Annotated in this window: 46 protein-coding genes and 1 pseudogene (1 of these 47 running past the window's edge); 23 read left to right on the forward strand and 24 right to left on the reverse strand. The window is 71.2% G+C overall.

Annotated features, from left to right (window positions below; all coding sequences use genetic code 11):
• The 3 genes from ACFZDJ_RS20170 to ptsP all read left to right on the forward strand — a co-directional run.
• Positions 1-280, forward strand: a 280-nt coding sequence (locus ACFZDJ_RS20170) for a hypothetical protein (RefSeq protein ID WP_391060606.1), incomplete at its 5' end; no start/stop codon positions are given.
• A gap of 242 nt (positions 281-522) precedes the next feature.
• Positions 523-972, forward strand: a complete 450-nt coding sequence (locus ACFZDJ_RS20175; RefSeq protein WP_101406367.1) for a PTS glucose transporter subunit IIA — start codon at positions 523-525, stop codon at positions 970-972.
• A gap of 83 nt (positions 973-1,055) precedes the next feature.
• A complete protein-coding gene (gene ptsP, locus ACFZDJ_RS20180) occupies positions 1,056-2,726 on the forward strand; it encodes a phosphoenolpyruvate--protein phosphotransferase (RefSeq protein WP_384918119.1) in 1,671 nt (556 codons plus the stop codon).
• 68 nt (positions 2,727-2,794) lie between these two features.
• On the opposite strand, the gene ACFZDJ_RS20185 is transcribed toward ptsP, so the two are convergent.
• Positions 2,795-3,688, reverse strand: a complete 894-nt coding sequence (locus ACFZDJ_RS20185) for a hypothetical protein (RefSeq protein ID WP_390936519.1) — start codon at positions 3,686-3,688, stop codon at positions 2,795-2,797.
• A gap of 22 nt (positions 3,689-3,710) precedes the next feature.
• Entirely contained in the window at positions 3,711-4,919 is a 1,209-nt protein-coding gene (locus tag ACFZDJ_RS20190) for an MFS transporter (RefSeq protein WP_391060609.1), read from the reverse strand.
• 111 nt (positions 4,920-5,030) lie between these two features.
• Here ACFZDJ_RS20190 and ACFZDJ_RS20195 point away from each other — a divergent pair, with 111 nt between their 5' ends.
• Complete coding sequence (locus tag ACFZDJ_RS20195; RefSeq protein ID WP_390936521.1) at positions 5,031-6,350, forward strand: aminotransferase class I/II-fold pyridoxal phosphate-dependent enzyme; 1,320 nt, start codon at positions 5,031-5,033, stop codon at positions 6,348-6,350.
• Here the strand turns inward: ACFZDJ_RS20195 and ACFZDJ_RS20200 are convergent, their stop codons facing one another.
• The gene (locus ACFZDJ_RS20200; protein WP_391060611.1) at positions 6,351-8,318 is read right to left on the reverse strand and encodes an acetoacetate--CoA ligase; all 1,968 of its coding nucleotides are present in this window, start codon (positions 8,316-8,318) and stop codon (positions 6,351-6,353) included.
• A 204-nt stretch (positions 8,319-8,522) separates the two neighbouring features.
• Here ACFZDJ_RS20200 and ACFZDJ_RS20205 point away from each other — a divergent pair, with 204 nt between their 5' ends.
• A complete protein-coding gene (locus tag ACFZDJ_RS20205; protein ID WP_390936525.1) occupies positions 8,523-10,889 on the forward strand; it encodes a TIM-barrel domain-containing protein in 2,367 nt (788 codons plus the stop codon).
• A gap of 43 nt (positions 10,890-10,932) precedes the next feature.
• Here ACFZDJ_RS20205 and ACFZDJ_RS20210 read toward each other — a convergent pair whose 3' ends face one another.
• Together ACFZDJ_RS20210 and ACFZDJ_RS20215 are read right to left on the reverse strand one after the other, a co-directional pair.
• Positions 10,933-11,469, reverse strand: coding sequence for an NUDIX domain-containing protein (locus tag ACFZDJ_RS20210; RefSeq protein WP_390936527.1), 537 nt, complete (start codon positions 11,467-11,469; stop codon positions 10,933-10,935).
• 127 nt (positions 11,470-11,596) lie between these two features.
• On the reverse strand, positions 11,597-12,406 hold the full coding sequence (locus tag ACFZDJ_RS20215) for a M15 family metallopeptidase (protein WP_391060613.1): 810 nt from the start codon (positions 12,404-12,406) through the stop codon (positions 11,597-11,599).
• 289 nt (positions 12,407-12,695) lie between these two features.
• Between ACFZDJ_RS20215 and ACFZDJ_RS20220 the strand changes: the two genes are divergently transcribed.
• The 5 genes from ACFZDJ_RS20220 to glpK all read left to right on the forward strand — a co-directional run bounded on the left by ACFZDJ_RS20220 (position 12,696) and on the right by glpK (position 18,879).
• Positions 12,696-13,121: a zinc ribbon domain-containing protein gene (locus ACFZDJ_RS20220; RefSeq protein WP_391060967.1), complete on the forward strand. Its 426-nt coding sequence runs from the start codon at positions 12,696-12,698 to the stop codon at positions 13,119-13,121.
• Between the two features lie 28 nt (positions 13,122-13,149).
• The gene (locus ACFZDJ_RS20225) at positions 13,150-14,340 is read left to right on the forward strand and encodes a lipid-transfer protein (RefSeq protein ID WP_391060615.1); all 1,191 of its coding nucleotides are present in this window, start codon (positions 13,150-13,152) and stop codon (positions 14,338-14,340) included.
• A gap of 172 nt (positions 14,341-14,512) precedes the next feature.
• Positions 14,513-16,138, forward strand: coding sequence for an EAL domain-containing protein (locus ACFZDJ_RS20230; protein WP_390936533.1), 1,626 nt, complete (start codon positions 14,513-14,515; stop codon positions 16,136-16,138).
• A 424-nt stretch (positions 16,139-16,562) separates the two neighbouring features.
• Complete coding sequence (locus ACFZDJ_RS20235) at positions 16,563-17,303, forward strand: MIP family channel protein (protein ID WP_390936536.1); 741 nt, start codon at positions 16,563-16,565, stop codon at positions 17,301-17,303.
• Positions 17,304-17,358: 55 nt separating this feature from the next.
• Complete coding sequence (glpK, locus tag ACFZDJ_RS20240) at positions 17,359-18,879, forward strand: glycerol kinase GlpK (protein WP_391060617.1); 1,521 nt, start codon at positions 17,359-17,361, stop codon at positions 18,877-18,879.
• 118 nt (positions 18,880-18,997) lie between these two features.
• On the opposite strand, the gene ACFZDJ_RS20245 is transcribed toward glpK, so the two are convergent.
• Genes ACFZDJ_RS20245 through ACFZDJ_RS20265 form a run of 5 tightly spaced genes read right to left on the reverse strand, consistent with a single transcriptional unit; the run spans position 18,998 to position 26,965 of the window.
• A complete protein-coding gene (locus ACFZDJ_RS20245) occupies positions 18,998-19,603 on the reverse strand; it encodes an ATP/GTP-binding protein (RefSeq protein ID WP_384918085.1) in 606 nt (201 codons plus the stop codon).
• Positions 19,584-23,213, reverse strand: coding sequence for a hydantoinase B/oxoprolinase family protein (locus tag ACFZDJ_RS20250; RefSeq protein WP_391060619.1), 3,630 nt, complete (start codon positions 23,211-23,213; stop codon positions 19,584-19,586). Before ACFZDJ_RS20250 ends, ACFZDJ_RS20245 begins: the two co-directional genes overlap by 20 nt.
• Before the next feature lie 24 nt (positions 23,214-23,237).
• Complete coding sequence (locus ACFZDJ_RS20255; protein WP_054237191.1) at positions 23,238-23,633, reverse strand: DUF742 domain-containing protein; 396 nt, start codon at positions 23,631-23,633, stop codon at positions 23,238-23,240.
• A gap of 9 nt (positions 23,634-23,642) precedes the next feature.
• Positions 23,643-24,083 (reverse strand): roadblock/LC7 domain-containing protein, encoded by a 441-nt coding sequence (locus ACFZDJ_RS20260; RefSeq protein WP_391060621.1) that lies wholly within the window; start codon positions 24,081-24,083, stop codon positions 23,643-23,645.
• Positions 24,080-26,965, reverse strand: a complete 2,886-nt coding sequence (locus ACFZDJ_RS20265) for a nitrate- and nitrite sensing domain-containing protein (RefSeq protein ID WP_391060623.1) — start codon at positions 26,963-26,965, stop codon at positions 24,080-24,082. The genes ACFZDJ_RS20260 and ACFZDJ_RS20265 overlap by 4 nt, the downstream gene beginning before the upstream one ends.
• 637 nt (positions 26,966-27,602) lie before the next feature.
• Between ACFZDJ_RS20265 and ACFZDJ_RS20270 the strand changes: the two genes are divergently transcribed.
• Positions 27,603-28,166 carry a hypothetical protein gene (locus ACFZDJ_RS20270; protein ID WP_391060625.1) on the forward strand — a complete coding sequence of 188 codons (564 nt, stop codon included), beginning with the start codon at positions 27,603-27,605 and terminating at the stop codon, positions 28,164-28,166.
• Between the two features lie 172 nt (positions 28,167-28,338).
• On the opposite strand, the gene ACFZDJ_RS20275 is transcribed toward ACFZDJ_RS20270, so the two are convergent.
• Complete coding sequence (locus ACFZDJ_RS20275) at positions 28,339-28,746, reverse strand: oxidoreductase C-terminal domain-containing protein (RefSeq protein ID WP_391060627.1); 408 nt, start codon at positions 28,744-28,746, stop codon at positions 28,339-28,341.
• Between the two features lie 142 nt (positions 28,747-28,888).
• Between ACFZDJ_RS20275 and ACFZDJ_RS20280 the strand changes: the two are divergent.
• Positions 28,889-29,772 (forward strand): annotated as a pseudogene (locus ACFZDJ_RS20280) (GMC family oxidoreductase); the annotation flags it as partial.
• Here the strand turns inward: ACFZDJ_RS20280 and ACFZDJ_RS20285 are convergent.
• From ACFZDJ_RS20285 to ACFZDJ_RS20300, 4 genes are all read right to left on the reverse strand, one after another.
• Positions 29,769-34,466 carry a hypothetical protein gene (locus ACFZDJ_RS20285; protein ID WP_391060629.1) on the reverse strand — a complete coding sequence of 1,566 codons (4,698 nt, stop codon included), beginning with the start codon at positions 34,464-34,466 and terminating at the stop codon, positions 29,769-29,771. The pseudogene ACFZDJ_RS20280 and the gene ACFZDJ_RS20285 sit on opposite strands and share 4 nt — an antisense overlap.
• A 56-nt stretch (positions 34,467-34,522) precedes the next feature.
• Positions 34,523-35,404: a hypothetical protein gene (locus ACFZDJ_RS20290; RefSeq protein ID WP_391060630.1), complete on the reverse strand. Its 882-nt coding sequence runs from the start codon at positions 35,402-35,404 to the stop codon at positions 34,523-34,525.
• A gap of 37 nt (positions 35,405-35,441) precedes the next feature.
• The gene (locus ACFZDJ_RS20295) at positions 35,442-36,959 is read right to left on the reverse strand and encodes a hypothetical protein (protein ID WP_390936550.1); all 1,518 of its coding nucleotides are present in this window, start codon (positions 36,957-36,959) and stop codon (positions 35,442-35,444) included.
• A 223-nt stretch (positions 36,960-37,182) separates the two neighbouring features.
• Positions 37,183-37,887: an FCD domain-containing protein gene (locus ACFZDJ_RS20300; RefSeq protein ID WP_390936552.1), complete on the reverse strand. Its 705-nt coding sequence runs from the start codon at positions 37,885-37,887 to the stop codon at positions 37,183-37,185.
• A gap of 172 nt (positions 37,888-38,059) precedes the next feature.
• On the opposite strand from ACFZDJ_RS20300, the gene ACFZDJ_RS20305 reads away from it, so the two are divergent.
• Genes ACFZDJ_RS20305 through ACFZDJ_RS20325 form a run of 5 tightly spaced genes read left to right on the forward strand, consistent with a single transcriptional unit; the run spans position 38,060 to position 42,544 of the window.
• Positions 38,060-39,379 (forward strand): MFS transporter, encoded by a 1,320-nt coding sequence (locus ACFZDJ_RS20305; protein WP_391060632.1) that lies wholly within the window; start codon positions 38,060-38,062, stop codon positions 39,377-39,379.
• Positions 39,376-40,206, forward strand: coding sequence for a putative hydro-lyase (locus ACFZDJ_RS20310; RefSeq protein WP_390936556.1), 831 nt, complete (start codon positions 39,376-39,378; stop codon positions 40,204-40,206). The genes ACFZDJ_RS20305 and ACFZDJ_RS20310 overlap by 4 nt, the downstream gene beginning before the upstream one ends.
• A 30-nt stretch (positions 40,207-40,236) precedes the next feature.
• Positions 40,237-40,995 carry a 5-oxoprolinase subunit PxpA gene (locus ACFZDJ_RS20315; protein WP_391060634.1) on the forward strand — a complete coding sequence of 253 codons (759 nt, stop codon included), beginning with the start codon at positions 40,237-40,239 and terminating at the stop codon, positions 40,993-40,995.
• A 23-nt stretch (positions 40,996-41,018) separates the two neighbouring features.
• Positions 41,019-41,678, forward strand: coding sequence for a 5-oxoprolinase subunit PxpB (pxpB, locus tag ACFZDJ_RS20320; protein ID WP_390936752.1), 660 nt, complete (start codon positions 41,019-41,021; stop codon positions 41,676-41,678).
• Positions 41,675-42,544, forward strand: coding sequence for a 5-oxoprolinase/urea amidolyase family protein (locus ACFZDJ_RS20325; protein WP_391060636.1), 870 nt, complete (start codon positions 41,675-41,677; stop codon positions 42,542-42,544). The genes pxpB and ACFZDJ_RS20325 overlap by 4 nt, the downstream gene beginning before the upstream one ends.
• A 27-nt stretch (positions 42,545-42,571) precedes the next feature.
• Here the strand turns inward: ACFZDJ_RS20325 and ACFZDJ_RS20330 are convergent, their stop codons facing one another.
• From ACFZDJ_RS20330 to ACFZDJ_RS20350, 5 genes are all read right to left on the reverse strand, one after another.
• Positions 42,572-43,429, reverse strand: coding sequence for a GDSL-type esterase/lipase family protein (locus ACFZDJ_RS20330; RefSeq protein WP_391060638.1), 858 nt, complete (start codon positions 43,427-43,429; stop codon positions 42,572-42,574).
• Positions 43,426-44,580: a glycosyltransferase gene (locus tag ACFZDJ_RS20335; RefSeq protein WP_384918051.1), complete on the reverse strand. Its 1,155-nt coding sequence runs from the start codon at positions 44,578-44,580 to the stop codon at positions 43,426-43,428. The genes ACFZDJ_RS20330 and ACFZDJ_RS20335 overlap by 4 nt, the downstream gene beginning before the upstream one ends.
• Complete coding sequence (locus ACFZDJ_RS20340; protein ID WP_385369981.1) at positions 44,577-45,701, reverse strand: glycosyltransferase family 4 protein; 1,125 nt, start codon at positions 45,699-45,701, stop codon at positions 44,577-44,579. Before ACFZDJ_RS20340 ends, ACFZDJ_RS20335 begins: the two co-directional genes overlap by 4 nt.
• Positions 45,702-45,840: 139 nt before the next feature.
• A complete protein-coding gene (locus ACFZDJ_RS20345; RefSeq protein ID WP_391060641.1) occupies positions 45,841-47,259 on the reverse strand; it encodes a HEAT repeat domain-containing protein in 1,419 nt (472 codons plus the stop codon).
• Between the two features lie 300 nt (positions 47,260-47,559).
• On the reverse strand, positions 47,560-47,952 hold the full coding sequence (locus ACFZDJ_RS20350) for an ankyrin repeat domain-containing protein (RefSeq protein ID WP_168507170.1): 393 nt from the start codon (positions 47,950-47,952) through the stop codon (positions 47,560-47,562).
• Between the two features lie 359 nt (positions 47,953-48,311).
• On the opposite strand from ACFZDJ_RS20350, the gene ACFZDJ_RS20355 reads away from it, so the two are divergent.
• Both ACFZDJ_RS20355 and ACFZDJ_RS20360 read left to right on the forward strand, forming a co-directional pair.
• A complete protein-coding gene (locus ACFZDJ_RS20355; protein WP_054236250.1) occupies positions 48,312-48,506 on the forward strand; it encodes a hypothetical protein in 195 nt (64 codons plus the stop codon).
• A gap of 37 nt (positions 48,507-48,543) precedes the next feature.
• Positions 48,544-50,103, forward strand: a complete 1,560-nt coding sequence (locus ACFZDJ_RS20360; RefSeq protein ID WP_391060643.1) for a hypothetical protein — start codon at positions 48,544-48,546, stop codon at positions 50,101-50,103.
• An 8-nt stretch (positions 50,104-50,111) separates the two neighbouring features.
• On the opposite strand, the gene ACFZDJ_RS20365 is transcribed toward ACFZDJ_RS20360, so the two are convergent.
• Positions 50,112-51,611, reverse strand: coding sequence for an aminotransferase class I/II-fold pyridoxal phosphate-dependent enzyme (locus ACFZDJ_RS20365; protein ID WP_390936572.1), 1,500 nt, complete (start codon positions 51,609-51,611; stop codon positions 50,112-50,114).
• Between the two features lie 135 nt (positions 51,612-51,746).
• Between ACFZDJ_RS20365 and ACFZDJ_RS20370 the strand changes: the two genes are divergently transcribed.
• From ACFZDJ_RS20370 to ACFZDJ_RS20385, 4 genes are all read left to right on the forward strand, one after another.
• Positions 51,747-52,436 carry a YitT family protein gene (locus ACFZDJ_RS20370; protein WP_390936574.1) on the forward strand — a complete coding sequence of 230 codons (690 nt, stop codon included), beginning with the start codon at positions 51,747-51,749 and terminating at the stop codon, positions 52,434-52,436.
• Positions 52,433-53,200: a glycerophosphodiester phosphodiesterase family protein gene (locus tag ACFZDJ_RS20375; protein ID WP_390936576.1), complete on the forward strand. Its 768-nt coding sequence runs from the start codon at positions 52,433-52,435 to the stop codon at positions 53,198-53,200. Before ACFZDJ_RS20370 ends, ACFZDJ_RS20375 begins: the two co-directional genes overlap by 4 nt.
• A gap of 42 nt (positions 53,201-53,242) precedes the next feature.
• Positions 53,243-54,592, forward strand: a complete 1,350-nt coding sequence (locus ACFZDJ_RS20380; protein WP_390936578.1) for an MFS transporter — start codon at positions 53,243-53,245, stop codon at positions 54,590-54,592.
• Positions 54,593-54,847: 255 nt separating this feature from the next.
• The gene (locus tag ACFZDJ_RS20385) at positions 54,848-55,222 is read left to right on the forward strand and encodes an RNA polymerase-binding protein RbpA (RefSeq protein ID WP_003977404.1); all 375 of its coding nucleotides are present in this window, start codon (positions 54,848-54,850) and stop codon (positions 55,220-55,222) included.
• A 205-nt stretch (positions 55,223-55,427) separates the two neighbouring features.
• Here ACFZDJ_RS20385 and fxsA read toward each other — a convergent pair whose 3' ends face one another.
• The 3 genes from fxsA to ACFZDJ_RS20400 form a co-directional block, all read right to left on the reverse strand.
• Positions 55,428-56,003 carry an FxsA family membrane protein gene (gene fxsA, locus ACFZDJ_RS20390; RefSeq protein ID WP_384918029.1) on the reverse strand — a complete coding sequence of 192 codons (576 nt, stop codon included), beginning with the start codon at positions 56,001-56,003 and terminating at the stop codon, positions 55,428-55,430.
• 131 nt (positions 56,004-56,134) lie between these two features.
• The gene (locus ACFZDJ_RS20395) at positions 56,135-56,929 is read right to left on the reverse strand and encodes a polyprenol monophosphomannose synthase (protein ID WP_168507182.1); all 795 of its coding nucleotides are present in this window, start codon (positions 56,927-56,929) and stop codon (positions 56,135-56,137) included.
• Positions 56,930-57,468: 539 nt separating this feature from the next.
• Positions 57,469-57,671: the 3' portion of an amidohydrolase family protein gene (locus ACFZDJ_RS20400; RefSeq protein WP_391060645.1), read on the reverse strand. It continues 1,414 nt past the right edge of the window; 203 of the gene's 1,617 nt are visible here — the last part of the coding sequence; its start codon lies off the right edge, out of view; its stop codon occupies positions 57,469-57,471.

Here is a 57,671-nt window from a genome sequence, read left to right on the forward strand (position 1 = left end):
TCTGGCGTTGATTTTTGGCACGCTGTTGAGTTCTCAAGGAACGGACGCTTCCTTTGTACTCACCCTCTCGGGCTTTCCTCCGGGCGCTTCCCTTCGGTCCTGCTGTCTTGCTTTGTTCTTGCGTTTCCGACTCTATCAGACCGTTTCCCGATCCGATTTCCTCGGTGCTTTCCAGGTTCCCGCTCTCGCGTTTCCCTTTCCGGCGGTCCAAACACTATCAGCGTTTTTCCGTCTCTCTGACCACGGTTCTGCGGACATGCAGAACCAGACCCCGAGATAGGATCTGACAAGTTGGGTGCTGCCAGGCAACGTCGCTTGGTCGCGTCGCTCAGCCTCAAGCAGGAGTACGACTCTACATGGGGGTTTGGAGCGCGCGCAAATCGTTTGCGTGGTGTTCTAGGGCCGCCAACCGGGACCTCTCATGCGGAACCGGTAGTTCGTATGACATACCCTGCTCAACAGTGCGCCGTCCGGTACAGGCAGTGACGGCCCATATGAATCTCCACCCCTGGGAGGCTTCCCATGACCATCGTGACGTCCCCGCTTGCAGGACGCACCATCGGACTCGCCGCGGTACCGGATCCCGTCTTCTCCGGAGCGATGGTAGGCCCCGGCACGGCGATCGACCCCGTGCGTGAGCCCGGGGAGGCTGTCTCCCCCGTTGACGGAGTGATCGTCTCGCTTCACCCGCATGCCTTTGTCGTCGTCGACGCTGAGGGCCACGGCGTACTCACGCACCTGGGCATCGACACAGTTCAGCTCAATGGCGAGGGCTTCGAACTCCTCGTCAACAAGGGTGACACCGTGACGCGCGGTCAGGCCGTCGTGCGCTGGAACCCGGCTGCCGTCGAGGTGGCCGGCAAGTCCCCGATCTGCCCGATCGTGGCGCTCGAGGCGACGGCCGACTCCCTCTCCGATCTCCGCGAGGACGGCGATGTGAAGGCCGGCGACGCCCTTTTCAGCTGGCAGTGACATCAACAGCGCTGCTGTCACAGACGGCAGGCTCGAAAACCACCGCGGCGGCGGGACGCGCCGCACTACCGGAGACGGGTGAGATGGAGACAACGCTGCGAGGCGTCGGCGTGAGCCACGGTGTGGCGATCGGCGAGGTTCGGCACATGGGAACGGCGGTGCTTGAGCCGCCTGCCAAGCAGATCCCGGCGCAGGACGCGGAGCGCGAACAGGGGCGCGCCCGCCAGGCCGTCGAGGCTGTGGCGGCCGATCTGATGGCGCGCGGCAATCTGGCGGGGGGCGAGGCCCAGGCGGTGCTCGAGGCGCAGGCCATGATGGCCCAGGACCCCGAGCTGATGGCGGACGTGGATCGGCGTATCGCGGTCGGTAGCACGGCCGAGCGTGCCGTCTATGACGCGTTCGCCTCGTATCGCGCGCTGCTGGCGGGTGCCGGTGAGTATCTCGCCGGTCGTGTGGCCGACCTCGACGATGTGCGGAATCGTATCGTCGCCCGACTGCTCGGGGTGCCCATGCCGGGCGTCCCGGACAGCGACGAGCCGTACGTCCTTATTGCTCGTGACCTTGCGCCCGCGGACACGGCGCTGCTCGACCCCACCCTCGTCCTCGGCTTCGTCACCGAGGAGGGCGGGCCGACCAGCCACAGCGCGATCCTGGCTCGGGCGCTCGGAGTGCCCGCCGTTGTCGCGCTCCCCGGCGCCGGAGAGCTCGCCGAAGGCACGGTGATCGCCGTGGACGGCAGCACCGGCGAGATCTTCGTGGAGCCGAGCGCCGAGAAGCGGGCGCAGCTGGAGGCCGCGGCGGCCGAGCGGAAGGCGTCGCTGTCGGCCTCGACCGGACCGGGTGCCACCTCGGACGGACACAAGGTGCCGCTGCTGGCCAATGTCGGCGGTCCCGCCGATGTGCCGGCCGCCGTCGAGGCCGGGGCCGAGGGTGTCGGTCTGTTCCGTACCGAGTTCCTCTTCCTGGACGACAGCAAGCAGGCGCCGTCCGAGGAGAAGCAGGTCGAGGCGTACCGGCAGGTGCTGGAGGCGTTCCCCGAGGGGCGTGTCGTGGTGCGCGTGCTGGACGCGGGCGCGGACAAACCCCTGGAGTTCCTTACTCCGGCCGACGAGCCGAACCCAGCACTGGGTGTACGGGGTCTGCGCACCCTGCTCGACCATCCCGATGTCCTGCGTACGCAGCTGACGGCGCTCGCGAAGGCCGCGGAGGGGCTGCCGGTCTACCTCGAGGTCATGGCGCCGATGGTCGCCGACCGCATCGACGCCAAGGCGTTCGCGGACGCGTGCCGTGCCGCCGGGCTGAAGGCGAAGTTCGGCGCGATGGTGGAGATTCCGTCGGCCGCGCTGCGGGCTCGCTCGATTCTCCAGGAGGTCGAGTTCCTGTCACTGGGGACCAACGACCTCGCGCAGTACACCTTCGCCGCCGACCGGCAGGTGGGTGCGGTGTCCCGACTGCAGGACCCGTGGCAGCCCGCGCTGCTCGACCTGGTCGCCGTGTCCGCCGAGGCGGCGAAGGCCGAGGGCAAGAGCTGTGGTGTCTGCGGTGAGGCCGCGTCCGATCCGCTGCTCGCGTGTGTGCTGACCGGTCTGGGGGTCACCTCCCTGTCGATGGGTGCAGCGTCGATTCCTTATGTCCGGGCGACGCTGGCCAAGTACACGCTGGCGCAGTGCGAGCGTGCCGCCGCGGCGGCACGTGCCACGGACACGGCCGACGAGGCTCGCACGGCGGCCCAGGCGGTGCTGTCCGGCGAGTAGCCGGGACCATTCGTCGAGCGGCGGTTGCTCAGGGGCGCTCCACCTTCGGGTTGGGCGCCCCTTCGCGTTCAGTGCGTATGGCGTGTCGCCTCGTCTCCGCTTCCGAGGTCGGGTGGTACGCAGTAGTCGACGCCTGACTCCGGGGAGACCAGGTCTCCGGATACGACATCGGTGCAGTAGGCGTCGAATACCTCGCCTGCGGTGAGGGGTTCCAGGCCTTCCCCGCGCAGCCGCCATCCGTAGACGCGGTCGCTCGTGTCCGGGGCGGTGGTGCGCATGACGAGTCCTCCGGCGCTGCCGGTGGCAAGGCCCAGGGCCAGGACGGTGGTGAATTCGAGGGCTTCCGCCTCGTCGAGGCGAGTGGTGCCCTCGGCGTCGTCGTCGGCCCGCAGCACCGCGACGAGTGTTTCGGGTGCCGCGGAGACGCTGCACACGAGATGGCGCTCGCCGGGGCTCGCGGTCTCGAGGACGCGGGTGATCAGGTGGGAGGCGCGGGCGAAGGACGCCCGTCCGATGTCCTCTCCGCAGGAAGCGCAGTTGCCGATGCGGGCCAGGAGTGTGGTCGCGTACTCCCAGGTCGCTTTGCGAACGGCTTCGTCGACGAGGTCGGGGACGAGTTCGGCGAGGGGCTGTCCCTCGTACGGAACGGTGGGGCCGGTGGCGGCGAGTTCGGCGGTGAAACGTGTGCGGCTGGCGGCGGTGTCGGGTTCCAGGCCGTTGTGGGCGCAGAACTCCGCGTACTCCTCGGGGTCGAAGAGCGCGACCGTGGTGTGGCTGCCTTGGGCTGCCAGGGTCCTGAGCAGGGATTCCACCTGCTGGAGGTAGGTCGTGTGGTCGTTGAACGTGAAGGTGCGGTAGCGCCGCATCACCGTGAAGTCGTGCTCGTCGGTCAGCAGACCGATGGTGCCGGCGATTTCGCGGCGCAGGACGCGTCGCATGGTCTGGTGCTCGGTGTGCGCCATGTTTCCCCCTGTGCGCAGTCGATCAATGCTCACTCACAGTAACTGGCGGCACTGACAACGTGGTGCGGGAGAGCTGGTCGCGCACCAGTCGGTGCTGAAACACGCAGGTCACGGCGATGGTCGTGCCGAAGAACGTCCAGCCGAGGGGGCCGGTCGCAATGGCCGCGGTGACGGTGAGTGGTCCAATGCTGCGTTGGCAGGACTGCGCCAGTCCATGGACGCCGAGGTAGGCGCCCTGGGCCGTCCCGGGCGCGAGGGCGACGGAGAGTTCCCAGGAGACGGTGGCGTGCAGCATCTCCGCCACGGTGAAGGCGACGGCTGAGGTCGTGAGGAAGAGCGTGGTGGTGAAGGCTCCGCCCGTGGCCGAGAGCGCCATGGCGACGCCACCGAGAGCGAAGGCGGCGGACAGGGGGAGCAACAGGGAGCGCGCGGCAGCCGTCGTGGCGCCGAAGCGGGCCAGCGGGACCTGAAGGGCCACGACCATCAGGTTGTTGAGGACCATGAGCAACGGCGCGAGGCCGTGGGGGGCTTGGTCGGAGTGGGCGATCCAGAGCGGCAGGCCGACCTTGAACACGGCGTCGTCGAGGCAGAGGACGGTCTCGGTGGCTACGTACGCGAGATAGCCGCGGTCGCGCCAGGGGTTGGCCGGCCTGGTGGTGGGGGCCGGGTCCTTGGACGTGGCGATCGTGCGTGCGGGGGACGGCGGTTCGGCGCAGCGCACGGTGAGGAGGGCGGCGGCGACGAAGGACAGCGCGTCTCCTGTCAGGAGCCACTGGTAGGCGGTGGTGGTGCCGATGGTGAGAGCGGCCGCTGCGGTGAGGCCGCCCAGGGCCCATCCGGCATTGGCGACGGTTCTGGTGACGGCCTGGTAGCGGACGCGGTCGGGTCCGGAGACGCGGGTGGCGTACAGCTTGGTGAGGACGTTGGCGGCCCGGTCGCCGAAGCTGCCGGCGGCCGAGAAGGCCAGCAGCAGGGCGTAGTTGTCGGTGGTGAGCAGTGCGAGGGAGGCCAGGGCTCGCAGGATCTGCAGGGAGATCAGGACGCGGGTGAGGGGCAGGCGGTCGGCGATGCGGCCGCCGAGCGGTGCGCCGGCGATGCCGATCGCCCCCGAGACCGCGGCGAGGGTGCCGACCTGTGCCACGGACAGGCCGGTGACGTAGGTGAAGTACAGGACCGAGACGGCTGCCCACAGGCCGCTGCCGGTCCGGTCGACGAGGGCGATCCAGAGCATTCTTCGGCCGTCGGGGCCTCCTGGAATGCGTGTCGACCATGCGGCTGTGCGGCTGATCGGACCCACCGTTCCCCCTTGCTTCCATTTATGTATTGATACATACTTGGTAACGTGGCAACACAATATGGGATCAGTGGCGCGACGGCCAAGGGAATTGCCTCGTCCGTCGAACGCGGCGTGGCCGAAGGCGCGTTGGGGCCGGGAACGGCGCTGCCTCCGGTACGCAGGCTTGCCGACGAGCTCGGGGTGAGCCCGGGGACGGTCGCTACGGCGTACAAGGAACTGCGGCGGCGTGGGATCGTCGTGACGCACGGGCGGGGCGGGACCGTGGTCGCCCCGGCTCCCGCGGTGGCGTCACGGCGACCACCGAAGGTACCGGACGGGCTGCGGGACCTGGCGGGTGGCCATCCCGACCCTCGGCTGCTTCCGCACCTGGTGCCGCCCTCGCGGCTCTCCCCCGGCGCGCGGTCGCACCGCAGCATGCCGCGTCTGGCGCGGTTGGAGGACGCCGTGCGCGACTGGCTGCGACCGGACGGGGTGCCGACGGAACACGTGACCTTCGCGCACGGCGCGCTCGATCTGATCGGGCGGCTGCTGTCGGTGGAGTTGCGTCCCGGTGACGCCGTCGCCATGGAAGACCCCGGTTATCACCATCTGCTGGACCTGGTCACGGCTCTGGGGCTGCGTACGGTCCCGGTCGCCGTGGACGACCAGGGGATGCGACCCGAAGCCTTGCGAGAAGCGCTACGGGCCGGCGCGCGAGCGGTGGTGTGCAGTCCACGGGCGCAGAATCCGTACGGCGGTCGCTTCTCGGCGGAGCGCCGGGACGCTCTGGTCGCCGTGCTCCAGGAAGAGCCCGATGTGCTCGTGGTGGAGAACGACCATGCGTCGGCCGTCGCCGACGCGCCTCTTCATGCTCTGGCCGCGGGCGGCCTTGCGCGCTGGGTGCATGTGCGGACCGTGAGCAAGTTCCTGGGGACGGACCTGCGGTGGGCGGCTGCGGCCTGCGATCCGATCACACTGGCCCGGCACGACGGGCGGATGCTGCTCACCTCCGGCTGGGTCAGCCACCTGCTCCAGGAGACGGTGTACGGGCTGATGACGGACGATGACACGCGCGCGTTGGTCGCCCGCGCACAGGACACGTACGCGCTGCGGCGGAACGCACTCCGACACGAACTCGCGGAACGCGGGATCCCGTCCCATTCCGTGAGCGGAATGAATGTCTGGGTACCGGTCCGGGACGAGTCGGCCGTCGTCAATGGACTGCGGTCCTACGGGTGGTGGGTCGCGGCGGGTGCGCGGTTCAGGATCGCTTCCGCGCCCGGTGTACGGATCTCGGTCGCGGAACTCGAACCCTCCGACGCGATGCGCCTGGCCTCGGACTTCGCTGTCGTGCTCGGCGAGTCCGAGGCCACCTACGGAGGTTGATCAACCGCGTTCGCGGGCCAGCTCTTCGTAGAAGTGCAGCAACTCGACGTTGTCCACGGAGCCGATGTTGACCGCTTTCTCCAAAGGGGCTCCCTGGAGGAGGCGCTTGACCGGAACCTCGATGCGTTTACCCGTGAGGGTGTGCGGGACGCCGGGCACCTCGATGATCTCGTCGGGGACGTGACGCGGGGAGAGCTGTTCGCGGATGGTCTGCTTGATGCGGTTCAGGAGGGCCTCGTCGAGCGCGGCTCCGGGGGCGAGGTGGACGAAGAGGGGCATCCAGTAGCCGCCGTCGGGCTGTTCGACACCGATGACGAGCGACTCCTTGATCTCAGGGAGGCGTTCTACGGCTTCGTAGATGTCGGCCGACCCCATGCGCACGCCCTGGCGGTTGAGCGTCGAGTCCGAGCGGCCGTGGATGACGACGGAACCGCGCGAGGTGAGGGTGATCCAGTCACCGTGGCGCCACACACCGGGATACGTGTCGAAGTAGCTGTCGTGGTAGCGGCTACCGTCAGGATCGTTCCAGAAGCGGATGGGCATGGACGGCATCGGGTTGGTGACCACCAGCTCACCGACTTCGTCGGTGAGGGGCTTGCCGCCGGGGTCCCAGGACTGGAGGTCGGTGCCGAGGCCGGGGGCCTGGAGTTCCCCGATGTACACCGGCAGCGTCGGCACCGCTCCCGCGAAGCAGGAGCACACGTCCGTGCCACCGCTGACGGAGGCGATCCACAGATCGTCGCGGACCTCGTCGTGCAGCCAGCGGAAACCGTCGGGCGGCAGGGGCGAGCCGGTCGTCGCGACGCACTGCACGCGCGTGAGGTCGAAGTCCTGGGAGGGGTGGACGCCCGCCTTTCGGCACGCCATCACATACGCGGCGGACGTGCCGAAGAGGGTCGCTCCCGTGCGTTCGGCGATCCGCCACTGGGCGCCCGTGTCCGGGTATCCGGGGCTGCCGTCGTAGAGGACGATCGTGGTGCCCGTGAGGAGGCCGGAGACGAGGAAGTTCCACATCATCCAGCCGGTGGACGTGTACCAGAAGAAGCGGTCCTCGGGGCCGAGGTCGCAGTGCAGGCCCAGTTGCTTGAGGTGCTCGACGAGGATGCCGCCCTGGGACTGGACGATGGCCTTGGGGAGGCCGGTCGTGCCGGAGGAGTACAGCACCCACAAAGGGTGCTCGAAAGGGACCTGTTCGAAGACGGGCGCCACGTCCGCCGAGGTCAGCTCGGACCAGTCCAGGGCGCCTTCGGGGGCTTCGGTGCCGAGCAGCGGGATGTGGACGACGGCGCGCAGGGTCGGCAGTTCGCGGCGCAGTTCGGCGACCACGTCCCGGCGGTCGTGCTCCTTGCCGCCGTAGCGGTAGCCGTCGACCGTGAAGAGCACGACGGGTTCGACCTGCTGGAAGCGGTCGAGGACGCTGCGCGCGCCGAAATCGGGGGCACAGGACGTCCACACGGCCCCTACGGCAGCCGTCGCGAGCAGGGCGGCCACGGCCTGCGGAATGTTCGGGAGATAGCCGCTGACGCGGTCTCCCGGGCGTACCCCGAGGGCGCGCAGCTCGGCGGCCAGGGAGCCGACCTGACGGCGCAGCTCGGACCAGCTCACCGGGGTCGCCTCGTGGGTCTCGTCGACGTACAGGAGCGCTGGTTCGTCCGTGCGGGTCTCGGCCGCGCGCAGGGCATGCTCGGCGTAGTTCAGGGTCGCCCCGGGGAACCATTCGGCACCGGGCATCGAGCGGTCGCCGAGCACGCGCGCGTAGGGGGTCGAAAACCGTACGTCGAACCACTCGGTGACGGCCTTCCAGAACGTGTCCAGTTCCCGTACCGACCAGCTGTGCAGTGCCGGGTAGCCGCCCTCGGACGGGGCTCCGTGGTGCTCGGCCGCCCAGGCCTGGAACTTCGTGACCTGCGCCTGAGTGATGCGCCCTGGGTCGGGCTGCCAGAGCGCTGAGGGGTTCGCGGTGGACATGAATCGGCTCCCGGACTGTGTGCGTCGGTCGCGTACGAGCTGGGGTGTGCGCGTCACGCGGCTGACACGGACGATGCCATGTGATCGACTTCCGCACCAGGGTGTGCCACAGATGGTCGTCCACGTGAAGATGTGCCCCCACTGCGGGTGAACGGCAGTTGAACGACTCACTCATTTGGCGCAGGCAATGGCAGGGTGAGCAGCATGGACGGTCGTGACCTGGTGCGTTCGGTGAAGACGGTCGGTTCGACGGGGGCGGCCCAGGGCTTGCGTACCGTGCGGGCCGCATGGCGAAGGAGGCGTGCCGACGCCGCTGGGTTGCCGCAGCGGGGGGCCGAGCGCGCGCGGGTGCCCGGCCCGGTGGAGGGGGTGGAGCCGACGCCCGGGGGTGGGGTCGTCCGGTTCACGCGGTCCGAGCTGCGGATCATGGTCGCGGTGAGCGGGGCGGTGTTCTGGGGCTGGGACGGTGCCGGTCCGGAGCCGTCCTACGCGCTCGCGGGCCGTTGCCCGGAGCCGGACCCGCGGGCGGTCCTGGAGCCCGACAAGGACGGCGGCTGGCGGGTGGTGGCCGAACGGGTGACGGTCGTCGTCTCGCGGCACGGCGCCGTCGAGGTGCGAACCCCTGGTGGTGTGATCCTGCGCCGCGATCTGCCGCCCCGTTGGTGGGAGCCGGTCGACGGGGGCGGCGCGCGCTGGATGCAGCGCTCGGAAGTGGCCGCCGACGCTCGGTTCTTCGGCCTGGGCGGGCGCGCGGCCGGTCCCAGGCTGCGCGACGGGACGTACCGGCTGTGGAACACGGATCCCGGGCACGCCTTCGCGCCGGGCGACGATCCGCTGTACATCACGATGCCCGTGCAGATGGTGGTCTCCGACGCGGGCACGCATCTCGTGTTCCACGACACCTCCTGGGACGGCACGGTGAACCTGCGCGAGGGAGAGGAAGGCGCGGGGTCGGGGCACGACCGGGCGGGAACGTGCGAGCTGCGGATGGACGGCGGCCCGCTGCGCTGCTGGATGATGGTGGGCACCCCCGCGCGCGTGCTGCATGCCTGGGCCTCGCTCACCGGGGCGCCCGCGCTGCCGCCCGCATGGGCTCTGGGGCACCATCACGCCCGCTGGGGCTTCGGCAGCGAGCAGGAGGTGCGGCGGATCGTCGCGGGCTATCAGGAGCGCGGTCTGCCCCTCGACGCGGTCCACCTGGACATCGATCACTACGACGCCCACCAGGTGTTCACGGTGGACCGGGAGCGCTTCGCGAAGCTGCCGGTGCTCGCCGAGGAACTGCGCCGCGACGGCATCCGGCTGGTGTCGATCGTCGACCCGGCGGTCAAGGCCGAGCCGGGCAACGCGGTGTACGACAGTGGTCTCGCCGAGGACGCCTTCGTACGGGATGTCTCGGGCCGGCTCGTGCGGGGCGTCGTATGGCCCGGGGAGTCGGTCTATCCGGACTTCACGCACGCGCGTGTGCGGGAGTGGTGGGGCGGCCTCTACCAGGAGCGGCTGGCGCAGGGGTTCGCGGGATTCTGGCACGACATGAACGAGCCCACGTCGTTCACGGCGTTCGGGGAGTCGACGCTGCCGAGGTCGGCTCGGCACTCCCTGGAGGGACGCGGCGGCGACCATCGTGAGGCGCACAACGTGTACGCCCTGGGCATGGCCCGAGCCGCGTACGAGGGCCTGCGCGAGCTGGATCCCCAGGAGCGGCCGTTCCTCTTCTCGCGCTCCGGATGGGCCGGAATGCAGCGCTACGGAGGGACCTGGTCCGGAGACGTGGCCACAGGCTGGCCCGGGCTGCGGGCCTCGTTGTCACTGGTGATGGGGCTCGGGCTGTGCGGGGTTCCGTACTCGGGTCCCGACGTGGGCGGTTTCGACGGCAGCCCTTCTCCCGAGCTGTACCTGCGGTGGTTCCAGCTCGGCGCGTATCTGCCGCTGTTCCGTACGCACGCGAGTCTGCGGGCGGGTCGCCGGGAGCCCTGGGAGTTCGGTGACGACGTACTGGAGCACGCGCGCGTGGCGCTCGTCGAGCGGCGGCGGCTGCTCCCGTACTTCATGACGCTGGCGCTGCTGGCGCGCCGCACCGGCGCACCCTATGTGCGGCCCCTGTGGTGGGCGGCTCCGGAGGACCGGGCGCTCAGGGACTGCGAGGACGCCTTCATGCTGGGCGACTGCCTCCTTGTGGCACCGGTGCTGGACCACGGGGCCGACCGTCGTGCGGTGCAGCTGCCCCGAGGGCGCTGGTACGACACGGTCACCGAGAAGGCGTACGAGGGGCCGGCCCAGGTGTTGCTCGATGCCCCCTTGTCGCGGATTCCGGTGCTGGCGCGCGCGGGTGCCGTCGTGCCCGTCCGGGGCGGCGACGGCGGCCTGGAGCTGGAGGCGTGGGCTCCGGCGCGCGGGCGGGTCGGGGGCGGGCTCGCCGTGCCGGACCGCGGCGATGGCTGGGACGAGCCCGAGCTCGAACGCTATGTGACGCGTTGGGAGGGGCAGCAGGTGGTCGTGCGGCGGGACGGAGAGGGCGGACCGGGCAAGCCGGAGTATCCGGTCCGGGTGCGGGGCCTCGGTGCGCGATGACGGCCTCCGAGAACCCCGGGGGACCCCCTCGGACGTACCACCCTCAGACGTAGCGTCCCTCGAACCATGCGCGCGCCGCCAAGGTGTGCAGCGGGAAGGCGAGCTCGGCGGGCCGGCGCAGCAGGTGCCAGCCCTCGGTCTCGTCCGTGGCGGCGGACGGTGGCAGTTCGGCGGCCGGGCGCTCGGGCAGGAGCCCGAAGAGCAGCAGGTGACCGGCGGGAGAGCTCATCGCGTCGGCGAGCCGCACCTCGCGGCTCGCCACGTCGATTCCCGTCTCCTCCTTGAGTTCCCGGGCGACGGCGTGCCGCCAGTCCTCCCGGTGGTCGATGAACCCTCCGGGCAGCGCGATTCCCCCGCGCGCGGGGGCGATGGTCCGGGTGATGACGATCAGGGCTGCGCCCCTGTCGTCGTACACGGGTTGCAGGGCCACCGCGACCGGCAGCGGATTGCGGTAGGCCACGCCGCCACAGACGGCGCAGGTGCGGGGCCAGCCGGAGTTGCCTTCTCCGTAGGGTGCTCCGCAGCTCGAACAGTGAGAGTCGGGCGCGAAGTCGGCGGGTGGGTGCGGGGTTGCGGACACGCCGCGGACTGTAGCCGATCACTTCTCGCTCGTCTTCGGGTGCCTCATCAGGTGCGGGCCCGGATGCCTGTGGAAGTGCGTCTCGCGATGCGGTCCGCCCCGCCGTCACGGGGCGGACCGGCCCGGCTCAGGGGGACGAAGTGAGCGACTTCTTGGACACGGGGAAGTCGAAGTACGTGTCGGGGTAGGGCTCGGGCTTGTACGTGTAGTGCCACCACTCCTCGGCGAGGTTGACGAACCCGAGGTCTTCGAGGGTGCTCTTCAGGAGCAGCCGGTTGGCTCGCCGCAGGCCCTGGATGCGCGGGTCCAGCGTGTGGGCGAGGGTGTCGAAGCAGTCGAAGCCGGTACCCATGTCCACGGAGTTGTCCGGGAAGCGCTCGTCCTGGGGCGCGTAGCAGGGCACGAGGGGTTCTCCGGGGACGTACGGGCGGGTCGGCTTCGCCGGCAGCCGCACGATCGTGAGGTCCATCGTCGAGCCGCGGCTGTGTCCGGACTTCTCGGCGATGTAACCGTCCTCGAACAGACGGGTCTTGTCGACCTGCGGATAGAACTCGGGCTTCATCGCCTGGTCGTCGAGGTCCTCGGCCCAGCGCACGAAGTGATCGACGGCGCGTTGCGGCCGGTAGCAGTCGTACACCTTGAGGGTGTAGCCCTCGTGCAGGAGTGTGACCTGGGCCTTGTGGAGGGCTTCGGCGGCGGGCCGGGTCAGGATGCAGAACCGCTGCCGGTAACCGTCGATGCGCTCGCCCACGAAGTTGTGCGGCGTGAAGTAACGCATCTCCTGGATGATCGTCGGGTCCACGGATCCCAGGGCCACGAAGTCCTCGGGAGCCTTCGGCTCGGGTGTCGCCCGGGCGGTGGCGGAGGCGGCGGTCACGGCCAGTAAGGCGGCGAGCGTGGTCACCAGACCGCGTACGGCGGTGGAGAGTCGTGTCATGTCGCCTGCATCTATCAGGCGCGGGATCCGCCAGGGAAGGGATCGCGTGCGGTCGGGCACCATCGAGTGAGGGAACCACCGGCTTGCCCAACGGGCCCTGGAGCCGTACCGGGAGGTGCGGCCGGAACCACCCCCGTAGGCCCCGGCCGCACCTCCCGGTACTTCGACGCCCAGGAGGCGTCCACGGTTCTCTCCGTCGCGCTGCCCATTTCCCGATGCCCGTGGCACACTTCTGACGTTCCGTCAGATCCAGTGTCGTGGAGGGGTCTTGTCGCGTACACGTACACCCGTGGTCACCGGATGGTTCGCCGGGGACGGGGACGACTTCCGTCTCCTCGGCACGCGCTGCTCCGCGTGCGCCTCGATCTTCTTTCCCCGCGAGGACGTCTTCTGCCGGAATCCGGGGTGCCAGGGCGGTGAGCTGACCGAGGTACCGCTGTCCCGGCGCGGTCGCGTCTGGTCGTACACCGACAGCCGGTACCGGCCTCCGTCACCGTATGTGACCGATCCGGAACTCTCGTGGGAACCCTATGCGTTGATCGCTGTGGAGCTGGAATCCGAGCGGATCGTCGTACTCGGCCAGACGGTTCCCGGGATCACCGTCTCCGACCTGGCGGTGGGCATGGAGGTGGAGGTCGTCCCCGGTGTGCTGAACGAGGACGAGGAGACGACCTGGACGACGTGGCACTGGCGGCCGACGGGGGTGACGGCATGAAGAGCGTGTGGCGTACGGGGGTGACGGGATGAGCGGTGAGGTGGCGGTGCTCGGCGCGGGTATGCACCCGTGGGGCAAGTGGGGGCGCGGATTCGTCGAGTACGGGGTCGTGGCGGCGCGCGCTGCGCTGGCCGACGCGGGAATCGACTGGCGGGACGTCGGCTCGGTCGTGGGCGCGGACACCGTGCGCGCCGGCTATCCGGGGTACGTGGCGGGAGCGACGTTCGCCAAGGCGCTGGGCTGGCAGGGAGCGCGGGTCACGAGTGTGTACGCCGCGTGCGCGTCTGGTGCGCAGGCTCTCAACACGGCGCGGGCACAGATCCTTTCGGGCCTCGCGGACGTGGTCCTCGTGGTCGGCGCCGACGCGGCGCCCAAGGGATTCTTCCGTCCGGCGGGCGGGGACAGGCCGGACGATCCCGACTGGCTGCGGTTCCGGGTCCTCGGAGCGACGAATCCGACGTACTTCGGGCTGTATGCGCGGCGGCGGATGGCCGTGCACGGGGACACCCTGGAGGACTTCGCGCAGGTCAAGGTGAAGAACGCCGCCCTCGGGGCGCTGAATCCGAACGCGCGGTACCGCAAGAGGGTCACGGCCGAGGAGGTGGCGGGCTCCGCCGTCGTCGCCGACCCGTTGCGGCTGCTCGACATCTGCGCGACGTCCGACGGGGGCGCCGCCCTCGTGCTGTCGAGCATGGACTTCGCGCGACGGCACGGGGCGGCGGACCCCGTACGGATCCGCGCGGTGTCGACGGTGACACCGCGCTACCCCAACACCGTGCTGGATCTCCCGGACATCGCCACGGACTCCGCCGTCACGGTGGAACCCGCGGCCGGCACCTTCCGGGCCTCGATCGCGCGGGCGGCGTACGAGGAGGCGGGCATCGATCCCGAGGACCTCTCGCTCGCCGAGGTGTACGACCTGTCCACGGCCCTGGAATTGCAGTGGTACGAGGACCTGGGGCTGTGCGGGGAGGGCGAGGCCGCGAAGCTGCTGCGGGAGGGTGCCACGTCGCTGGGCGGGCGCATACCGGTGAACGTCAGCGGCGGACTGGCCTCCTTCGGAGAGGCCGTTCCGGCGCAGGCCATAGCCCAGGTCTGCGAGCTGACATGGCAGCTGCGCGGAGACGCGGGCGACCGGCAGGTCGCGAGCGCGCGTGTGGGGATCACCGCGAACCAGGGGTTATTCGGACACGGGTCGTCGGTCATCGCCGTCCGCTGAGTCGGCGGACGGTCGAATGCGCCGCGTTCAGGGGCGGCGTGCGCTGCGACGATCGCCGTCCACGGACGCTCGCCCGCGCGGCCGTCAGTACTCGGTGTGACGACCTCGGAATGCTGCGTGAACAGCTCGTGAATCGCGCCCGGGCGTGCGCGGGCGGGGCCAGTATGCTCCCGTGCCCTCCTGGACGGATACTGTCCGCTTCGCCTTCCAGCCGGTCGTCAACCTGACGACCGGAGGGGTTGCGGCGCTGGAGATACTCGCTCGTCCCGAATCCGGTGACATCCTGGCACAGGCCCGCCGCGACCCCGAACTCGACGGTCGGCTGGCGGCGTTGGCGATCCGCGCAGCGGCCCGCAGGGAGACGATGCTGCCGCTGCACGTGAATGTCTTCGCCGGGACACTGGCCGATCTCGGGCGGCTCGCGGCGCTGCGCGACGCCGTGCGCGAGGCCGGTCGGCTGCCGTGGGAGGTGACGATCGACATCGGTCCGCCGTACACCCACGTGCCGCACCACGCCCTGCTGGAGGCGGTGTCCATCGTGCGAAGCGAAGGCTTCCGGATCTGTGCGGACGGGGTGGGCGACGGCGACGTTCCCTTGCGGCTGCTCACGGACCTCGCGCCCGAGCTGGTGAAGCTCGATGTGTCCCTGCTGACGCGGCCTGCGGCGGTCCGGGCGATGCGGACGCTGTGCGAGCAGCTGGGCGCGCTGCTGTCCGTGGAGGGCGTCGAGACGGAGCTGCAGTGCGCGGCCGCGGTGTCGGCGGGGGCGCAGTTGGCACAGGGCGATCTGTTCGCGCCGCCCGCTCGGCTGCCCGTCGCGGACGTATACGTTCCGGCCCTCTCCCCAGGCGTCGCGGCGGCCCCCCGGTCGGGTCCGTCGGTGCGGCAGTTCGTGCGGCCCGCCGCGCTGCTGCCCGCGACGGCGTCCGCGGGGCAGGTGCGGGCGCTGCTCACCGGATCGCCCGACGTGTCCGGTGTGCTGCTCGTGGACCCCTCCGGGATCCCGGTCCGTTCAGTGCACCGGTCACGGTTTCTGCTGTCGATGTCGGGGCCGTACGGGCATGCCCTGTACGCCGACCGGCCGGCCGCCAAGCTGGGTGATCCGCCGCGTACGGTCGGCGTCGACGCGACCGCGTGGGAGGTCCTCGACGTGGTGGCGGACGGCGAGCGGGACCGTACGTCGGACGATGTCGCGGTCGTCGATCACTACGGGCGGTGCGTGGGGGTCGTACGCCTGGCCGATCTCGTACGAGCGCTCTCCGAGAGCCGGGTCGAGGAGGCGGCCGGGCTCAACCCGCTGACCAGGCTGCCCGGTTCGGACGCGATCACCGGCGAGGTGGACCGGCGGATCGCCGACGGCCGGACGTTCGTGCTCAGTTGGCTCGATGTCGACCACTTCAAGCAGGTCAACGACGGAGCGGGTTTCGCGGCGGGCGACGAGCTGATCCGGGCGGTCGGGCGGACGCTGCAGCACGCGGCTTCCGGGACGACCCGCGTGGGGCACATCGGCGGCGACGACTTCCTGGTGCTCGCCGATCCGGAGACTCTCGGCCCGCTGGCCGGCGCGGTACTTGACGCACCCTGGTCGGCGGGCGGACGTCCCGTCACCTTGTCGCTGGCCACGGTCCTGTGCGCGCCGGGCAGCGTGACCGACCACCGACAGGCGGCGGCCTGCCTGGCACCACTCAAGCAGGCCGCCAAGGCTCTGAGCGGGGCGAGTTGGGTACTGGGGCGGGCGGGACTGCCGGGACATGAGGTGCTGCGTGGTTCGGGGGCGGAGCGGGCACAGGCCGGTTGAGCGACGGACCAGGAGGCTTCTGAGCAACGGCCGTGCCGCCCGGGACCCCTGTGACGGGTGAGGGCGAAGGGACGGTCGGCCCGGGATCCGTGTCCCGAGCAGGCCCGTACCGCGCCCCGATCCCGGCTCGTTCGCGGCCCTCAACCGTTGCCGTCGGCGACCTTGACGCCCTCTGTGCTCCGGTGAACACTTCCGGATGTCAGTCGGCATCGCCGCATTCGGGCGTCTTCAGGCACCGCACCGCTCGGGTTCCCGACCTGTTCCCAAGGCCGGCCCCCACGGGCGATTCCGCTGCGACGGCACGCTCGTCACGGACGCCGGGCGGGGCGCGGGACCTCCCTGCCTTCGGCTGAAGTAGCCATGGGAAACGCACCCCGCACGGTGGCCCGGAGCGGACCGCTCCGGGCGAGGCCTAGGAGCCGCCATGAGCAACGGCGACATTTTTGTCGGCGAGTTGATCGGCACTGCGATTCTGATTCTGTTCGGCGCGGGGGTCTGCGCCGCGGTCACCCTCAACAAGTCCAAGGCGCAGGGCGCCGGCTGGGTCGTCATCGCGTTCGGATGGGGTTTCGGCGTGCTCGCCGGTGCCTACACCGCGGCGCCGCTGTCCGGCGGTCAGATCAACCCGGCCGTGACCATCGGTTTCGCCATCGAGGGCTCGACGAAGTGGGAGGACGTGCCCTTCTACATTCTGGGCCAGTTCGCGGGCGCCATCGTCGGCGCCGTGCTCTGCTGGCTGCTCTACCTCGGCCAGTTCAACCTGAATGCCGACGAGGACAAGGCCATCGAGACGCTGGGCATCTTCTCGACCCGGCCAGAAATCAACCATCCCGTGCAGAACCTCATCACCGAGACCATCGCCACCGTCGGCCTGATGCTGCCCATTCTGGCCATGGTCGGCGGCCACAAACACGTGGCGGGGATCGGCGACGCGGGACTGCCCGTCCAGCTCATCGCGTTCCTCGTGGTCGGTATCGGACTCTCGCTGGGCGGCCCCACCGGGTACGCCATCAACCCGGCCCGTGACCTGGGACCGCGCCTCGCCCACGCATTGCTGCCGATTCCCAACAAGGGCACCTCGGAGTGGAGTTACTCCTGGATCCCGGTGGTCGGCCCGATCGCCGGTGCCGCCATCGGGGCCGCGATCTACAACGCAGCCTTCTGACGAGAACGCAGCCTTCTCACGCAGCCTTCTGACGAAGAAGACGTAAGGGGACGTCATGACGGAGAACGCCGAGAAGTACGTCGCCGCAATCGACCAGGGCACCACCTCCAGCCGCTGCATCATCTTCGACCGGGGCGGCGCGATCGTCGCCGTCGACCAGCGCGAGCACCGCCAGATCTTCCCCAAGCCGGGCTGGGTGGAACACGACGCCACCGAGATCTGGTCCAAGGTGCAGGCGGTCGTCGCGGGAGCGATCGCCAAGGCGGGTCTGCGCGCCGACCAGCTGAGCGCGCTCGGCATCACCAACCAGCGCGAGACCACGGTCCTGTGGGACCGGGCCACCGGCAAGCCCGTGCACAACGCGATCGTCTGGCAGGACACCCGGACCTCGGCGCTCTGCAACCAGCTGGGCGGCACGGACGGCCAGGACCGCTTCCGCGAACAGACCGGCCTGCCGCTGGCCAGCTACTTCTCCGGCCCCAAGGCGGCCTGGCTGCTCGACAACGTGCCCGGGCTGCGCGCGCGTGCCGAGCGCGGTGAGATCGCCTTCGGCACCATCGACTCCTGGCTGATCTGGAACCTGACCGGCGGCACGGACGGCGGTCGGCACGTCACCGACGTCACCAACGCCGGGCGCACCATGCTGATGAACCTGGAGACCCTCCAGTGGGACCCGTCGATCCTCGCGGCGATGAACATCTCCGAGGCCGTGCTGCCCGAGATCAGGTCGTCGGCCGAGGTGTACGGCACCGCCGTGGGCCAGCTGGCGGGCGTCCCCGTCGCCTCGGCGCTCGGCGACCAGCAGGCAGCGGTCTTCGGACAGGCCTGCTACGACGTGGGCACCGCCAAGAACACGTACGGCACCGGCAGCTTCCTGCTGCTCAACACCGGCAACCGGCCCGTCCCCTCGAAGAACGGGCTGCTGACGACCATGGGCTACAAGATCGGCGGCGAGGCGCCCGTCTACTGCCTCGAAGGGTCGATCGCGATCACCGGCGCCCTGGTGCAGTGGTTCCGCGACCAGCTCGGCATCATCCGCAACGCCGACGAGATCGAGACGCTGGCCGCGAGCGTCGACGACAACGGCGGCGCGTACATCGTGCCCGCGTTCTCGGGCCTGTTCGCGCCCTACTGGCGCTCCGACGCGCGCGGTGTCGTCACCGGCCTCACCCGGTACGTCACCAAGGCACACCTCGCCCGCGCGGTTCTGGAGGCGACGAGCTGGCAGACCCGGGAGGTCGTCGACGCCATGTTCCAGGACTCCGGCGTGCAGATCACGACCCTGAAGGTGGACGGCGGCATGACCAAGAACAATCTGCTGATGCAGCACCAGGCGGATGTCCTTGGCGTGCCGGTGATCCGTCCCCGGGTGTCCGAGACGACATGTCTGGGGGCAGCCTACGCGGCAGGGCTCGCGACCGGTGTGTGGAACGACCTCGACGAGCTGAAGTCGCACTGGCAGAAGGACGTCGAGTGGACACCGTCCATGGAGGCCTCGGTGCGCGACCGTGAGTACCACAACTGGCGCAAGGCGGTGGAGAAGAGCTTCGGCTGGCACGAGGACGACGTCAGCTGAGACAGGGGTCCACACGCGCGTGCGTCTCGCGTGAGCCACACGCGCGTGCGGGACGGCGGCCCGTACCCCGGTCGGCGGGGGTACGGGCCGTATGCGCGGTTCGGACCGTATGCGCGGGTCAGGTGGTGACCGGTTCGCGTCGGTCGGCTCCGTAGGCCATCGCGTGCTGGACGACCTCGATGAGGACCTCCTTGGCCGACTCCCGGTCTCTGGCGTCACACAGCACGACCGGAACGTGGTCGTCGAGGTCGAGTGCCTGGCGGACCTCGTCGACCGGGTACCGGGCCGATCCCTCGAAGCAGTTGACGCCCATCACGAACGGTATGGAGCGCCGCTCGAAGTAGTCGACGGCGGCGAAACAGTCCTCCAGGCGGCGTGTGTCGGCGAGTACGACGGCGCCCAGGGAGCCGGAGGCGAGCTCGTCCCACAGGAACCAGAAGCGGTCCTGCCCGGGCGTCCCGAAGAGGTAGAGCACCAGGTCCTCGCGGAGCGTGATGCGGCCGAAGTCCATGGCGACGGTGGTGGTGTGCTTGCCCTCCACGCCGCTGGTGTCGTCGACCGGGCGGCCCGCCTCGGTGAGCACCTCCTCGGTGCGCAGCGGTTTGATCTCGCTGACCGCGCCGACCAGGGTCGTCTTGCCCACCCCGAAGCCACCGGCCACCAGGATCTTGAGCGTGACGGGCTCGACCGGGGGCTTGCCGCGCTCAGAACGCCCGAAGATCATCGATCTCTTCTCCTGCTTGATGGGGGTCGTGGGACGGTGGGCCGTAGCCCCCGCCGCCGGGGGTTTCGATGACAAGTACGTCGCCGGGGCCGACGTCGGCCGTATCACTTGCGCCAAGTTCCGTGACCGTGCCGTCCGCGCGCTCCACCCGGTTGGCGCCGAGCGCTCCGGGCTCGCCGCCGGCCATGCCGTAGGGCGGGACCCTGCGGTGCTGGGACAGTGTGGAGACGGTCATGGGCTGATGGAACCGGATGCGGCGCACGGCACCGTCCCCGCCGCTCCAGCGCCCGGCTCCGCCGCTGCCCGGCCGGACCGCGAACTCGTCGAGCTGGACCGGCAGTCGCCACTCCAGGATCTCGGGGTCGGTGAGCCGCGAGTTGGTCATGTGGGTCTGTACGACGGAGGCGCCGGGGAAGCCGTCGCCCGCGCCGGATCCGGAGGCCACGGTCTCGTAGTACTGGTAGCGCTCGTTGCCGAAGGTGACGTTGTTCATCGTTCCGGACCCCTCGGCCTGCACGCGCAGGGCTCCGTACAGTGCGCCGGTGATCGCCTGAGAGGTCTCCACATTGCCCGCGACCACGGCGGCGGGGGCCTCGGGAGCGAGCATCGAGCCACGCGGCACGACGATGTCGAGCGGGCGCAGGCAGCCGTCGTTGAGCGGGATGTCGTCGGCGACCAGGGTGCGGAAGACGTACAGGACGGCGGCGTTGACCACCGCGAAGGGTGCGTTGAAGTTGGTGTCGAGCTGCGGGGACGTACCCGTGAAGTCGACAGTGGCGGAGCGGTTTTCGCGGTCTACGCGGACCCGGACGCGGATGACCGCCCCGGAGTCGGTCTCGTAGGCGAACTCACCGTCTTCCAGGGCGTCGATGACGCGGCGTACGGCTTCCTCCGCGTTGTCCTGCACGTGCCGCATGTAGGCCTGGACGACATCGATGCCGAAGTTGCCGATCATACGGGCGACTTCGTCGACGCCCTTCTGGTTGGCGGCGATCTGGGCACGCAGGTCGGCGAGGTTGGTCTTCGGATTGCGTGAGGGGTAGGGCGCCTCGGTGAGCAGGCGAAGGGTCTCGGCCTCGCGGAAGCGGCCGTTCTCGGCGAGCAGCCAGTTGTCGAAGAGGATGCCCTCTTCCTCGATGGTGCGGCTGTTCGCGGGCATGGAGCCCGGGGCGATGCCGCCGATCTCGGCGTGGTGTCCGCGTGAGGCGACGTAGAACAGGATGTGCTCACCCTCCGTGTCGAAGACCGGGGTGATCACGGTGACGTCGGGGAGGTGGGTGCCTCCGTGGTACGGGTCGTTGACCGCGTACGTGTCACCCGGGCGCATGCTGTCTCCGCGTCGCCGGATGACCTCCTGCACGCTCGTGCCCATCGAGCCCAAGTGGACAGGGATGTGAGGGGCGTTGGCGACAAGACTGCCGTCGGGGTCGAAGAGCGCGCAGGAGAAGTCCAGGCGTTCTTTGATGTTGACCGACTGGGCCGTGGACTCCAGACGGGCACCCATCTGTTCGGCGATGGACATGAAGAGGTTGTTGAAGACCTCGAGGAGAACCGGGTCCGCGTCTGTGCCGAGATCGGAACTCTGCGTAACCGCCACGCGTTCCATGACCAGATGCCCGTCGTCGGTCGTCGCGGCCCGCCAGCCGTCGTCGACGACGGTGGTCGCGCTGGCCTCGGTGATGATCGCGGGGCCGGTGACCGTTTCACCGGGGGGCAGTTCCTCGCGGCGATGCAGGGGTACGTCGCGCCAGGCGCCGCCCGTGTGGAGGCTGACCGTCTCCGTCGCGCCTCGGGCGGACGAAGGGGTGGCGAGGGCCGAGAGATCGGGGGGGTCGGTGAGTCCGGTGGCTTCTACGGAGAGGGCTTCCACGACGACCGGCCGATCGAGGGTGAAGGAGTAGGTGGCGCGATGGCGTTCTTCGAAGGCGTGGGTCATGGTGTCGGGCTCGGTGAGCTCGACGGTGAGCGCCGTGTCCGTTCCGTCGTAGCGGAGTTGGGCGCGGCGGGTGACGCGGATGCGGTCCTCGGGCACGTCCTCGGCGAGGAGTTCGGCGCGGGTGGCGCCCTCCAGGTCGTCGGCGGTCTTGAGGATGCCGGGCATCGCGGAGACCTCAAGGGGTGCCTCCACGGACTGCTCGCGCATGGCCGTCGTGTCGGCGAGTCCGATGCCGAGGGCGGACAGGACGCCGGCCATGGGCGGGACGAGGACGGTGCGGATGCCGAGCGAGTCGGCGACCATGCACGCGTGCTGGCCGCCCGCGCCGCCGAAGGTGGTGAGCGCGTACCGGGTGACGTCGTGGCCCTTCTGGACCGAGATCCGCTTGACCGCGTTGGCGATGTTGGCCACGGCGATCTGCAGGTAACCCTCCGCCACCTGCTCCGGGGTGCGGTCGTCGCCGGTCTTCTCACGGATCTCGCGCGCGAGAGCGGCGAACCGGTCGCGGACGAGTGTGTCGTCGAGGGGCTGGTCGCCGTCGGGGCCGAACAGTTCGGGGAAGTGGGTGGGTTGGATGCGGCCGAGTGCGACGTTGGCGTCCGTGACGGTGAGTGGGCCGCCACCGCGGTAGCAGGCGGGGCCGGGGTCGGCGCCGGCCGAGTCGGGGCCCACCCGGTAGCGGGAGCCGTCGAAGTGGAGCACCGAGCCGCCACCCGCGGCGACAGTGTGGATGTCCAGCATCGGCGCCCGCAGCCGGACCCCGGCGATCCGAGTGGTGAAGACCCGCTCGTACTCGCCCGCGAAGTGGGAGACGTCCGTGGAGGTGCCGCCCATGTCGAAGCCGATGACACGGTCGAAACCGGCGAGCTGCGACATCCGGGCCATGCCGACGATGCCGCCCGCCGGGCCGGACAGGATGGCGTCCTTGCCGCGGAACTGACCCGCTTCGGCGAGGCCCCCGTTGGACTGCATGAACATCAGTCGCACGCCCTGGAGCTCATCGGCGACATGCTGGACGTAGCGGCGCAGCACGGGCGACAGGTAGGCGTCGACGACGGCTGTGTCACCGCGCGGGACGAGCTTCATCAGCGGGCTGACCTCGCTGGAGAGCGAGATCTGCGGGAAGCCGGTGTGTGCCGCCAGCTCGCCGACGGCCTCTTCATGAGCGGGGTGGAGGTGACTGTGCATGCAGACGACGGCGACGGCCCGGATCCCGGAGTCGTACGCCTCCTGGAGGGGCCCGGCGAGGGCGTCCAGGTCGGGGGCGCGCAGGACCGTGCCGTCGGCGGCGATCCGCTCGTCGACCTCGACCACGCGTTCGTACAGCAGCTCGGGCAGTTCGATCGCGCGGGCGAAGATGTGGGGGCGGTTCTGGTAGGCGATGCGCAGGGCGTCGCGGAAGCCTCGGGTGATGACGAGGAGGGTGCGCTCTCCCTTGCGTTCCAGGAGGGCGTTGGTGGCGACGGTGGTTCCCATGCGGACGGCGTCGATCCGCGCGCCGTGGGCGTCCTGGCCGCTGCCGAGGAGTTCACGGACACCCGCCACCGCCGCGTCGGCGTACCTCGCCCGGTTCTCGGACAGCAGTTTGTGCGTGAGCAGGCGGCCGTCCGGGCGCCGCGCGACGATGTCGGTGAAGGTGCCGCCTCGGTCGACCCAGAACTGCCAGCCTGTCACGTCTGTTCCCCGCTTCCGCCCAGCTCAGAGCGCCCGGAGGCCGCTGATCACGTCGCGCAGAATACTCTCGTCCGGCAGCTCGGCAGGGGGTACGGGACGTGTCACGTGGACCATTTCCTCGGTCACGAGGTCCCCGATGAGGACCCGGACCACTCCGATGGGCAGGTCGAGCTCGGCGGCGAGCTCGGCGACCGACTGGGGGGTGTCACGGCAGAGCTCGACGATGTCCACGTGTTCCGGGGACAGCGAATGGTCGGCCTCGGGGTCGTCCGCGTGGGGCTCCGTGACGACCACCGCGATCAGGTCGAGGCGATGCTGGGCCGGACTGGTGGTGCGCCCGCGTGTCATGGCATAAGGACGGACCACCGGTCCGGCGTCGTCGTCGAACCAGTGGCGTTTTCCCTGACCGTCTCCGCTCATGCCATCCCACTACCCGTCCGAGGGCAGATCGGTGCGCGGAGCGGCGGCCAGATGTGCGCCGACCCGCTTCACCAGGAGCGTCATTTCGTAGGCGACCTGCCCGACGTCGGAGTCGGCGTCCGAGAGAACGGCGAGGCAGCTGCCGTCCCCGGCGGCCGTGACGAAGAGGAAGGCCTCCTCGAGCTCGACCACGGTCTGCCGGACACCGCCCGCCTCGAAGTGGCGGCCGACGCCCTTGGCGAGGCTGTGGAAGCCGGAGGCGACGGCGGCCAGGTGCTCGCTGTCCTCCCGGGTCAGATCCTTGGAGGCCCCGGTGGCAAGGCCGTCGCCGGAGAGCACGATCGCCTTGCTGATGCTGGCCACGCGGTCCACCAGGTCGTCGAGCAGCCAGTTCAGCTCTCCCGACGTCTTGCTGGTCGCGGTGGGCCCTGTGGCCTTCGGTGCGGTCATCGACCGTCCCCCTTCGTCGTTCCTGGTGCTGTGCCGCCCTGGGCCCCGTCGCCCGCGGCGTTCTCGTCGCGGCCCCGCTGCCAGCCCCGCTGGAGCGAGGCCATCCGGCTGCGTACCTCGTCGGCGTCGCGATCGGCGAAATCCGGCCCCTTCGGGGTGCGGGCCTTGTCGCGCTCGGCGCGCCGTTCGGGTCCGTCCTTCAACTGCGGGGCCAGATTGGCCTGTCGGACGCGGCGGGGCAGCGGGCTCGCACCCGATTCTGCCCCTTGCGTCGCGGCGGCGGAGAGCGGGGTGGTCCCGGCCCTGCCCGACGGCGAGCCGGCGGAGCGGGTGCGCCGGGGGAGAGCGGGGGCCTCTCGGAGGCCGGACGCCTCGGAGCGAAGGCCCGGAGTCTCGGGGCGTTCGCCGTTGCGGCGCCCGGAGGTCTCGGTGCGGTCGGTACGCCGGGCGGTCGACGACTGTGCGCTCGCCCTCTCCGCCACGCCTTGCCTCTCCACCGGTTCGAGGAGCCCGCCGAGGCTCTCCAGCGGCTGCAGCGCCTCGGCGGGCTCCTCGCCCGCCTCGCCGCGCCGGGGCCTGCGGGTCACGGGACGACCGTGCGAGCTGACCAGCTTGGGAGTTCTGCGGCGCGGCAGGGGGACCGGGGCGCCCGCGTGGTCGTCGTCTCCGGGGCGGGCCGTCTCCGAGCCGCCTGCGCGGGGCTGCTGGTGGGGCCGGTGCTGCTCGACCGGGACACCCGCTATGGAGCGTCGCGGCCTGAACAGACCGCCCTGCTCGGCGTCCTCGTCGTCGAGGGCGCCCGGGAAACCGCCGAACGCGTCCAGATCGACCGGCGCCTCAAGCTCGACCGGCCCGTCCAGGATCGCGGCAGGCAGGCCGGGGAGGCGCACCGGTACGTCGGAGAGCGCCGCCTTGCGGTCCTCCTCGATCTTGCCCTCCTTCGAGGGCAGCGCTCGGTCGAGACGGAAGCCGATGCCGTTGGTGTCCGGGACGTCGTCGGTGAGCAGCGCGTCGGGAATGAACACCACGGCGGTGGTGCCGCCGTACGGGGAAGGCTGGAGGGAGACACGGACGTTCTGCCGCTGCGCGAGCCGGCTGACCACGAAGAGACCGAGCCGGTCGGTGTCGGACAGTTCGAACTCGGGGGTCTCGGCGAGCCGCAGGTTGGCGTCGAGGAGCGCTTCGGCCGCCATGCCCAGACCGCGGTCGTGGATCTCCAGGGTGAAACCGTTGGCGACGCGTTCGCCGACGACCTGCACGGCCGTGTGCGGGGGCGAGAACACCGTGGCGTTCTCCAGGAGTTCGGCCACCAGGTGCGTGAGGTCGGCGACCGCGGGCCCGGTGACGGCGACGCGGGGCAGGCGGCGCACCTCGATGCGCTCGTAGTCCTCGACCTCGGCGACGGCGGCGCGAACGATGTCCATGAGCTGGACGGGCTTGCGCCACTGCCGGGACGGGGCCGCGCCGGACAGGATGACCAGGCCCTCCGCATGCCGGCGCATACGTGTGGTCAGGTGGTCGAGGCGGAACAGGTCGGCGAGTTCGTCGGTGTCCTCGGTCCTGCGTTCCATGGTGTCGAGGAGGGTGAGCTGCTTGTGCAGCAGGACCTGACTGCGGCGGGCGAGGTTGACGAAGACCTCGGAGACGCCGTCCCGCAGTTCGGACTGCTTGACGGCGGCCTCGACGGCCGCGCGCTGAAGGGTGTTGAGGGCCTGGCCGACCTCGCCGATCTCGTTCTTGTCGTACTCCAGGCGGGGCACTTCGGTCTCGACGTCGACCTGTTCGCCGCCGGAGAGGCGGCGCATGACGCTGGGGAGCCGCACGCCGGACGCCTCGTGGGCCTCCAGGCGCAGCCGGCGCAGGTCGCGAATGAGGCTCCGGCCGATGCGTACGGACATGACGAGCGAGGCCAGCAGGGCGATGAGTCCGAGGACACCCGCGATGACCGCCTTGACGATGACGCCCGTGGCCACGGGGCGCACGCGGTCCTGGTAGCGGTCGCCGGCCTTGTCGTCGAGGTCGGCGAGTTCGTTGAGCACGTGTCCGGCCACCCGGTCCCAGCTCTGCGCGGTGACACCGTGCGGGGATCCGGCCGGGGAGGTGACGACAGCCTGCTCCGCCACGCGCAGAGGGGCCGTGTCGGCGTTCGACCAGTAGCGCTCGAAGCGGCCGCGTTCCGATGAGGGCAGCAGCGGCAGGCTGATGTTGTACAGCAGGGTGCGTTGCGCGATGAGATCGGAGATGTCGCGGATGTCGTCGCGGGTGACGCGGCCCGCGACCAGCGCGGAACCGAGGAGGGCGTCCTCGCGGGAGAGCAGTTCGCGGGCGTTGGCGACGTTGACGAGGGCGCGGCCCTGCTTGTCCATCTCCACGTTGTCCACGACGTGGAGGTTGGCCAACAGTGTGTAACAGGGGTCGACGAGACGGTTGTAGAGGTCGAGGGCCTGGGCCCGGTTGACGGTGCCCTCCTCGACACTGCGGCGCAGCGAGTCGACGCCGTCAAGGGCGTCCAGGATGGTGGTGAGGCGCTGTGCGGTGCCCCCGTTCATCTCTTCCCGTACGTCTTCGTCCTTGGCGTTCTTGCGGACCTTCGCCACGGCCCGATCGGTCGCGGTGCGACTGCGTTTCAACGCCGCCAGCGCGTCGGAGGCGCGGGGATCGGCGAGATAGACGAGTGTCTGGCGACGTTCCTGCTGGAGAACGCTGACGGTGTCCTCGGTCGGGTAGCCGATCTTCTCGACGACGTCCGACACGTTGAACAGCTGGTTGGCCGCGCGGCCGGTGAGTACCGTCGCGAAGGCCCAGATCCCCGTCAGGGAGAGGAGCGGCACGAGGAGCAGCGCCACGATCTTCCGGCGGATGGACTTCCCGCGAAAGCGCATGGCCTCCCCCAGCTCGACCCCCTCCGGCCCGGGGGCACACCTGTGCGTCAACAAACGGCGTGAGCCTACTACTGACCCACAGGTAACTCGAAGACGTGTCCGGGCCGCCGCCCGGCGTGAAGAGGGTGGAACCTGGGCTCTTGAGGGAACTGAAGATGGGCAGTTGTCCGTTCATTGGGGGAGATTGCCGCCCCGATTCCGGCATGGCGAGCCGAAGCTCATCGGACTGGTGAACTTGGTCAGTTGGCCGGAATTTTTCGCTAGTTGGGAATCTTCGGGGCACATTGTTCGTCCTTCTCCATGGGAAATGGGGGCGGAATCGGCCACAGGGGCCGCATGCCGCGTCCAGGCGGCGTAAAGCAGCGCAAGCCGGGCAGCCACTGGGGAGCAGGTGTCGTATGACACCCGCGCGAGGGTCTGCTGGGCGGTGGGGAGTGACAAGTTGATGGGCACGGCGGAGCGGGGCGGGACGCCAGGGGTGGGTACTGCGGCGCCTGTGGCGGTGCGATCGGCCACGCGGACACCGGATCGCGACATTCCGGCGGACGGGCGCGATCGGGCGAGCGGGCGGGGCGTGGCCCGGGAGGAACGCGACCAGAGGAACGAGCGGGCGGGTGCCGGGGACGGAAGCGAGCACATGAGCGCCCGGGCCGTCGCCGAGGGCGGCCCCGAGCCGACGGGCGGGCGGGGCACGGCCGCGGGTAGGTATGAGCGGGCGGGTGACCAGGGCGTTGCCGCCGGTCAGCGGCGCGCCGACGGGCAGGCTCGAGCAGCCGTCGGGCACGCGGACGGATACGAAGAGCAGGCGTACTACCGGCCGTTGTGGATCGAGGAGCCCGCGCGTCGGCGACGGCTGCCCGATCCGGTGCGTACGGCGGCCGTGCGTGCGGTGCTGATCATCGCGGTCACCCTGATCCAGGCCGTGATCGCGTTCCTGTCCACGGTGGCGGAGTCCTGGCTCGCCTTCCCGATGGTCCTGAGCAGCGTGGCCAGCACGGTGGTGGCCACTTGGGCCGCCCTCGACGTCTGGGTCACCCGCCAGGTGTGGAACCAGCGCAACGGCGTGGTGTCCGAACCGAGCAGCACCGCACGGACCCTGCGGCGCGAGCGGCGCCGGGCCCGACGGCAGGCACGCGCGACGGAGCGCGCTCAGAAGCGAATACGGCGGCAGGGCGGCGCAGGGCAGTTGTCGCACCCCTGAGTACGGCTCGCGGCTGAGTACGGCACGGTTCGCAGCTGAGCCCGGCTCGTGACTGAGCCCGGCTCACGGCCGCCCGCGGCACGGCCAAGGGGCGGACTCCACGGACTCCGTGGACCTGGTGGTCCCGGTGGACCCCGTCCGTCGGTCCGCTCACCGGTCCGCCCACGGACCGTCAGCTTGCCCCGGCGCCCGCCGACTCCACCAGGTCCCCGCTGCGCGCCCGTTCACGGCGTGCCTTCATGAACGGGCGAGGGCGGTCGATGGAGAACACGGCTGTGGTGCGGCCGTCGCGCTCGTACAGGGCGAGGAGGCCGCCTTCGGCCGGTGCGCCGTCGTCGAGCGCGCCCTCGGTGACGCGGACGGTGTCCGCCGCGTGCCGGCGCCCCGCGAACTGGATCCGTGCGCCGTACTGATCGGACCAGAAGTAGGGCAGGGTCCGTGCGGTCTCGACGGTGCGCCCGGCGAGCAAGTTCTGTACCGCGACGCGGGGTTGCTCGGTAGCGGAGGTCCAGTGCTCGGCGCGGGCGCCTCCGACGCGGGCGACGTCGCCGACGGCGACCACCTGCGGCAGTGCGGTCACGCAACCGTCGTCGCACAGCACGCCATCGTGCCGAGCGAGTGTCGAACCGGCGAGCACAAGGCCTGTGAAGCTCTCCGATGGCCGGGTCCTGCCCGCCGATGTCGTGATCGTGGGCATCGGCGCGGCCCCCAACACCGGATGGCTCATGCTCGACGGCCGCCGCTGTGTGGGCGCCCAGTACCTGGAACCGGACCTGATCCACACCCGGACGGTCCGCGCACGCCGGGAGGTGATCGTGTCCTGCGGGTCCATCGACACCCCCAAGCTGCTGACGCTGTCGGGCATCGGGCCCGCCGGGCATCTGCGCGAGGTGGGGGTCGAGGTAGTGATGGACTCGGCGGGTGTCGGTGAGAACCTCCAGGACCACCCGAGGGGGTCATCATGTGGGAGGCCGAGCAGCCCATGACCACCACGTCCAGCCAGTGGTGGGAGGCGGGCATCTTCTACGACAGCGAAACCGGGCCTGCACCGGCTCGACCTGATGTACCACTACGGTTCGGTGCCGTTCGACATGAACACGGCTCGGCACGGGTTCCCGACGTCCGAGAACGCGTTCTGCCTCACGCCGAACGTCATGCGCGCGAAGTCACGCACACGGTGCGACTGCGCACCCGGGACTACCGGGACAAGCCGCTGGTCGATCCGCGGTACTTCACACACGAGCTCGACGTGCGCGTGATGACGTACGGGCTGAAGCCGGCGCGGAAGATCGCGTCGCAGCCCGCGCTGAGCGGCTGGGCGGGCGCGGAGCTGGTCCCCGGGCCGGACGTCCGGACGGACGACGAGTTGCTCGACTACGTCCACAAGACCCACAACACCGTCTACCACCCGTCCTGCACCGTGAAGATGGGCGCGGACGACGACTCCTCGGCCCCGCTCGACGCGCGGCTGCGGGTCAAGGGGGTCGAGGGGCTGCGGGTCGCGGACGGTTCGGTGATGCCGGATCTCATCTCCGTCAACCCCTGCATCACGACCATGATGATCGGCGAGAAGTGCGCGGACCTTTTGAAGGAGGACCGGACCTAGGTCCCCTGAGGCGCCGGGCGCTTGAACATCCGCGTCGCCGTGATCTCCGTATGCACGGCTTCCCCGGCGGGAGCCTCACGCGGCAGTCCCGGCCGGAGGTGTTCCTCCACGCTGATGTACTTCAGCCCGGCGCGCAGGTCGGCGTCGTTGCGCAGGCGGATGACGAGGGGGAACTCGGCGAGCGCGGTCGTGTCGAACAGGCCGGTGGTGTAGAGGAGTTGGACGCCGAGCGCGTCCGAGACGGCCCTCTGCAGCTCCAGGAGATAGGTCGCGTTGGCGCGTCCGATGGGGTTGTCGAGGAAGAGCGTGCCGGCGTGCCGGTGCTTGTCGCGGCCCCGGTCGTTGCTGCGCAGCGCGGCCATCGTGCAGTACAGCGCGATGGCCGCGGTGAGCAGCTGACCGCCGGAGAAGACGTCACCCATCTGCCCGACGGGGACGCGCTCGGCGCGCAGTACGGCGTCCGGCTTGAGGATCTCGACGGCGACGCCCTTCGGTTCGAGGGCGGCGCCGACTCCGCGCAGCAGCAGTGACATGCCGTCGCGCCGCATGTCGGAGTTCTTCTTGACCGCCGCGCGGGTGGCCTCGTCGACGACCTCGCCGAGCCGCTCGGCGAGCGTGGCCTGATCGGGCTCCTCGAAGCGGATGCGCAGGAACTCCTGCCCGGACCACTCGCCGAGCCCCTCCGGCAGCCGGGACAGCCGCTGCGCGGACCGCAGGGTGGCGAGCGACGACTCCACCAGCCCCCTCAGCCGGTCCACGATCGAGTCCCGGTTGCGCTCCAGCTGCGCCAACTCGTCGGTCAGCACCCGCAGTCGGGGCGCGAAGGCGTCCGCCCACTTCTGGGCGTGTTCGGGCAGCGCGGACGCGGGCAGCTCACGGATCTGCTGCCGGGCAGGGGTGCGCACCTGCTCGTAGCGGTTGGAGTTGGCATGCCGTACGAGGATGTCGCTCGCCTCGCGCACGGCGCCCTCGGCCGCGGAGAGGTCGGCGGCGCAGCCGCGCAAAGAGCGGCGAGTCTCGGCGGCGGAGTGCCGGGCCTCTTCGAGGGTGCCGGGGTAGGGCTCGGGCTCCTCCTGCTCCTCGTCGGAGTGCTCCCGCAGCAGGTCCCTGAGCAGGGCGGCCGTCTCGTCGAAGCCACCGGCCGCGTCCTCGGCGGCGCGGTGCGCGTCGAGCAGCTCGGCGTGCGCCTCGCGTGCCTGGCCGAGCGCCTCGGCGCGGGAGGCGAGTTCACCGGTGGCCGTGCGCAGCAGCGACTGCGCGTGCTCGGCGTCGCGCGGGACCAGCTCCTGCGACAGCTCGGTGTGGGCCTCGCCGTCCTCGGGCGCGTGCCGCTCGGCCTCGCCGCGCAGCCGCCCGAGCTGCTCGCTCGCGGTGGACATACGGGTCTCCAGGAGCTGCACGAGCTCCTCGGCGCGGGCGGCCGCGGCCTGCCGGGACGGCCCGTCGGAACCGTCCGGCGCCTGAAGGAGCTGTGCGGCGCGGGTGCGCACCTTGTTGCTGAGCCTGTCCAGCTCTGCCAGGGCCGCGGTTTCGTCGCTCTCGGCGCGGGCCTGCTCGGCGCGCAGATCGGCGCCGACGCCGACCTTCTCATACAGCTGTGACGCGGCCCGGTAGGCCTCCCGCAGGGCGGGCAGCGACGACTTCGCCGTCTGCGACGCGTCCTCCGGTACGTCGTCGGGGGCACCCGCGATCTCGGCGCGCTCGGCGCGCAGCGCACGGGCCGTGCGGCGGGCGTCGTCAGCGGCGCGCTGGGCGGCGCGGCGGTCCTCGTCGGCGGCGCGGGCGCGCTCCAGGCAGACCTGGGCGCGAGCCTCCGACTCAGTGGCCTCGTCGGCGAGTTCGCGCACCTTGACCTGCCAGCCGGCGCGTTCGCGCAGGCGGAAGGCGAGTCCGGCGAGCGCGTCGGCCGCGCGCCGGGCGCGCTGGGCGGCGTCCTGGCGCTCGTCGCGCACGAGGGCCGCCTCGGCCGCCGCCTCGTCGGCCTCGGCCCGCACGGTGCGCGCCTCGGCGAGCTCGGCCTCGGCCTCCTCGGCGAACGCGCGCGCTTCCCGGGCGGCCGCGGCCAGTTCGACGAGCCGCCCGGCGGGGCAGCCGGTACGCCAGGAGGCGAGCCGCGCCGCGAGCTCACGGTCCTTGCCGAGCCGGGCCGCGAGGGTGCGGATCTCCTCGTCCCGCTCGGTCGCTCGGGTGCGCAGCGCCTGCCGTTCCTCGTCGGCGGCGTGCTCGTCGTGCATGGCCGGGTTCGGCGGTACGAGGAAGACACCGCCGTCGCCCGCGTCGGCTGCCGGGGTCGGGGCGAGCAGCGCGGCGGCCGTGCCGACGGCGACGGCGGAGCGCGGCAGCAGCGCCGCTTCGCTGAGCGCCTCACGGGCCCGCGCGTGGGTGTCCGGGTCGGTGATGATCACGCCGTCGACGAGCTCGGGCCTGGCGGCCAGCACGCGCGCGTGGTCGACGGGGTCGACGGCCTGCGCGAGATAGCGCCAGCCGGGCAGGGCCGGGATGCCGTGCTCACCGAGGTACTCGACCGTGGCCAGCACGTCAGGGCCGGGCGGCAGGAGTCCGCCGTCGCCGAGGGCGCCGAGGATCCGGGCGTCGTCGGCCGCGGCGGTGCGCAGCTTGAAGAGCTGGCGCTCGGCGGAGGCGACCGCGTCGTCGAGCAGCTCGCGCAGTTCGTCGGCGTACCGGTCCAACTCCTCGGGCGTGAAAGCGCCTTCGGTCTCCGCCCAGACGTCGGCGGAGGTGCCGCGGGCGCCTCGGCCGGTGTCGCCGCCCTTGCCGTGGCCGACGGACGCAGCGGCGTCCCCGGCCGACCGGGGCACCGGTACCCCGCCGTGCCGCGTTCCGGCGGCACCCGGGAGGCTGAGCAGCTCCGCGAGCCGCTCCTCCCCCGCCAGTGCCTCGGCCGTACGGCGCTCGCCGTCGTACGCGAGCTCGGCCGCCGTCGCCGCGTCCGCCGCGCGGGCGGCCGTCAGCTCGGCGCGGGACTCCGCGGACGCCGCCTCGCGGGCGTGCTCCGAGGCCCGTCGCGAGGCCTCCCGCGCGGTGTCCCACGCCGCGACGGCCGTCTTCTCGGCGTCGCTGGCGGCGAGGGCGGCGCGGGCCGGGTCGGCGTCGGGAGCGCTGTCGTCGAGCCAGCCCGCGCGGACCGCCTCGGCGGTCTCCTGCTCGACCTCGCTCAGGCGCTGGCGCAGATGTCCGACCTCGCTGCGGGCGCGCTGCGCGGCGGTGGCCGCGGCGGTGGAGTCGGCGTACGCGGTCTCGCCGACCTCCTGGAGTCCGGCGGAGCGCTCCTCCTCCTCGTTGGCGAGCGCCTCGGCGCCCTCGGCGGCGCGGTGCAGCGCGCGGACGAGGTCGACGGCGGCCTTGGCGCGGGCGGCGAGCGCGGGCGCGGCGTCCCGCTCGGCCTCGAGGATCGCGGCGGCCACGCGCGAGGAGCGGTCGGTGGCGGCACGGTGCCTCAGTACGAGCTCGGCGGCCTGCCAGGAGGAGTGCAGGGTGCGCGCGTCGGCCAGTTCGCGCTTCTGGGCGGCCGCCGACTTCTCGGCCCCGGCGAGCGCCAGCGAGGCGTGCCGGTAGGCGAGTTCGGCGGCGATGAGGGCGCTGCGCTCGCGTGCGCCCTCGGCGTGGGTGACGGCGTACGCGGCGGCGGTCACGCGCTGTGCGAGCTCACCGGCGCGGACACGCTCCCGCACGGCTCGCGCGGACAGTCGTCGGGCCAGGGTGCGGGTGCGCCGCTCGGCGCCCGCGTGGATGTCACGCGCGCGTGCCCGTGCCTCGGCGGCCTCGACGATCCGGCCGAGCAGATCCACGGAGCCCGCGGTGAAGTCCCGCTCGGCGATCAGCTCGGCGCGCCGCCCCAGCTTGTTGCCGAAGCCGCCGACCAGGTCGGCGAGCCCGTCGGTGTCCCGGGTGTCGGTGACCGCGCGCAGCAGCAGGTCGGTGAAGTCGGAGTCCTTCTTGACCGCGAAGAGACCGGCGGCCTCACCCTCGTCGGCGTTCATCTCCCGCTGGTAGCGGAAGAGTTCGGGGTCGAGGCCGAGGTCCGTCAGATGCTCGTTCCAGCGGTCGTGGATCTCCTCCCAGTGCACTTCGAGGTGCGGATACGCCTTGCCGGCCTCGGTGAGGGCGTCACGGAAGCCCTTCATGGTGCGCCGCCGTCCCTGCGCGCCGGAGGCGCCCTCGACGGGCGGCCGGACGGCGGTCGCCTCGGCGACCGGCAGGTTGTCCAGGCTCAGGCCGGGACCGGGCCGGAAGGAGTACCAGGCTTCGGCGAACTTCCTCGGGTCGTTGGAGACCTGCCGTCCCCGCCACTCGCTGGCCTTGCCGACCACGACGCACTCGCCGGTCAGCGTGTGCTGCCACTCCAGCGCGACATGACCGCAGTCGTCGGCGAGCAGGAACTTGCGCAGCACACCGGAGCTGGCGCCGCCCAAGGTGTTGCGGTGGCCCGGCAGCATCACCGAGAAGATCAGCTTGAGCAGCACCGACTTGCCGCCGCCGTTCTCCAGGAAGAGCACGCCCGCGGGCGCGGGCCGGCGCGGCGGCCCGACGGGCTCCTCCTCGAAGAACTCCGCCTGGGTGGGGGCGGGGTCGGGCACGGGCTCGCCGACACCCCTCAGGTCAAGGACCGTGTCGGCATAGCGCGCCCCAGCAGGCCCGATGGAGTAGAGGCGGACCCGGGACAGCTCGTACATGGCGGCGGACTCTCGTAGTAAGTCTTCGGATACGTAGGGCAGATACGTAGGTGGGTTCAGGAGTGGAACGGGAGTCCGGCGTCGGCCACCAGCTCCAGGTCGTCGGTGTGCTCGGCGGGCAGCAGTGACGGGGTGCCGTCGGTCACCGGGACGACGCCCAGTTCCAGGAGCTCGGCCATCGCTGCGCTGCCCGCCATGTCCCGCACCTGGAGCTGATAGCGGGCCGTCGTCCGGTACGTCCCCCCGGAGTCGTCGCCGGTCCGCTGAAGGAATCCGGAGTCGGTGAGGAACGCGACGGCCTTGCCGATGATGCCGGTCGTCGAACCGGACAGTCTTCGCGCGTCCTTGGTGGCGCCGGTGGAACTGCGCCGTGCCCAGATCCGCCAGGCCGCCTCGAGGTCGGGCGCCTCGGTCGCCGGATCGGTGTTCTCGCCCTGCTCCTCGGCCCGCTCCTCCAGACGGCGGCAGGCCTGTCGTACGAACGCGTCGACGCCGTTGACCGAGACACGCCCGATGTACCCGTCGTCCGCGAGGTCCTCGGGGCGTGGGAAGGCCATCGCGGCGACGGCGAGGTGGGCGAGGCCGTGCAGGAAGCGGTCCGCGGAGTCGGCCGAGGTACGACGGGCGTAGTCGCCCATCCGGACGGCGAACACCGAGTCCTCGGCGGCCGTCACGGCCATCCCCGCGCGCGGGGACACCGCCAGCACGACCAGCCCGAGCCCGGCGGCCACGGCGTCGGCGAGCCGGGCGAACGGCGGGTCCTCGCGGTACCGCCGCAACAGCTCCGCGTACTCCTGGTCCCGTGCCGGCTGCAGCTTGGGCTGGAGCCCGAAGGCGACGAGCCGCGCCGCGTCGGCGGCGTCGGCGGGTGTGACGGGAGCGTTCGCCGGCGCGGCGACGGCATCCGGCTCACTCCACTCGACGTGCTGCTCGGTCACGACAGAGGCTCCTTGTACAGAGTTACGAGGCTGGGATTCACGAGCGATCCGCCGCCATCCCCGCCGCGTCCAGCAAAGCCATCCCCACTATCAGATCGGCCCCGCCGAACTCGGGATCATCGAGCTCGACCCCGTCATCCACGGCGAACAACAGCTTCTCCTCACCCTGTCGATACGCGGTACCGACCGGCGGACTGGCCGCGTGAACGGCCAACAGGGCGACGAGGTAGGGCAGTTCGGGATCCCGGCGGCGCGCTTCGGCAAGCAGCCCGGACAGCCGTCGCGGCGCGTCCGCCGGCAGATCCAGCAGCTCCATCGCGGAAGCGAGCTGCTCCTCACTGAACCGACTGTCGTCCGGCGTGGCGATCAGGTCCGGCTCGGGCATCTCCGCACCGAGGTGCTCCCGCTCCAGGGGCGGTGTCAGCAGGAGCTCGACAAGATCCCCCACCCGCACGGCCACCGGCGTACGCAGCCCCGTCCCGCGCGTGAAGAACGCGTCCGTCACGCGCCGCGCCTGTGCGACGGGCAGCGGCAGCACGGGCGCGACGAGGTGGCCGTAGAGGTCGATCCCCGAGGTCGTCATGGGTGTGCCGAAGGCCTGCCGGTCCTGCTCGGCGCGGAACAGGGGCCCGGCCTCCAGGAGCCGGGACTGCAACTGCGTGTGCCGGCGGATGCAGTCCTTGACGATGTCGACGAGCTCGGCGGCGCGGCGCTTCTGCTCGGGGTCCTCGGACTCGTCGCGGGCCTTGCGGATGTTGGTGAGGATCGCGTTCTCGTGGCGGTAGCGGTCGGCGACGTGGTCGAGCGCCTCAGCGATCATGTCGGGCACGGCCTGGAGCCAGTCGACGGCCCGCACATTGCGCCGGGTCGCGTCGAGCGCCCTGCGGAGCGTCTCCGAGTACTGCACGGTCCGGTACCGTGCCTGCTCGGCGGCGAGCTGGGCGTCGGCGAGGCGGCCACGGCTGATCAGCACCTCGAGTTTGACCTCGGCGGCGATCTGCGCGCTGGTGACGTCGGTGTCGAGGGCGCCGACGAGGACGTTGACCGCCTCGTCCGTCGTACGGAGGTAGACGGTCCCCCCGTACCCGGGCACCTCCTCGATCAGCTTGAAGTCGTAGTCGCGGCGCACATAGGAGCCGTCGGGGGCGAAGGTGCCGTATACGGCCCGGAAGCCGCGGTCGACGCTGCCGACGTTGATCAGGTTCTCCAGGACCCACTTGGCCACGCGCTCGTGCTCGGCGACGGGGCGCTGCGGGGCCTGCGCGGCGATGCGCGGGATGAGCCGGGCCACTATCTGGTCGTGGTCGGCGCCCGTGTCGAAGTCCATGTTCAGTGTGACGAGGTCGATGGCGGCGAGGGCCACCTCGGCCATCCCGTAGACCGTGTACTCGCCCGCGAGATTCGCCTTGCGCACATCGAGGTCGTGCAGCGGTGCGGTGCACGCGAGCGCGCGCAGCCGCCGCGCCAGGCCCTCGTCGGCGGCCGGGCCCGGAGCGGGGCGCGGCCCCGCGCTGAGCTGGGGCGGAACGCTGTCCGTCGATGCAGGCGAAGTCACGGTGCACAGACTAGGTCCTCGGTCTGACAACGGTCGAAACGACGCAGAAGCGACCGCCGTCACACCGGCTCCACGCGGCACGTCACGCCGGTTCCACGCAGCACGTCACACCGGCTCCACGCAACACGTCACACCGGCTCCACGCAGCGCCTCGCGGTCGCCGCCTCGCGTGAGCGGCGGAGCGAACCGTCGCCGCGGCCGTCCCCGAGAATCACGACCCGGCTCAGCCGATCCCCTGTGCCCCGTCGGCGACCCGTCGCGCGTAGGCCTCCACGACCCCTGTGAGGGAGTCGTCGAGATAGACCGCGAGCAGTTGCTCGGCCCCGTCGCGGTCGCCCGCCCGGAGCGTCTTGAGGATCTCATGGTTGCGCGCGAGGTACGGCTCGTGGAGCCGCCGCGGATCGGCCACCACATGGAAGGCGAGGCGCAGTTCGGCGAAGACGCTGCGCATCAGTTCGTCGGTGCGGTCGCTCCCGGCGAGCGCCACCAGCTCCCGGTGGAAGTGGATGTTGGCCGTACCGACGCCTTTCCAGTCACCTTCGCGCGCCGCCCGCTGCCCCTCGGCGACGGCCTGAGTGAGGTCGTCCACGGCGTACGGCGGCTCGCCGAGGCCACGGACCACGGCGCACTCGACGAGGGTGCGGGTGCGGTAGATGTCCTCGACGTCCTCGATGGTCAGCACCCGTACGAAGACCCCGCGGTTGAGCTCGTGCACCAGGAGTCGTTCGTGCGTGAGCAGCCGGAACGCCTCACGCAGTGTGTTGCGGGAGACGCCGAGCGCCCCGCCGATGCTGTCCTCGGACAGTCGGGTCCCGGGCGGGAAGTACCCCTCGGCGATACGGCTCCTGAGGATGTCCGAGACCCGCTCGGCGGTGCTGGTGCGGCCCAGCAGGGCGCGATCGTCGGCCAGTCCCGTCAGCTCTGCCATGCCCGGAATTCAATCGCAGAAATAAGAACGAAACAACACGGGTATTGAGGGATCGTTCAACGATCCTCTACCTTGCTACACACGGCGCCACCCGCTCGCCCGAGCGCCGACGGCTTCCGCACGGCACGGCTCAGTCCTCAAGCACCCTCCGTCCTCCTCCTGCGAGGTGCCCATGAGCACGACCCCTCCACCACAGGCCCTTACCACCGGCGCACACCCCAAGACGGATGAACTCTCCACGGACGACGGCGTGTTGGGCTGGCTGCGCGCCCTCGGTCCGCAGGGCCGCCGGGCCTTCGCCGGCGCGTTCGGCGGCTATGCCCTGGACTCGTACGACTACTTCACGCTGCCGCTGAGCATGGTCGCGCTGGCGGCGTACTTCGGCCTGGACAGCGGCCAGACCGGACTGTTCACGACCGTCACGCTGGTCGTCTCGGCGGTCGGCGGCGCGATCGCGGGTGTGGTCGCGGACCGGATCGGACGCGTCAAGGCACTGATGATCACCGTGATCACGTACGCGGTGTTCACGGTGGCCTGCGGTTTCGCGCCCAACTACGAGACACTGCTGGCTTTCCGTGCCCTTCAGGGCCTCGGTTTCGGCGGTGAGTGGGCGGTCGGCGCGATCCTGGTCGCCGAGTACTCGACCGCCAGGCACCGGGGGCGCACGCTCGGCGCGATCCAGAGCTCCTGGGCCGTCGGCTGGGGGCTGGCGGTGCTCGTCTACACGCTGGTCTTCCAGTTCCTCGGCGACGACCTCGCCTGGCGCGTGATGTTCTGGACCGGCGCGCTGCCCGCACTGCTCGTCGTATGGGTGCGGCGCCGGGTGCAGGACGCCCCGGAGGCGGCCGCCGTGCGCGAGAAGAGCGCCGAGAAGGGCTCGTTCACCGCCATCTTCAAGCCGGCCTCGGCCGACGGCCCCGGCCTGCTGCGCACCACCTTCTTCGCGGTCCTGCTCTCCACCGGCGTCCAGGGCGGCTACTACACGCTGGCCACCTGGGTGCCCACGTACCTGAAGACGGAGCGCGGCCTGTCCGTCGTCGGCACCGGCAGCTACCTCACGTTCCTGATCTCCGGGGCCTTCATCGGCTACCTCACCGGCGGCTACCTCACCGACAAACTGGGCCGCAAACGGAACATCCTGCTCTTCGCGATCCTCTCCGCGGCCTGCATCCTCACCTACGCCAACATCCCGAGCGGCGCCAACACGCTTCTCCTTGTGCTCGGTTTCCCGCTCGGCTTCTGCATGTCGGCGATCTTCAGCGGGTTCGGCTCCTTCCTCAGCGAGCTCTACCCGTCGGCGGTGCGCGGCACGGGGCAGGGCTTCACGTACAACACCGGGCGTGCCGTGGGTGCCGCCTTCCCCACCACCGTCGGCTTCCTGGCCGACAGTTGGGGTGTGGGCGGCGCCCTGGTCTTCGGCGCGATCGGCTACGCCCTCGCAGCCCTGGCGCTGATCGGACTCCCCGAGACGCGTGGGAAGGAACTCCTGTGAAGCACACCGTCCAGGAACGCCCTTCGAGCCTCCTCCACATCGACGGCCACGCGCACGCGTGGACCCCCAAGGAGGCGCGCGCCCGGTTCCGTTCGGGCGTGTCCGGCCCCACCGCAGGAGTCGCCGCCGGCCACACGCAGGCGAACTTGATCTCGGTGCCCGCCGATTGGGCGTACGACATGCTGCTGTTCTGCACGCGCAACCCGAAGTCCTGCCCAGTCCTCGACGTGACGGACGCCGGCTCCTGGACCACCCCGCTCGCCCAGGGCGCGGATCTGCGCACCGACCTGCCGCGTTACCGGGTGTGGGAGCACGGCGAGTTGATCGACGAGCCCACGGACGTGGTCGACCGCTGGCGCGGCGACCTGGTGTCGTTCCTCATCGGATGCAGCTTCACCTTCGAGTGGGCGCTGACCGAGGCGGGCGTCCCGATGCGCCACATCGAGCAGGGCCGCAACGTCTCCATGTACGTGACGGAGCGCGAGTGCCGCACCGCCGGGCGGCTGCACGGACCGATGGTGGTGTCGATGCGCCCGGTCCCTCCCGAGCATGTGGCCGCGGCGATCAGGGAGAGCAGCCTGCTGCCCGCCGTGCACGGCAGCCCGGTGCACTGCGGCGAGCCGTCGGTCCTGGGCATCGAGGATCTCTCGCGCCCCGACTTCGGTGATCCGGTGGACGCCGCCCCGGGCGACATCCCGGTGTTCTGGGCCTGCGGAGTGACGCCCCAGGCAGCCGTGATGGCGTCCCGGCCACCCTTCGCGATCACCCACGCACCGGGCCGGATGTTCCTCACCGACGCCCGCGACGAGCAGTACCGCGTGGCCTGAGAACGACCTACGAAGGAGAGACTGCACCTCATGACCCCGATCGACCTCAACGCCGACCTCGGCGAGGGCTTCGGCCGCTGGCGGCTGACCGACGACGAACAGCTGCTGTCCGTCGTCACCAGCGCCAATGTGGCCTGCGGCTTCCACGCCGGGGACGCGGCCACCATGCGGCGGGTGTGCGAGCTGGCGGCCGAGCGGGGTGTACGGATCGGCGCCCAGGTCTCCTACCGCGACCTGGCGGGCTTCGGGCGGCGCGCGATGGACGTGCCGCCCGACGAGCTGGCGGCCGAAGTGGCCTACCAGATCGGCGCCTTGGAGGTCTTCGCACGCGCGGCCGGGGCATGCGTGTCATACGTGAAACCGCACGGCGCGCTCTACAACCGTGTCGTGCACGACGAGGAGCAGGCGGCGGCGGTCGTCGAGGGCGTGCTGCTCGCGGACGCCGCCCTGCCCGTCCTCGGTCTCCCGGCCTCCCGGTTCCTGAAACTGGCCGAGCAGGCCGGACTGCCCACCACCACGGAGGCGTTCGCGGACCGCGCCTACACCGAGCGGGGCACCCTGGTGCCCCGCACCCAGGCCGACGCGGTGATCACGGATGCCGAGGCGGTCGTCGAACGCTCGCTGGGGCTGGCCCGCTTCGGCATGGTCACGTCCCACTCCGGGGCGCGCATCCCGGTCCGTGCCCGCTCGTTGTGCCTGCACGGCGACACCCCGGGCGCGGTGGACCTGGCACGTCGGGTCCGCGCGCGTCTGGAGTCCTCGGGCGTCCTCGTGAAGGCCTTCGTATGAGGGCTGTTCCGGCCGCCGACGACATGACCGCCGACGACGCGAAGGCACCTGCGGAGGTGAGCGGCACGAGGGCGCTGCCGGTCGGTGACCACGCCCTGCTCGTCGAGGTCTCCTCGGGCGCGGCGGCCCAGGCCCTGCACGCCGAACTGCTGCGCCGCCGCGCCGAGGGCTCGCTCTCGGTCGCGGAGATCGTCCCCGCGGCGCGCTCGGTCCTCCTGGACGGTCTGGAAGACCCCCGGCGGCTGGCGGAGCAGCTCCCCCGGTGGGAGATCCCGCCGCACGCCGCGCGCGCGGAGGAGGCGATCGAGATCCCCGTACGGTACGACGGTCCCGATCTGGCGGATGTCGCGGCTCTGTGGGGGGTGCCCGAGCACGAGGTGCCCGCGATCCACGCGGCGGCCGAGTTCCGTGTCGCCTTCTGCGGGTTCGCGCCCGGCTTCGGCTATCTCACGGGGCTGCCGACCCGGTACGACGTGCCGCGCCGGGCGACTCCGCGGACGGCGGTTCCGGCGGGTTCCGTGGCGCTCGCGGGCCCGTACACGGGCGTCTACCCGCGCTCCTCGCCGGGTGGCTGGCAGCTGATCGGCACGACGGACGCGGTGCTGTGGGACCACGCGCGCGTGCCGGCCGCGCTGCTCGCCCCGGGGGCGCGCGTCCGATTCGTACCGGTGGGGTGCTCATGACCGACCGGGCCCTGGCCGTCGTGCGCGCCGGGGCCCTGACCACCGTCCAGGACCGGGGCCGCCCCGGCCACGCCCACCTCGGCGTACCCCGCTCCGGCGCGCTGGACGCGCCCGCTGCGGCGCTGGCCAACCGGCTCGTCGGCAACCCTGTCGAGGCGGCCGTACTGGAGACGACGCTCAACGGATGTGCCCTGCGTCCGCGTTCGGTGGTCACCGTGGCCGTCACGGGCGCGCCCTGCCCGGTCACGGTGAACGGCCGTCCGGCGCCCTGGGGAGCGCCCGTGCGTGTCCCCGCCGGAGCACTGCTGGACATCGGCCCGGCCCGCGCGGGGGTACGCGGTTACGTGGCCGTCGCCGGCGGAGTGGCCGTGGATCCGGTCCTCGGCAGCCGCTCCACGGACCTCCTCTCGGGGCTCGGTCCGCCGCCGCTCACGGACGGCACGGTGCTGCCTCTGGGACGCCCCGACGGCGTGCACACGCGCGTGGACGTGGTTCCGCATCCGGGTCCGCCCTCGGAGCTGGTCCTGCGGGTGATACCGGGCCCGCGCGACGACTGGTTCACGGCCTCGGCCCTGCGGACCCTGGCGACGGGCACCTACCGGGTGTCCTCCGCGAGCAACCGCATAGGGCTGCGTACGGAAGGGCCCTCACTGGAGAGGGCTGTTTCCGGCGAACTCCCCAGTGAGGGCATGGTGCTGGGCGCCGTGCAGGTGCCGCCCGACGGCAGACCGGTCCTCTTCCTCGCCGACCATCCGACCACCGGGGGGTACCCGGTGATCGCGGTGGTCCGTGGCGCCGACCTCCCGGCGGCCGCTCAGGCGGTCCCGGGCACGCCGGTGCGCTTCATGGTCGTACGCCGCCGCTGACGGACTCCGGCCCACCGCTTCGAACCGTCATGCCGCGTCCGGCTGTTCCGCCGCCGACAGGGCTGCCAGCGCGGACGCCACGGCGTGCGAGGCGCTGAGGTCGAGCCGGGCGCTGGTGCCGCGCGCCCGGTGGCGCACCTCGGCGGCGGCCAGGGTGAGCAGTTGCGGCAGCAGGTCGGTGCACCGCCGGGCCACCCACCCCGTCCCCGCGGTGGCCAGCCACCACAGACTGGCCGACCGTGTGGGCGCGGGGAACTCCGGCTCGGCCGAGGGGGTGTCCCCGGTGGCGATGCCCTCCTGTTCGAGCAACGCGTGGAAACGCAGGGCGAGTTGTCGGTGCCCCCGCTCCCCCGGGTGCAGCCGGTCCGCGCTCCACATCGCGCGGTCCGTCAGCCAGGCGCCCTCCGCCGCGTGCAGATGCACGGCTCCATGGCGCTCGGACAGTGCGTGCACGACCGTGTTGACGGCCCGCTGCCGCCGGGCCAGGGGCCGGGCCAGCACCCCCGGCAGCCCGAGCATCGCGCCGGGATCCGGCAGGCAGGCGGTCAGCAGGACGGCGTCCTGGGCCCGGAACGCCGCGTACACCCGGTCGAGCCGCGCGGCCACGGCGTGGATGTCGAAGGTGCAGCGAAGGGTGTCGTTCACACCGATCACGACGGACACCACGTCCGGACCCAGGGCCAGCGCCGCCGGGGTCTGCCGTTCCAGGACGTCGCGCGTCTGGGCCCCGCTCACCGCGAGGTTGGTGAACTCCACGGACGTGTCCTGGCCGTCGGACAGCCCGTCGACGAGCAGCGCGGCCCAGCCTCGCCAGGCCTCGCCGACGGGGTCGCCGACGCCCTCGGTCAGCGAGTCACCGAGGGCGACGAACCGAAGGGGTGTCATCCGACGCCCTCCTGGAGGCGGGGCCGGGACTCGACCACCGCGTCGTGCGCGGCGAGGAACGCCTCCACGGCGGTGCCCCAGCCGAAACACTCCGCACGCGCGCGTGCGGCTTCCCTGCGCGCGGCCTCGGGGCGTCCCAGGAGCAGGCGTACCGCGTCCGCGAAGGAGTCCCCGCTGTCCGCGGCGGTGGCCCCGGCGGACCCGACCACCTCCGGCAGCGCCGACACCGCGCTGGCCACCACGGGCGTACCGCAGGCCATCGCCTCCAGGGCGGCCAGCCCGAACGTCTCGGCGGGCCCCGGTGCCAGGCACACGTCGGCGGAGGCCTGCAACGCGCCGAGCAGCGCGCGGTCGGCGACATGCCCGAGGAAGGTGACGGGCAGCCGCCGCTCCCGGGCCCGCTGTTCGAGCCTGGCCCGCAGCGGCCCGTCCCCGGCGACGACGAGCACGGCACGCTCGCCGCGCCGCAGCAGCGCCTCCAGCGCGTCGAGCGCCGTACCGGGCCGCTTCTCGACGGACAGCCGGGAGCACATCACGAGCAGCACCTCGTCCGCGCGCGCGTACCGCTCGCGCACCCCGAGATCGCGCAGCCCGGGGTGCCGGCCCACCAGGTCGACGCCCAGTGGGGCCCGTACGACATTGCGGGCCCCGATGCGGACGAACTCGCGCTCCGCGAACTCCGTGGTGCACACGACCCGCGCGTAGGTGTGCGCCGTACGGATGTTGAGGGCGTCGGCGGCCTTGCGGGCCATCCCCTCGGAGAGCCCCCAGGTCCGCAGCACGCCGTCGGCGGTCTCGTGGGAGACCATGACCGCGGGCACCCGTGCGCGCCGCGCCCAGACCCCGGTCCAGCGCAGGGTGGTCCGGTCGGAGACTTCGAGGCGGTCGGGCGCGAGCGACTCCAGGAGGCCGGCGACCCGCCGCTTGTCCGTGAGTACGCGATAGCCGCCGGTTCCGGGCAGCAGTGGACCGGGCAGCGTGATGACCCGCCCCTGCTCGGTCTCGCGGTCGGTGGCACGCTCGCCGGGGACGATGAGCACGGGCTCGTGTCCGGCGGCCAGGTAGCCGCTGCCGAGCTCCCGCAGGGCGGTGCGCAGACCGCCCGACGCGGGGGCGACGAAGTTGGCCAACCGTACGATGCGCAGGCTCATGCCGCCACCACCGTCCGCGCGGAGAGCACGTCGGCGTAGTGGTCGATGAGCTGGTCGCCGACCGCCGCCCAGGTGCGGCCCTCGACGGTGGCCCGCCCGGCGGCGCCGTACGCCGCCCGGAGGGCCGGATCGACGGCGAGCGCCCACACCGCGTCGCGTACGGCGTCCCCGTCGCGGGGCGGCACCAGCAGCCCCGTACGGCCGTGTGCGACCAGGTCCAGCGGCCCGCCCGCAGCGGGTGCGACGACCGGTACGCCGCTGGCCATGGCCTCCTGGACCGTCTGGCAGAAGGTCTCGAAGGGGCCGGTGTGCGCGAAGACGTCCAGGGAGGCGAAGATCCGGGCGAGTTCGTCGCCGGTGCGACGCCCGAGGAAGACGGCGCCGGGAAGCGCCTCGCGCAGGGTCGTCTCGCTGGGCCCGTCGCCCACGATCACGACGCGTACGCCTTCCAGGCCGCAGGCTCCGGCGAGCAGTTCGACCTGCTTCTCGGGGGCGAGCCGGCCGACGTAGCCGACGATCAGCTCACCGTTCGGCGCCAGTTCACGCCTGAGGGCCTCGTCCCGGTGCTCGGGGCGGAAGCGGACGGTGTCCACGCCGCGCGGCCACAGCCGCACCCGGGGCACACCGTGTGCCTCCAGGTCGTGCAGGGCCGCGCTGGACGGGGCGAGCGTCCGGTCGGCGGCGGCGTGGACGGAGCGTATGCGCCGCCAGGCTGTGGCTTCGCCCGCGCCCACGTACGTACGGGCGTATCCGGCGAGGTCGGTCTGGTAGACGGCGACGGCGGGGACGCCGAGCCGGGCGGCGGCCGCCATGCCGCGGACGCCGAGGATGAAGGGGCTGGCCAGGTGGACGATGTCGGCGCGGTGTTCGGTGATCGCGGCGGCGACGCGTCGGCTGGGGAGGGCGACGCGGACCTGGGGGTAGCCGGGGAGCGGTAGGGAGGGGACACGGACGACGGGGCACGGCGCGAGGGCGTCGGGCCCGTGCCCGGCCGCCGTGGCCGGGGCGACGACGAGGGGAGCGTGACCGCGATCGACGAGGTGCCGGGCGGTCTGGAGCGCGCAGTGGGCCACGCCGTTCACATCGGGGGGAAAGGATTCGGTCACGATGACGACACGCATACCCGTGTTGTCGCCGTGCTGGACGTGGCCGCGTCAACGTGGATCTTTCCTGCCGTGGAACGCCCCGTGAGCGTTGTACTGCACGCTTTTCCAGGTCAGCGCGCGGCCACATCCTCCTGACCCGCGAGTCACTTCGTGTTCATACCGCGGGTGCGTCGGGCCCGATCCGGCTGCGTACGGCTGTCTGTACTTCCGCTTCTTCGGCCGGATCCGATGCCAGCCGCCGCAACTGATCGACCACGCGCGCGTCACCGGTTTCGGCGTGTCGAGCGGCCACCTCACGGGTCGACTCCTCGCAGTCCCACAGGCACTCGACGGCGAAGCCGGCGGGGAAGGAGGGGTCGGTGGCGGCGAGGGCGCGGGCGGCTCGCCCGCGCAGATGGGACGACGCCGTCTCCCGGTAGACATGGCGCAGTACGGGTGCGGCGCAGACGATGCCGAGGCGTCCGGCTCCGTCGACGAGGGTCCACAGCGTCGGTGCGTCGGGGCCTTCGCCGCGTACGGCCTCACGCAGGGCGCCCAGCACCAGTTCGCTGTCCTTGGTGCCGCCCCGGCAGGCGAGCATCCGTCCCGCGGCGGCGCCGAGGGCGTCGGGCCGCTCGGCCCACCGTCGGGCCCGGTCGACGGCGGCGACACTGCGCATACGTTCGAACGCGTCGACGGCGGCCTCCCCGACGGTCGCCGTGCCGCCGGTCGCGGCGGCCTCGATCAGATCGAGAGCGTCCGGATCGTTGCTTTCGGCGAGGTAGCGCAAGGCGGTGCAGCGGGCTCCGTCGCCCCCGTCCCGGGCGGCCTGGAAAATCTCGGGCCGGTCCTCGGGGCCCGCGACGGCGGTAAGGCAGCGCGCGGCCGGCACATGGAGTGCGGCTCCGCGGTCGAGGCCCTGCTGGGCCCACTCGAACACGGCTCGCACGCTCCACCCCGGCCGTGGTCCGGTGGGGCGCAGTTGCCGTTGCCATCGGTCGAAGGAGCCCTGCTCCTGGGCGGCCCGCACACGCGCGGCGATGGATTCGCGGGAGTCGTCCGCCCACAGCCGCCAGGGCCGGGGCTCGAAGGCGTCGCGCACCTGGGCGACGAGCGCGGCCTCGCCCTCCGGATCGGCCGGGAAGCGGGCGAGGACGGGCACGGCGAGGGCACGCAGACCCGCGTCGTCGTCGCGCAGGGCCAGCTCGTCCAGGGCCCAGGCCCAGTTGGTGCCCGAGGCGGCGTACCTGCGCAGCAGTTCCAGGGCGTCCCGCCTGCCGTACGAGGCGAGGTGGCCGAGGACCGCGAGGGCGAGCCCCGTGCGTGACTCGCAGTCGTCGAGGATGTCCTCGGCGTCGAAGAGGTGCCACTCGATCTCGTCGAGCTCACCGCTCAGATCGAGGTAGAGACGGGCGTAGTACAGGGAGCGGTTCTCCACCTGCCAGTCGTGGCGGGGGTCGCGCAGCACACAGTGGTTCAGTGCCGCGAGCGCTTCGGCGCGCGGTGCGGTGAGCGCGTGCAGCGTACCGTCGCCGCGGCCCCTCTGGAGCAGGCCGAGCAGCGTACCGCTGGGCGCTATGACCGGATCGAACATGGGAAACAGCCTCACATCAAGCGTCGACGCAACCGGGATCCTGCATTACCTGGCCGCGTGACAACACGTCGGAGCGCCCGCCGTTTCTTGCTTGCTGTAGACCATCTTCCTCTGCCTCTCGTCGGTGGCCCATACGGGCCGCGTCACGGCCCGCGCGGTGCGGCAACACCTGCCCAGCCATCGCGTCCGTGAATCACGACGTCATGATGACTCGGCAGTTCTTCTTGCCGCGACCGTATTTCCGGCGGCCCCGTACCGCCTCCCCCGTTTTCGGTGTTGTAGCTGGTCAGCGCGGACGGATCAGCGCGCGCCGAACAATTCGAGGAGTTCGGTCTTGCCGAACATCCGGGCGGTGTCGACGGCCGAGGGGGTGCCCGCGGCCGGGTCGGCGCCGCCGTCCAGAAGCGCGCGGATGACCGCCGCCTCGCCCTTGAAGACGGCCCCCGCGAGGGGGGTCTGGCCGCGGTCGTTGATCCGGTCGGCCTCGGCGCCGCGCTCCAGCAGGGCGCTCACCGCCTCGGCGTGGCCGTGGTAGGCGGCGAGCATCACCAGCGAGTCACCGCGGTCGTTGGTGAGGTTGGCCGGAACACCCGCGTCGACGTACGCCACGAGCGCCTCGGTCTCCCCTCGGCGCGCCAGATCGAAGATCTTGGTCGCCAGCTCCACGACTTCGGGGTCGGGGGCTTCACTCATCGGCCGGACCACCTCTCACAAGGAAAACGACAGCTACGTCATGGGGACTGCGGGAGCGTACGACAGCGGGTGGGCTGTCATGCGCAGGTCCGTACGGCGGCGATGTGTGCGGCCGTACGGGTGATTCGCCAGCGTACTGGCTCCGACGGCACATGACCGGCGCCCACCGAGGCAAAGATCACCACAAGCCGCACAAGAGCCGACAGAGAGCAACAGACCTGCTCAGGGTGGCCGGAACGGCTCCGCCGACTGGATGAAATCGGCCGAAATTCACTCAGTTGCACCTTTTATCGTATGGATACATCCTGTGATCCTGGAAGTACTCATGGTGACTGTCCCCACGAACCAGGAGAGCACAAATGATTCTGTCCATCTCAGGCGTCGTCCTGCTCGGCATCATCGTCTTCCTCTTCTTCCGCAAGGACGGACTCAAGGCGTCGCACGCCATGGTGTCCTCGCTCTTCGGTTTCTACCTCGCCAGCACGGCCATCGCGCCGAGCATCAAGGCAGGCGGGGAGAGCCTGGCGAGCCTCCTCGGCGGGATCAAGTTCTGACGTCCCTGCCCATCGCACGCACCTTCAGGAGACAGCAGTGGCCCGGCGCCCTCTCCCCCGCATCCTCAGCAACGGCAGCGCACAGATCGCCCGAAGCCGGGAGCTGGCCCGAACGGCAGCCGACAGCGCCACCGACGTCCTCCATCCACTGATCACGGTCACCCGTGGACTGCGCCGGCTGGCAGCCGCGGGCGGGCGCAAGTGGGCCGCCACCCCCAAGGACCGGCGCGGGCCGCTGCTGTTCCTGGTGGCCTCGGTGATCCTGGTCGTGGCGCTGGTGCCGTACGGACCGCTGCTCGCCGCCATCACCCTGATGGCGGCGGCAGCGTGGACGGGCCGTCAGCCGGTCTCGTCGGAGCCCACGGGCCCCGACGAAGCACAGATCCAACGACTCCAGTCGTTGTACGACGCCCTCGTCCCGTACTTCTCCGTGGCCGAGGACCCGGCCCCTCTGTACGCCCACGGCGGCGACTGGGAGAAGGCCTTCCCCACGCACGACTTCGACGACGACGGGCGCGTGTCCCGGCTACTCATCCGCTACCCGGCTTACTTCACGGACGGCGAGGCGGAGTCCCGGGCCCGGATCGAGCAACTTCTGCACGCCAAGTCGGGCCGCGGTCGCGAGTACCACTTCGACTGGGACGAGGAGGGCAACGAGCTCACCGTCACCGTCCTCCCGCCGCTCCCCACCGACATCGCCGCCCAGAGATTCGTCACCTCACCCGGCGAGACGGTCCTTGGCTTCACCGACCCGGCCGACGTCCAGCGCACCCTCCCCCTCACCTACGGTGAGGAACAGCGCGACGTTCCCCCGGTCGTCTGGCGCACCGGCATCCGCTCCACCGAGCCGCATCTGCTGATCGCCGGCGATCCAGGCAGCGGCACGACCACACTCGTGCGTTCCATCGCACTCCAGGCCCTTCAGTACGGCGATGTCGTCATCGTCGAGGGCGGCGGCACCGGCGAGTACGCGTGCCTGACCGGCCGGGCCGGCGTCCTCGCCGTCGAGTCCGGCCTCGCCGGGGCGCTCGCGAGTCTGGAGTGGGCCGCGAACGAGACGGAGCGGCGGCTGATCTCCGCCAACCGTGCGCGGCAGGCGGGGCACCCCGCCCCCGACGACACCAAGAACCCCCTGTGGATCCTGCTCGACCGGCCGAGCGCGCTCGGCCACTTCGCCGCCGCCGACGGCCGCAACGATCCCCAGGCACTCCTTCAGGTCCCGCTCCGGCACGGGCGCGCGGCGGGCGTCACGGTCGTCATCGCCGAGCAGTTCGAGGATCTCGAGGCGCTCAGCGAGGCCGTGCAGCAGCACACCCGCGCGCGCGTGGTCCTCGGTCCGGCGTCTGCGGTCCAGCTGGAAGCCGTCCTCGGCGCGCCGCCGCACACCACTCCTACGAGGGACGTACCGCCCGGCCGCGGGTACGCCCGACTGGGCGCGGGTTCCGTCCTGCGCCTCCAGGTTCCGGCTACGCCGGACCCCTACGACGACGCCACCAGCGAGACCCATCGACGCGCCGTCCTCGACCTGCTGCCGGAACGCACGACTCCGGCGGAGGCGGACCCGATCCCTGCGGAGGCCGCGGTGGCGGAGGGCTGAGCGGGCCGCTAGGCCACGAACGTGCGGGGCGCTTCGTTGCCCCCGGTCGCGCCCGTTTTCACCAAGTGCGCCGCCGCGGCCAACCGGAGCGCCGCCTCCTCGGCCACCGCACCCCCCACGGTGAACGGCAGCCGCACATACCCTTCGAAGGCGCCGTCGACCCCGAACCGCGGCCCGGAGGGCACCCGTACCCCCACCCGTTCGCCCGCCTCGGCGATCCGCGAGCCGGACAGCCCGCCGGTGCGCACCCACAGCGTCAGCCCGCCCCGCGGAACGACGAACTCCCAGTCGGGCAGCTCACGGCGCACGGCGGCGACGAGCGCGTCCCGGTTCTCCCGGGCCTGCGCACGCCGGATCTCCACGGCCCGCTCCCATCCCCCGGTGCTGAACAGCCAGTTCACGGCCAACTGCTCCAGCACCGGCGTTCCGAGGTCGGCGTACGCGCGCGCGGCGACGAGACTGCGGATCACATCGGGGGCCGCACGGACCCACCCGATCCGCATCCCCGCCCAGAACGCCTTGCTGGCCGACCCCACGGTGATGACCGTGGACCCGGAGGGGTCGAAGCCGCACACGGGGCGAGGCATCGACAGCCCCTCCTCCAAATACAGCTCGCTCATCGTTTCGTCGACCACCAGTACGGTCCCCGCCGACCGCGCCGCGTCCACCAGGCGGCGCCGCTGGTCCTCGTCCGCGAGGGCTCCCGTCGGGTTGTGGAAGTCGGCGACGACGTACGCGAGCCGGGGTGCGGCGTCGCGCAGGACCTGGCGCCAACGCTCCACGTCCCATCCGGCGAGCCCCTCGGCCATCGCGACGGGGACGAGCCGGGCACCCGCCACCCGCATCAGCTGGAGGATGTTGGCGTAGGAGGGGGACTCGACGGCGATGCGTTCGCCGCGCCCGGCGAAGAGATGACAGATGGCGTCGATGGCGCCCATCGCGCCGGTCGTCACCATGATCTGCTCGGGCATGGTCGGAATGCCGCGCGCGGTGTACCCCTCGGCGATCATCGCGCGCAGCGCGGGCAGCCCCGCCGGATAGTCGCCGTGCGTGTGCGCGTACGGTGGCAGCTCCTCCAGCGCGCCCTGCACGGCACGGGTGAGCCAGGGCTCCGGGGCGGGGAGTGACGCGCAGCCGAGGTCGATCATGGAGCCGAGGGCCTCGGGCGGCAGCGGTTCGAGGCCGCGCGCGGGCAGCGGGTTCCCGGCGGGGACGGCGGTCCAACTGCCCGCTCCCCTGCGGGACTCCAGGAACCCTTCGCCGCGCAGCGCCTCGTAGGCCGCGGCGACCGTCGTACGGCTGACGGAGAGGGACAGCGCGAGCTCCCGCTCGGCCGGCAGCCGCGCGGCGACCGGAAGGCGGCCTTCGAGGACGAGCAGCCGGATGCCGTCGGCGAGTGCGCGATAGGCGGGCGGACGGCGGGTGCCGGGCCCCGCGGGGCGCTCCTGCTGGGAGTTGAGCAGCCGGGCGAGCTGCGCGGCACCCATCGCCGAAGTCCACTGCGTCATGATTCCCAGTCCACCTTCCTCGGATTGGCCTTGGATGGCGCCTTCCTTCAGGCCACAGAATGTCACGAGCCAGGCCACCATCACCACCATGGCTCATCACACGTCATCACGGGTCATCACCACAGGGGGCACCTCTTGTCCACACACGCCGACTCCCCGCACCGGGAACGCAAGGGATCCGGGCGACGGCTTCCGCGTCGCCTCGTCCAGCTGTACGTGGGCCTCGCGCTGTACGGCGCGAGTTCGGCCCTGCTGGTGGAGTCGGGCCTCGGCCTGGAGCCCTGGAACGTGCTGCACCAGGGGCTCGCCGAACTGACCGGTCTGACGATCGGCGTGGTGTCGATCTTCGTGGGCGCGGCGGTGCTGCTCCTGTGGATCCCGCTGCGCCAGCGCCCGGGCCTCGGCACGGTCTCCAACGTGTTCGTGGTCGGTATCGCCATGGACGGCACCCTCGCCCTGGTGCCGGACGCCCACACCCTGGCCGTACGGATTCCGCTGCTCGTGTCGGGCATCGTGCTGAACGGCGTGGCGACGGGCCTCTACATCTCGGCCAGCTTCGGTCCTGGTCCCCGTGACGGTCTGATGACGGGCCTGCACCGGCGTACGGGGCGCTCGGTACGGCTGGTGCGCACGGTCCTTGAGGTGGCGGTCGTCGCGACCGGATTCGCGCTCGGCGGCACGGTCGGCATCGGCACGGTGCTGTACGCCGTGGCGATCGGGCCGCTCGCCCAGCTCTTCCTGCGCGTGTTCGCCGTCCGCCCGGCACCGGGCGGCAGCACCGTCGTTGCCGCCGGTCAACCGGAACGAGCGATACTTCCAGGGTGAGCCCGCGCATACGCCACCCGTACCTCGACCACCCCGGCCCGATCCCCTTCGCCCACCGGGGCGGCGCGGCGGACGGCCTGGAGAACACCGTCGCCCAGTTCCGCCGCGCGGTGGAAACGGGCTACCGCTACATCGAGACGGATGTGCACGCGACGTCGGACGGCAAGCTCGTCGCCTTCCACGACGTGACCCTGGACCGGGTGACGGACGGCGCGGGCCGGATCGCGGACCTCCCCTGGGAGGACGTGCGCCACGCGCGCGTGGCGGGCAAGGAACCGGTCCCCCTCTTCGAGGAGCTCCTCGAAACCTTCCCCGACGTCCGCTGGAACGTCGACGTCAAGGCCGAGCCCGCCCTCCACCCCCTGCTGAACCTCATCGGCCGCCTCGACGCCTGGGACCGCGTCTGCGTCGGCTCGTTCTCCGAGGCGCGGGTCTTCCGCGCCCAGCGTCTGGCCGGACCTCGTCTGGCGACCTCGTACGGCACCAAGGGTGTCCTGGGGCTGCGGCTGCGCTCGTACGGCATCCCGGCCGCGCTGCGCGACTCGGCGATCGCCGCCCAGGTACCCGAGTCCCAGTCGGGCGTGCCGGTGGTCGACCGGCGCTTCGTGCGCGCCGCCCACGCGCGCGGCCTGCAGGTCCACGTGTGGACGGTCAACGAACCCGATCGGATGCACCGGCTCCTGGACCTGGGTGTCGATGGCATCATGACCGATCACATCGACACGCTGCGCAGGGTCCTGGAGGACCGGGGCACCTGGGTCTGAGCCCTCTCGCGCGGTCCGTTCAGTGGGAAGCGAGGGGCACGGGTGGGCACCGAGACCGTGCGGGCACAGGCGACCGACGAGGTCACCGAACGGCGGCGCGAGCAGCGCGGCTGGTACTTCTACGACTGGGCGTGCTCCGTCTACTCGACGAGCGTGCTCACCGTGTTCCTGGGCCCCTATCTCACGTCCGTCGCCAAGCACGCGGCGGACGCGGACGGCTTCGTCCATCCGCTGGGCATCCCGGTCCGCGCCGGCTCCTTCTTCGCCTACGCGGTCTCGGCGTCCGTCATTGTGTCGATCTTCGTGATGCCGATGGCGGGCGCGGCCGCCGACCGCACCGGCCGCAAGAAGCCCCTGCTCGCGCTCTGCGCCTATCTCGGCGCCACGGCCACCACGGGCATGTTCTTCCTGGACGGCGACCGCTATCTGCTCGGTGGTCTGCTGCTGATCGTCGCCAATGCCTCGGTGGCCGTGTCGATGGTGCTCTACAACTCCTACCTGCCCCAGATCGCCCCGCCCGAGGAGCGTGACGCGGTCTCGTCCCGCGGCTGGGCCTTCGGCTACGCGGCGGGCTCGCTCATGCTGGTCGTGAACCTGGTCCTGTACTCGGCCCACGACTCCTTCGGTGTCTCCGAGTCGACGGCCGTCCGCATCTGTCTGGCCTCGGCGGGTGTCTGGTGGGGGGCCTTCACCCTCGTGCCGCTGAAGCGGCTGCGGGACCGGCCCACGGCATCCGCGGGTCAGGCGTCGGGACACGGGTGGCGGCAGCTGGCGGCCACCGTTCGCGACATGCGGGGAAAACCGCTCACCCTCGCCTTCCTGTTCGCCTACCTCGTCTACAACGACGGCATCCAGACGGTCATCTCGCAGGCATCGGTGTACGGGTCGGAGGAGCTGGGTCTGAGCCAGTCCACCCTGATCGTCGCCGTGCTGCTGGTGCAGGTGCTCGCGGTCGGGGGCGCCCTGGGGATGGGACGGCTCGCACGGACGTACGGCGCGAAGCGCACGATCCTCGGCTCGCTCGTCGCCTGGACCGTGACGCTGGGCGCCGGCTACTTCCTGCCGGCGGGCGCGCCCGTCTGGTTCTTCGTCCTGGCCGCCGGGATCGGTCTGGTCCTGGGCGGCAGTCAGGCACTCTCGCGCTCGTTGTTCTCCCATCTGGTTCCGAGCGGGAAGGAGGCCGAGTACTTCTCCGCGTACGAGATGAGCGACCGGGGGATGAGCTGGCTCGGCCCGCTTCTGTTCGGTTTGACCTACCAGCTGACGGGAAGTTATCGGGACGCGATCATCTCGCTCGTGGCCTTCTTCGTCATCGGATTCGTGCTGCTGGCGAGGGTTCCGGTGCGGCAGGCCGTGCACGACGCGGGTAATCCCGTACCGGACAGGATTTAGCACCTGAGGCCAAAGGCCGGTAGTGTACGCGTTTGGCCTGCCAGGCGTACCGTTACTGCGCGTCAAAGATACTGAAGCGTTGGGTGACATCTGCTGCCAGATGTGACAAACCGGGCGCCGGTGGGTACAACAAGGGGCGGCTACGACGGCGACGCATGACCCGGAACGGGAATCTTTACCGCCGACCGGACGTTGACCGGATGACGACGACAGCGACACCTGTCCTGTGGGCGACAAGCCCGGGAGGCACGATTCATGAGTGAGCGAGCTCTTCGCGGCACGCGCCTCGTGGTGACCAGCTACGAGACGGACCGCGGCATCGACCTGGCCCCGCGCCAGGCCGTGGAGTACGCATGCGAGAAGGGACATCGGTTTGAGATGCCCTTCTCGGTCGAGGCGGAGATTCCGCCGGAGTGGGAGTGCAAGGTCTGCGGGGCCCAGGCACTCCTGGTGGACGGCGACGGCCCTGAGGAAAAGAAGGCCAAGCCCGCGCGTACGCATTGGGACATGCTGATGGAGCGGCGCACCCGAGAGGAGCTCGAAGAGGTCCTCGAGGAGCGCCTGGCCGTTCTGCGCTCCGGCGCGATGAACATCGCGGTGCATCCGCGGGACAGCCGCAAGTCCGCGTAACCCCTCCGGGGGCTGGGCGGCATACCACGCACTCAGCCGCGAGCGCCGTACGAAAGTCGTACGGGGCCCGCGGCTCTGTGCGTTGTGCGCGTGGCGGTGGATACGGACCGGCGCAGGCCATCGCGCCCCTTCAGGGGCGCGGGGAACTGCGCGACCAGCCCCCGCTCACCCGCACCCGATCACCCAGCCGCGGCCGAGGTCGGCGTCAGCGATTCAGCGGCGGACGCGGGCCCGGGTCCGGGTCCGCCGTCGGGTTCTCTTCCCTGATGACCTCGCCCTGGACGACCTTGCCGTCGGGGCGATGGATGCGGGCCTGCTGGAAGGCGTCACCGACGCTGCCCGGCGAGGCCTCGCGGATCTTGCGGTCGATGGTGCGCTCGGCGTAACGGCTCAGGGCCTTCTGGACCGGCGGGATCAGCAGGAGCAGGCCCAGTGCGTCGGAGATGAGCCCGGGGATCATCAGGAGCAGACCGCCGAGCATCATCAGCCCGTTGCCGTTGCCGCCCCCGCTCGTGGGGGCCACCCCGCTCTGCTGCTGTTGCAGCGTCTCAGTGAGGTTGCGGAAGGCACGGCGGCCGGCCCGCTTGATGACCACGGAACCGAGGACGAAACCGGCGACCAGCAGCAGGAAGACCGCGAAACCGCTCGCCGCGCCCGCGACCACGGTCAGGAGCCAGATCTCCAGCACCAGCCAGACGGCGATGCCGAGCGGCAGGTAGGTGCGCAGCCGGGATCGCCGCGGCCGCGCGGGGTATGTGGGAGTCGGTGCGCCAGTCGTCATGCACCCAGTGTGCCTGGGCACAGCTCAGTACGGGATAAGCGGATGATCAGCCGTAGCTGTGGGGTGAAGTGAAGGCGAAGTGCGAGTGGGGGGCGGACCCACCCGGGCCGCCCCCACTCCACAAGGTGCTCCTACGGCGTGCGCTTTCGGCCGGTGATCCGGCCGACCCGCTCCCCCACGCCCCACGTGGTGACCCGCCACAGCGCCTCCACGAGGATGTCGCGGCTCATCTTGGAGTCGCCGAGCTCGCGCTCGACGAAGGTGATGGGCACCTCGACGACGTGGAAACCGGACTTGACCGCGCGCCGGGCCAGGTCCACCTGAAAGCAGTACCCCTGGGACGCGACTTCACCGAGTCCGAGACCTTCGAGGGTCTCGCGGCGGAAGGCGCGGAAGCCTCCGGTGACGTCCCGGATCGGCACGTCGAGCATGAGCCGGGAGTACATGCTGCCGCCACGCGAGATGAACTCGCGGGACTTGGGCCAGTTCACGACCCGCCCGCCCGGCACCCAGCGCGACCCCAGCACGAGGTCGGCGCCCTTGAGCGCGGTCAGCAGCCGAGGCAGTTCCTCGGGCTGGTGCGAGCCGTCCGCGTCCATCTCCACGAGGACGCCGTAGCCGTGCTCCATGCCCCAGGCGAAACCCGCGAGATACGCGGCGCCCAGGCCTTCCTTGCCCTTGCGGTGCAGCACCTGGACATGGTCGTCCTCGGCGGCCAGCTCGTCGGCGAGCTTGCCCGTGCCGTCCGGGCTGTTGTCGTCCGCCACGAGAACGTGTGCATCGGGCACCGAGGCTCGTACCCGGCCGACGATCTTCTTGATGTTCTCCGCCTCGTTGTAGGTCGGGATGATCACCAAGGCCGTGCCGAGCGGGCCGAACTGCCTCCCCTTGGCTCCTGCCGCGAGGGTCCCGTCGCCGTCGTTCACTACTGCCCCTTCATGTCCGTACGCAGGGGTCCACCATAGTGGCCGCAGCCTGCACTGACGCTTCGGCGCGTTAGTACGGGGGTGTCGATTCGGCAAGAGCCGGGTAAGAGAGAGCCCGCCGCGCCGGAGCACCGTACTGCGGATCGGGGCCCGGCGCCCTTCGGGCCGACCTGGGACCCGCTGGCTGCGGGTCGACCGAAAGCCGTTGTCTACTGGACGTCCGGGCCCCACCCGGGTCACACCCTTCCGACAGGCATGAACGTTCCCTCGCCGTCGCACTGGCGCTGAGCCTGGCTCCCAGTGGTGGTGCGCCGGTGCGGCACACCGCCCCTGACCCAGCGGCGCTCCGGCGACTGCGTGGAAGTTCTCCGGTCGGACGTCCGGTGGTGGACGCGGCCGAACCTACCGGCCCCCCGAGGCCAGCTGTCAACACTCGTCTGACCTGCTGGTTTTCCCTCAATTGCCTGGTCAGCGCGGAGGATGCGCAGGTCGCGCGACGGGGCGGCGGCGGACGATCGCCGCAGCGCCACCCCGGGAGATCACTCGCCCGGCCGTACGAAGACCGTCCGCCCGCCGACGACCGTGCGCAGGCACACCGGCAGGTCGCCGCCGGGGCTCAGATCGGGCAGTCCGGGAGTACCCGAACGAGGGTCGGTCGACCAGCGGGCGACCCTGTCGTCGGGGGCCTGCACGACCAGTTCCTCGGTGCGCCACACGGCGTAGTCGGCGGGCGCGCCCGGCA

Origin of the sequence: Streptomyces sp. NPDC007896, assembly GCF_042959425.1 — a bacterium.
Taxonomy (GTDB): Bacteria; Actinomycetota; Actinomycetes; order Streptomycetales; family Streptomycetaceae; genus Streptomyces.

Coding starts and splice junctions, on each gene's coding strand:
- ACFZDJ_RS20175 (WP_101406367.1), top strand. CDS start 523: ATGACCATCGTGACGTCCCCGCTTGCAGGACGCACCATCGGACTCGCC.
- ptsP (WP_384918119.1), top strand. CDS start 1,056: ATGGAGACAACGCTGCGAGGCGTCGGCGTGAGCCACGGTGTGGCGATC.
- ACFZDJ_RS20185 (WP_390936519.1), bottom strand. CDS start 3,688: ATGGCGCACACCGAGCACCAGACCATGCGACGCGTCCTGCGCCGCGAA.
- ACFZDJ_RS20190 (WP_391060609.1), bottom strand. CDS start 4,919: ATGCTCTGGATCGCCCTCGTCGACCGGACCGGCAGCGGCCTGTGGGCA.
- ACFZDJ_RS20200 (WP_391060611.1), bottom strand. CDS start 8,318: ATGTCCACCGCGAACCCCTCAGCGCTCTGGCAGCCCGACCCAGGGCGC.
- ACFZDJ_RS20205 (WP_390936525.1), top strand. CDS start 8,523: ATGGACGGTCGTGACCTGGTGCGTTCGGTGAAGACGGTCGGTTCGACG.
- ACFZDJ_RS20215 (WP_391060613.1), bottom strand. CDS start 12,406: ATGACACGACTCTCCACCGCCGTACGCGGTCTGGTGACCACGCTCGCC.
- ACFZDJ_RS20225 (WP_391060615.1), top strand. CDS start 13,150: ATGAGCGGTGAGGTGGCGGTGCTCGGCGCGGGTATGCACCCGTGGGGC.
- ACFZDJ_RS20235 (WP_390936536.1), top strand. CDS start 16,563: ATGAGCAACGGCGACATTTTTGTCGGCGAGTTGATCGGCACTGCGATT.
- glpK (WP_391060617.1), top strand. CDS start 17,359: ATGACGGAGAACGCCGAGAAGTACGTCGCCGCAATCGACCAGGGCACC.
- ACFZDJ_RS20245 (WP_384918085.1), bottom strand. CDS start 19,603: ATGATCTTCGGGCGTTCTGAGCGCGGCAAGCCCCCGGTCGAGCCCGTC.
- ACFZDJ_RS20255 (WP_054237191.1), bottom strand. CDS start 23,633: ATGAGCGGAGACGGTCAGGGAAAACGCCACTGGTTCGACGACGACGCC.
- ACFZDJ_RS20260 (WP_391060621.1), bottom strand. CDS start 24,083: ATGACCGCACCGAAGGCCACAGGGCCCACCGCGACCAGCAAGACGTCG.
- ACFZDJ_RS20265 (WP_391060623.1), bottom strand. CDS start 26,965: ATGCGCTTTCGCGGGAAGTCCATCCGCCGGAAGATCGTGGCGCTGCTC.
- ACFZDJ_RS20270 (WP_391060625.1), top strand. CDS start 27,603: ATGAGCGCCCGGGCCGTCGCCGAGGGCGGCCCCGAGCCGACGGGCGGG.
- ACFZDJ_RS20285 (WP_391060629.1), bottom strand. CDS start 34,466: ATGTACGAGCTGTCCCGGGTCCGCCTCTACTCCATCGGGCCTGCTGGG.
- ACFZDJ_RS20300 (WP_390936552.1), bottom strand. CDS start 37,887: ATGGCAGAGCTGACGGGACTGGCCGACGATCGCGCCCTGCTGGGCCGC.
- ACFZDJ_RS20305 (WP_391060632.1), top strand. CDS start 38,060: ATGAGCACGACCCCTCCACCACAGGCCCTTACCACCGGCGCACACCCC.
- ACFZDJ_RS20315 (WP_391060634.1), top strand. CDS start 40,237: ATGACCCCGATCGACCTCAACGCCGACCTCGGCGAGGGCTTCGGCCGC.
- pxpB (WP_390936752.1), top strand. CDS start 41,019: ATGACCGCCGACGACGCGAAGGCACCTGCGGAGGTGAGCGGCACGAGG.
- ACFZDJ_RS20325 (WP_391060636.1), top strand. CDS start 41,675: ATGACCGACCGGGCCCTGGCCGTCGTGCGCGCCGGGGCCCTGACCACC.
- ACFZDJ_RS20330 (WP_391060638.1), bottom strand. CDS start 43,429: ATGACACCCCTTCGGTTCGTCGCCCTCGGTGACTCGCTGACCGAGGGC.
- ACFZDJ_RS20335 (WP_384918051.1), bottom strand. CDS start 44,580: ATGAGCCTGCGCATCGTACGGTTGGCCAACTTCGTCGCCCCCGCGTCG.
- ACFZDJ_RS20340 (WP_385369981.1), bottom strand. CDS start 45,701: ATGCGTGTCGTCATCGTGACCGAATCCTTTCCCCCCGATGTGAACGGC.
- ACFZDJ_RS20345 (WP_391060641.1), bottom strand. CDS start 47,259: ATGTTCGATCCGGTCATAGCGCCCAGCGGTACGCTGCTCGGCCTGCTC.
- ACFZDJ_RS20350 (WP_168507170.1), bottom strand. CDS start 47,952: ATGAGTGAAGCCCCCGACCCCGAAGTCGTGGAGCTGGCGACCAAGATC.
- ACFZDJ_RS20355 (WP_054236250.1), top strand. CDS start 48,312: ATGATTCTGTCCATCTCAGGCGTCGTCCTGCTCGGCATCATCGTCTTC.
- ACFZDJ_RS20365 (WP_390936572.1), bottom strand. CDS start 51,611: ATGACGCAGTGGACTTCGGCGATGGGTGCCGCGCAGCTCGCCCGGCTG.
- ACFZDJ_RS20385 (WP_003977404.1), top strand. CDS start 54,848: ATGAGTGAGCGAGCTCTTCGCGGCACGCGCCTCGTGGTGACCAGCTAC.
- fxsA (WP_384918029.1), bottom strand. CDS start 56,003: ATGACGACTGGCGCACCGACTCCCACATACCCCGCGCGGCCGCGGCGA.